At 41.3% G+C, this 57,160-nt stretch carries 62 protein-coding genes, 2 tRNA genes and 2 rRNA genes; 65 read left to right on the top strand and 1 reads right to left on the bottom strand.

From position 1 onward, the window contains the following. The 11 genes from rrf to rsmI form a co-directional block, all read left to right on the top strand. Positions 1-114: ribosomal RNA gene (rrf, locus tag H538_RS0113925) — 5S ribosomal RNA — on the top strand; the annotation flags it as partial. A gap of 215 nt (positions 115-329) precedes the next feature. After that, the gene (locus tag H538_RS0113920) at positions 330-524 is read left to right on the top strand and encodes a sigma factor G inhibitor Gin (RefSeq protein WP_026678139.1); all 195 of its coding nucleotides are present in this window, start codon (positions 330-332) and stop codon (positions 522-524) included. Between the two features lie 74 nt (positions 525-598). Further along, complete coding sequence (locus H538_RS0113915; RefSeq protein ID WP_026678138.1) at positions 599-2,002, top strand: aminotransferase class I/II-fold pyridoxal phosphate-dependent enzyme; 1,404 nt, start codon at positions 599-601, stop codon at positions 2,000-2,002. Between the two features lie 19 nt (positions 2,003-2,021). Continuing rightward, entirely contained in the window at positions 2,022-2,660 is a 639-nt protein-coding gene (gene tmk, locus H538_RS0113910; RefSeq protein WP_026678137.1) for a dTMP kinase, read from the top strand. A 20-nt stretch (positions 2,661-2,680) separates the two neighbouring features. Beyond that, on the top strand, positions 2,681-3,010 hold the full coding sequence (locus H538_RS0113905; protein ID WP_026678136.1) for a cyclic-di-AMP receptor: 330 nt from the start codon (positions 2,681-2,683) through the stop codon (positions 3,008-3,010). Between the two features lie 43 nt (positions 3,011-3,053). After that, complete coding sequence (gene holB, locus H538_RS0113900) at positions 3,054-4,040, top strand: DNA polymerase III subunit delta' (protein WP_026678135.1); 987 nt, start codon at positions 3,054-3,056, stop codon at positions 4,038-4,040. A gap of 6 nt (positions 4,041-4,046) precedes the next feature. Then, positions 4,047-4,874, top strand: coding sequence for a PSP1 domain-containing protein (locus H538_RS0113895; RefSeq protein WP_026678134.1), 828 nt, complete (start codon positions 4,047-4,049; stop codon positions 4,872-4,874). 15 nt (positions 4,875-4,889) lie between these two features. Beyond that, positions 4,890-5,240: a DNA replication initiation control protein YabA gene (yabA, locus tag H538_RS0113890; protein WP_026678133.1), complete on the top strand. Its 351-nt coding sequence runs from the start codon at positions 4,890-4,892 to the stop codon at positions 5,238-5,240. A 57-nt stretch (positions 5,241-5,297) separates the two neighbouring features. Continuing rightward, positions 5,298-6,041, top strand: coding sequence for a tRNA1(Val) (adenine(37)-N6)-methyltransferase (locus H538_RS0113885; protein ID WP_026678132.1), 744 nt, complete (start codon positions 5,298-5,300; stop codon positions 6,039-6,041). Then, positions 6,031-6,312, top strand: coding sequence for a GIY-YIG nuclease family protein (locus H538_RS0113880; RefSeq protein ID WP_026678131.1), 282 nt, complete (start codon positions 6,031-6,033; stop codon positions 6,310-6,312). The genes H538_RS0113885 and H538_RS0113880 overlap by 11 nt, the downstream gene beginning before the upstream one ends. After that, the gene (rsmI, locus tag H538_RS0113875; RefSeq protein WP_026678130.1) at positions 6,290-7,171 is read left to right on the top strand and encodes a 16S rRNA (cytidine(1402)-2'-O)-methyltransferase; all 882 of its coding nucleotides are present in this window, start codon (positions 6,290-6,292) and stop codon (positions 7,169-7,171) included. The genes H538_RS0113880 and rsmI overlap by 23 nt, the downstream gene beginning before the upstream one ends. 37 nt (positions 7,172-7,208) lie before the next feature. On the opposite strand, the gene abrB is transcribed toward rsmI, so the two are convergent. Continuing rightward, positions 7,209-7,496 carry a transition state genes transcriptional regulator AbrB gene (gene abrB, locus H538_RS0113870; protein WP_026678129.1) on the bottom strand — a complete coding sequence of 96 codons (288 nt, stop codon included), beginning with the start codon at positions 7,494-7,496 and terminating at the stop codon, positions 7,209-7,211. Positions 7,497-7,982: 486 nt separating this feature from the next. On the opposite strand from abrB, the gene metG reads away from it, so the two are divergent. From metG to H538_RS0113595, 54 genes are all read left to right on the top strand, one after another. Continuing rightward, positions 7,983-9,929, top strand: coding sequence for a methionine--tRNA ligase (metG, locus tag H538_RS0113865; protein ID WP_026678128.1), 1,947 nt, complete (start codon positions 7,983-7,985; stop codon positions 9,927-9,929). A 131-nt stretch (positions 9,930-10,060) separates the two neighbouring features. Further along, positions 10,061-10,828, top strand: coding sequence for a TatD family hydrolase (locus H538_RS0113860; protein WP_026678127.1), 768 nt, complete (start codon positions 10,061-10,063; stop codon positions 10,826-10,828). A gap of 92 nt (positions 10,829-10,920) precedes the next feature. Next, entirely contained in the window at positions 10,921-12,126 is a 1,206-nt protein-coding gene (locus H538_RS0113855) for a resuscitation-promoting factor (RefSeq protein WP_035350925.1), read from the top strand. A gap of 125 nt (positions 12,127-12,251) precedes the next feature. Next, positions 12,252-12,809, top strand: coding sequence for a ribonuclease M5 (gene rnmV / locus H538_RS0113850; RefSeq protein WP_026678125.1), 558 nt, complete (start codon positions 12,252-12,254; stop codon positions 12,807-12,809). After that, positions 12,806-13,681: a 16S rRNA (adenine(1518)-N(6)/adenine(1519)-N(6))-dimethyltransferase RsmA gene (gene rsmA / locus H538_RS0113845; protein ID WP_026678124.1), complete on the top strand. Its 876-nt coding sequence runs from the start codon at positions 12,806-12,808 to the stop codon at positions 13,679-13,681. Before rnmV ends, rsmA begins: the two co-directional genes overlap by 4 nt. An 81-nt stretch (positions 13,682-13,762) precedes the next feature. Then, a complete protein-coding gene (yabG, locus tag H538_RS0113840; RefSeq protein ID WP_026678123.1) occupies positions 13,763-14,635 on the top strand; it encodes a sporulation peptidase YabG in 873 nt (290 codons plus the stop codon). A 180-nt stretch (positions 14,636-14,815) separates the two neighbouring features. Next, positions 14,816-15,070: a biofilm formation stimulator Veg gene (veg, locus tag H538_RS0113835; protein ID WP_026678122.1), complete on the top strand. Its 255-nt coding sequence runs from the start codon at positions 14,816-14,818 to the stop codon at positions 15,068-15,070. 173 nt (positions 15,071-15,243) lie between these two features. Next, positions 15,244-15,420 carry a small, acid-soluble spore protein, alpha/beta type gene (locus tag H538_RS0113830; protein WP_026678121.1) on the top strand — a complete coding sequence of 59 codons (177 nt, stop codon included), beginning with the start codon at positions 15,244-15,246 and terminating at the stop codon, positions 15,418-15,420. Between the two features lie 98 nt (positions 15,421-15,518). Beyond that, entirely contained in the window at positions 15,519-16,388 is an 870-nt protein-coding gene (gene ispE / locus H538_RS0113825) for a 4-(cytidine 5'-diphospho)-2-C-methyl-D-erythritol kinase (protein WP_026678120.1), read from the top strand. Positions 16,389-16,493: 105 nt separating this feature from the next. After that, complete coding sequence (gene purR / locus H538_RS0113820) at positions 16,494-17,330, top strand: pur operon repressor (protein ID WP_026678119.1); 837 nt, start codon at positions 16,494-16,496, stop codon at positions 17,328-17,330. Continuing rightward, entirely contained in the window at positions 17,327-17,701 is a 375-nt protein-coding gene (locus tag H538_RS0113815) for a RidA family protein (RefSeq protein WP_026678118.1), read from the top strand. The genes purR and H538_RS0113815 overlap by 4 nt, the downstream gene beginning before the upstream one ends. A gap of 343 nt (positions 17,702-18,044) precedes the next feature. Further along, positions 18,045-18,335: a septation regulator SpoVG gene (gene spoVG, locus H538_RS0113810; protein WP_026678117.1), complete on the top strand. Its 291-nt coding sequence runs from the start codon at positions 18,045-18,047 to the stop codon at positions 18,333-18,335. A 163-nt stretch (positions 18,336-18,498) separates the two neighbouring features. Then, entirely contained in the window at positions 18,499-19,881 is a 1,383-nt protein-coding gene (glmU, locus tag H538_RS0113805) for a bifunctional UDP-N-acetylglucosamine diphosphorylase/glucosamine-1-phosphate N-acetyltransferase GlmU (protein WP_026678116.1), read from the top strand. Positions 19,882-19,926: 45 nt separating this feature from the next. After that, positions 19,927-20,877 (top strand): ribose-phosphate diphosphokinase, encoded by a 951-nt coding sequence (locus H538_RS0113800; protein ID WP_026678115.1) that lies wholly within the window; start codon positions 19,927-19,929, stop codon positions 20,875-20,877. Positions 20,878-20,973: 96 nt separating this feature from the next. Then, positions 20,974-21,609 (top strand): 50S ribosomal protein L25/general stress protein Ctc, encoded by a 636-nt coding sequence (locus H538_RS0113795; protein ID WP_026678114.1) that lies wholly within the window; start codon positions 20,974-20,976, stop codon positions 21,607-21,609. A 110-nt stretch (positions 21,610-21,719) separates the two neighbouring features. Then, entirely contained in the window at positions 21,720-22,280 is a 561-nt protein-coding gene (gene pth / locus H538_RS0113790; protein WP_026678113.1) for an aminoacyl-tRNA hydrolase, read from the top strand. A gap of 94 nt (positions 22,281-22,374) precedes the next feature. Then, positions 22,375-22,605: an anti-sigma-F factor Fin gene (fin, locus tag H538_RS0113785; RefSeq protein ID WP_026678112.1), complete on the top strand. Its 231-nt coding sequence runs from the start codon at positions 22,375-22,377 to the stop codon at positions 22,603-22,605. A 79-nt stretch (positions 22,606-22,684) separates the two neighbouring features. Then, positions 22,685-26,236, top strand: coding sequence for a transcription-repair coupling factor (gene mfd / locus H538_RS0113780; protein ID WP_026678111.1), 3,552 nt, complete (start codon positions 22,685-22,687; stop codon positions 26,234-26,236). Positions 26,237-26,390: 154 nt separating this feature from the next. Then, a complete protein-coding gene (gene spoVT, locus H538_RS0113770; RefSeq protein WP_026678110.1) occupies positions 26,391-26,927 on the top strand; it encodes a stage V sporulation protein T in 537 nt (178 codons plus the stop codon). 119 nt (positions 26,928-27,046) lie between these two features. Next, a complete protein-coding gene (locus H538_RS0113765) occupies positions 27,047-28,642 on the top strand; it encodes a putative polysaccharide biosynthesis protein (RefSeq protein WP_026678109.1) in 1,596 nt (531 codons plus the stop codon). A gap of 2 nt (positions 28,643-28,644) precedes the next feature. Beyond that, positions 28,645-30,096, top strand: coding sequence for a bifunctional methyltransferase/pyrophosphohydrolase YabN (yabN, locus tag H538_RS0113760; RefSeq protein ID WP_026678108.1), 1,452 nt, complete (start codon positions 28,645-28,647; stop codon positions 30,094-30,096). A gap of 117 nt (positions 30,097-30,213) precedes the next feature. Then, positions 30,214-30,486, top strand: a complete 273-nt coding sequence (locus tag H538_RS0113755) for an HU family DNA-binding protein (RefSeq protein WP_026678107.1) — start codon at positions 30,214-30,216, stop codon at positions 30,484-30,486. Between the two features lies 1 nt (position 30,487). Then, positions 30,488-30,760: an RNA-binding S4 domain-containing protein gene (locus H538_RS0113750; protein WP_026678106.1), complete on the top strand. Its 273-nt coding sequence runs from the start codon at positions 30,488-30,490 to the stop codon at positions 30,758-30,760. A 98-nt stretch (positions 30,761-30,858) separates the two neighbouring features. Then, on the top strand, positions 30,859-31,164 hold the full coding sequence (yabP, locus tag H538_RS0113745; protein WP_026678105.1) for a sporulation protein YabP: 306 nt from the start codon (positions 30,859-30,861) through the stop codon (positions 31,162-31,164). Then, a complete protein-coding gene (gene yabQ / locus H538_RS0113740) occupies positions 31,161-31,754 on the top strand; it encodes a spore cortex biosynthesis protein YabQ (RefSeq protein WP_026678104.1) in 594 nt (197 codons plus the stop codon). Before yabP ends, yabQ begins: the two co-directional genes overlap by 4 nt. Positions 31,755-31,771: 17 nt before the next feature. Then, positions 31,772-32,155, top strand: coding sequence for an FtsB family cell division protein (locus H538_RS0113735; RefSeq protein ID WP_026678103.1), 384 nt, complete (start codon positions 31,772-31,774; stop codon positions 32,153-32,155). A gap of 65 nt (positions 32,156-32,220) precedes the next feature. Then, on the top strand, positions 32,221-32,652 hold the full coding sequence (locus tag H538_RS0113730; RefSeq protein WP_026678102.1) for a S1 domain-containing RNA-binding protein: 432 nt from the start codon (positions 32,221-32,223) through the stop codon (positions 32,650-32,652). Between the two features lie 169 nt (positions 32,653-32,821). Beyond that, positions 32,822-32,895, top strand: a tRNA-Met gene (locus H538_RS0113725). Between the two features lie 106 nt (positions 32,896-33,001). Continuing rightward, positions 33,002-33,076: transfer RNA gene (locus tag H538_RS0113720), tRNA-Glu, on the top strand. A gap of 248 nt (positions 33,077-33,324) precedes the next feature. Continuing rightward, positions 33,325-34,422, top strand: a complete 1,098-nt coding sequence (locus tag H538_RS0113715) for a response regulator aspartate phosphatase (protein WP_035350911.1) — start codon at positions 33,325-33,327, stop codon at positions 34,420-34,422. Continuing rightward, on the top strand, positions 34,419-34,568 hold the full coding sequence (locus H538_RS26140; RefSeq protein ID WP_154657979.1) for a hypothetical protein: 150 nt from the start codon (positions 34,419-34,421) through the stop codon (positions 34,566-34,568). The genes H538_RS0113715 and H538_RS26140 overlap by 4 nt, the downstream gene beginning before the upstream one ends. Before the next feature lie 109 nt (positions 34,569-34,677). Next, positions 34,678-34,956 (top strand): YwqI/YxiC family protein, encoded by a 279-nt coding sequence (locus H538_RS0113705; protein WP_026678100.1) that lies wholly within the window; start codon positions 34,678-34,680, stop codon positions 34,954-34,956. Positions 34,957-34,963: 7 nt separating this feature from the next. Beyond that, positions 34,964-36,412: a ribonuclease YeeF family protein gene (locus H538_RS25105; RefSeq protein WP_051291483.1), complete on the top strand. Its 1,449-nt coding sequence runs from the start codon at positions 34,964-34,966 to the stop codon at positions 36,410-36,412. Positions 36,413-36,425: 13 nt separating this feature from the next. Further along, on the top strand, positions 36,426-36,947 hold the full coding sequence (locus tag H538_RS0113695) for a hypothetical protein (RefSeq protein ID WP_026678099.1): 522 nt from the start codon (positions 36,426-36,428) through the stop codon (positions 36,945-36,947). Between the two features lie 182 nt (positions 36,948-37,129). Further along, entirely contained in the window at positions 37,130-39,616 is a 2,487-nt protein-coding gene (gene spoIIE / locus H538_RS0113690; protein ID WP_026678098.1) for a stage II sporulation protein E, read from the top strand. 119 nt (positions 39,617-39,735) lie between these two features. After that, entirely contained in the window at positions 39,736-40,491 is a 756-nt protein-coding gene (locus tag H538_RS0113685) for a VWA domain-containing protein (protein ID WP_026678097.1), read from the top strand. Beyond that, positions 40,448-41,425 carry a protein kinase domain-containing protein gene (locus H538_RS0113680; RefSeq protein ID WP_081412664.1) on the top strand — a complete coding sequence of 326 codons (978 nt, stop codon included), beginning with the start codon at positions 40,448-40,450 and terminating at the stop codon, positions 41,423-41,425. Before H538_RS0113685 ends, H538_RS0113680 begins: the two co-directional genes overlap by 44 nt. A gap of 109 nt (positions 41,426-41,534) precedes the next feature. Further along, positions 41,535-42,935 (top strand): tRNA lysidine(34) synthetase TilS, encoded by a 1,401-nt coding sequence (gene tilS / locus H538_RS0113675; RefSeq protein ID WP_026678095.1) that lies wholly within the window; start codon positions 41,535-41,537, stop codon positions 42,933-42,935. A gap of 13 nt (positions 42,936-42,948) precedes the next feature. Then, a complete protein-coding gene (hpt, locus tag H538_RS0113670) occupies positions 42,949-43,491 on the top strand; it encodes a hypoxanthine phosphoribosyltransferase (RefSeq protein ID WP_026678094.1) in 543 nt (180 codons plus the stop codon). 76 nt (positions 43,492-43,567) lie between these two features. Then, positions 43,568-45,472, top strand: coding sequence for an ATP-dependent zinc metalloprotease FtsH (gene ftsH / locus H538_RS0113665; RefSeq protein ID WP_026678093.1), 1,905 nt, complete (start codon positions 43,568-43,570; stop codon positions 45,470-45,472). A gap of 94 nt (positions 45,473-45,566) precedes the next feature. Further along, complete coding sequence (locus H538_RS0113660) at positions 45,567-46,343, top strand: type III pantothenate kinase (RefSeq protein ID WP_026678092.1); 777 nt, start codon at positions 45,567-45,569, stop codon at positions 46,341-46,343. A 12-nt stretch (positions 46,344-46,355) separates the two neighbouring features. After that, positions 46,356-47,243, top strand: a complete 888-nt coding sequence (gene hslO / locus H538_RS0113655; RefSeq protein WP_026678091.1) for an Hsp33 family molecular chaperone HslO — start codon at positions 46,356-46,358, stop codon at positions 47,241-47,243. A 209-nt stretch (positions 47,244-47,452) separates the two neighbouring features. After that, entirely contained in the window at positions 47,453-48,385 is a 933-nt protein-coding gene (gene cysK, locus H538_RS0113650) for a cysteine synthase A (protein WP_026678090.1), read from the top strand. Positions 48,386-48,529: 144 nt separating this feature from the next. Further along, complete coding sequence (gene trpE / locus H538_RS0113645; RefSeq protein ID WP_245595240.1) at positions 48,530-49,927, top strand: anthranilate synthase component I; 1,398 nt, start codon at positions 48,530-48,532, stop codon at positions 49,925-49,927. After that, positions 49,924-50,520, top strand: a complete 597-nt coding sequence (gene pabA, locus H538_RS0113640) for an aminodeoxychorismate/anthranilate synthase component II (protein ID WP_026678088.1) — start codon at positions 49,924-49,926, stop codon at positions 50,518-50,520. The genes trpE and pabA overlap by 4 nt, the downstream gene beginning before the upstream one ends. Further along, complete coding sequence (pabC, locus tag H538_RS0113635) at positions 50,505-51,386, top strand: aminodeoxychorismate lyase (protein ID WP_026678087.1); 882 nt, start codon at positions 50,505-50,507, stop codon at positions 51,384-51,386. Before pabA ends, pabC begins: the two co-directional genes overlap by 16 nt. Further along, a complete protein-coding gene (folP, locus tag H538_RS0113630) occupies positions 51,383-52,240 on the top strand; it encodes a dihydropteroate synthase (RefSeq protein WP_026678086.1) in 858 nt (285 codons plus the stop codon). The genes pabC and folP overlap by 4 nt, the downstream gene beginning before the upstream one ends. After that, entirely contained in the window at positions 52,233-52,595 is a 363-nt protein-coding gene (folB, locus tag H538_RS0113625) for a dihydroneopterin aldolase (RefSeq protein ID WP_026678085.1), read from the top strand. The genes folP and folB overlap by 8 nt, the downstream gene beginning before the upstream one ends. After that, the gene (gene folK, locus H538_RS0113620) at positions 52,595-53,122 is read left to right on the top strand and encodes a 2-amino-4-hydroxy-6-hydroxymethyldihydropteridine diphosphokinase (protein ID WP_026678084.1); all 528 of its coding nucleotides are present in this window, start codon (positions 52,595-52,597) and stop codon (positions 53,120-53,122) included. Before folB ends, folK begins: the two co-directional genes overlap by 1 nt. Then, a complete protein-coding gene (locus tag H538_RS0113615; protein WP_026678083.1) occupies positions 53,074-53,316 on the top strand; it encodes a helix-turn-helix domain-containing protein in 243 nt (80 codons plus the stop codon). The genes folK and H538_RS0113615 overlap by 49 nt, the downstream gene beginning before the upstream one ends. Continuing rightward, positions 53,300-54,295 (top strand): tRNA dihydrouridine synthase DusB, encoded by a 996-nt coding sequence (gene dusB / locus H538_RS0113610; RefSeq protein ID WP_026678082.1) that lies wholly within the window; start codon positions 53,300-53,302, stop codon positions 54,293-54,295. The genes H538_RS0113615 and dusB overlap by 17 nt, the downstream gene beginning before the upstream one ends. Before the next feature lie 96 nt (positions 54,296-54,391). After that, the gene (locus tag H538_RS0113605) at positions 54,392-54,817 is read left to right on the top strand and encodes a GreA/GreB family elongation factor (RefSeq protein ID WP_026678081.1); all 426 of its coding nucleotides are present in this window, start codon (positions 54,392-54,394) and stop codon (positions 54,815-54,817) included. 11 nt (positions 54,818-54,828) lie between these two features. Beyond that, positions 54,829-56,322 carry a lysine--tRNA ligase gene (lysS, locus tag H538_RS0113600; RefSeq protein ID WP_026678080.1) on the top strand — a complete coding sequence of 498 codons (1,494 nt, stop codon included), beginning with the start codon at positions 54,829-54,831 and terminating at the stop codon, positions 56,320-56,322. A 634-nt stretch (positions 56,323-56,956) separates the two neighbouring features. Continuing rightward, a 16S ribosomal RNA gene (locus H538_RS0113595) occupies positions 56,957-57,160 on the top strand; the annotation flags it as partial.

Here is a 57,160-nt window from a genome sequence, read left to right as displayed (position 1 = left end):
TGGTGGCGATGGCGAAGAGGTCACACCCGTTCCCATACCGAACACGGAAGTTAAGCTCTTCAGCGCCGATGGTAATTGGGGGCTTCCCCCTGTGAGAGTAGGACGCTGCCAGGCTAACCAAAGAGACGAAATCATTCGTCTCTTTTTTTGTCATTAGATGATGTCGTTCATCTCATTTCCCACTTTTCACTTCCCGCCTCTAATTTCCGGAAAGACAGACACAAAAAATTGGAAAAACACATACATTTTAAATACACGCAAATGTTTTTAAAAAAGGACGTATAGAAGGCATAAAATTCGGCAAGAATGGGAATATGGAGGTGGAAGAAATGAGTTCATCACATACATCAGGGGAAATGTGTTTAATATGTGAAGAAACAAAAGAAAACGGCATTCATATTCTTCATCAATTTATTTGTCAGGAATGTGAAGAAAAAATTGTTGCAGCAGAACCAAACGATCCATATTATCAATTTTATCTCCAACAATTACGGAAATTAAAATTAGTGAATTCTACATTATAAAAACAGGTGAGAATGCCTGTTTTTTATTTTTTCTATGTTAAAATAAATAAAAGTACATTAAAGGATTTTAAACCATGTCTAGTAAAACACCAATTTATGATGCATTGGTCCGGCATAGCGAAAAATCGCGCTGGTCTTTTCATGTCCCCGGTCATAAAAATGGAAAAATCGGGATTGGTCAACATTTTTCATCTATTTTGCCGCTTGACCTTACAGAGCTGACAGGGCTTGATGATTTGCATGAAGCTACAGGTATCATCGATGAGGCACAACGATTAACGGCTTTATTCTATGGGGCCAATCATAGTTATTTTTTAGTCGGTGGGAGTACAGCAGGGAATCTCGTCATGTTGTTATCCGCCTTTCAAGAAGGCGACGCCGTGCTTGTGCAGCGCAACTGCCATAAGTCGATTATTAACGGCCTTCATTTAGCGAAATTGCGCCCTGTGTTTATCACTCCTCAAATTGATCCTATCGGCAAATTTGCAACGGGTGTTACATTATCCACTGTAGAAAAAGCGTTTCAACAATATCCAGAAGTAAAAGGGCTTGTTTTAACTAATCCCAACTATTATGGAATGTCAATGGACTTATCACAGATTGTCCAATTCATGCATTTGAAAGGACTGCCTGTTTTAGTGGATGAAGCACACGGAGCCCATTTTGGCATTGATGATCGGTTTCCAACATCGGCTTTGTCTTATGGCGCTGATCTTGTTGTACAATCGGCACATAAAACGTTGCCCGCGATGACGATGGGGTCTTACCTACATAGCAACAGCTCCATTATAGATGAGGAGAAAATCAAATATTATTTACAGGCCGTTCAATCGAGTTCGCCTTCTTATCCTATTATGGCTTCCCTTGATCTGGCAAGGGCCTATTTAGAAAGTTTAACGGAACAGCGGATTTCGAGGATTTTATCGCAAATTTCGAGTTTTCGTCAGGGGTTAAATGATTTTCCTCAGATTAAAGTGGTAGGGGCTTCTTGCAATTGCCAAATGGATCCGTTAAAAATTACGGTACAAAGCCGATGCTGCCTCTCGGGCTACCAGCTGCAAGAAAGACTGGAGGCGTCTGGCATTTTTACCGAGCTTGCTGATCCGTACAATGTTCTTTTTGTTATGCCGCTCGGGGAAATTAGCCAAATGGATGTGCTTCTTCAAACGATAAAGAGTATTTTAGCGAATGAACGAGTAATAGAAATCGATTGCTTGAAGACAAATTCGAGCGAAACGATCAGCATGTTAGAGCTGTCTTATCAAGAGATGTTAAGCAGAAAATCAGTTGACCGCCCGATAGCCGAGGCAAAAGGGGATATAGCGGCTGAGTCCGTTATCCCTTATCCGCCAGGAGTTCCATTGATTGTTAAAGGGGAACGAATTACGAAAGAGATGATTGATACGTATCATCACTTGCTTAAAATGGGGGCCCGTTTTCAAGGCTGTCATCATGGTCAATTAAAAGTTTATATTTAAAAGTAAGGAAGATTGCGACGTGAGAGGATTATTTATTACACTTGAAGGTCCTGATGGTTCAGGGAAATCAACACAAATCAAAAAACTTGCCCATTATTTTGAAGAGAAAAACGTTCCATATGTCATAACACACGAACCGGGTGGGACGCCAATTAGTGACAGAATTCGTTCTCTTCTTTTAGATCCAGCGCATAAAGAAATGGCGGATGAGACCGAAATTTTATTATACGCTGCCTCACGGGCACAGCACGTTAAAGAAAAAATCATGCCGGCGTTAGCGGAAGGGCGGATGGTCCTCTGTGACAGGTTTGTTGATGCTTCCATCGCTTATCAAGGGTATGGATTGGGTGCGGCGATTGAGACCGTAAAAATGATTAATAGGTTTGCGACTGGCGGACTCGTTCCGGATCGTACATACTTAATCGATATTTCCCCAGAAGAAGGACGAAAACGGATGATCAACAGAAATTCAAGAAGCGGCCTTGATCGAATTGAACAAAAACAATTGGAATATCACGAAAATGTGCGGGCAGGATTTCTTCAATTATATAAGCAATCGGAAGAGAGAATTCTTCTGATCGATGGGGCTAGGCCGGTAGAAGACGTTTTTCAAACGATTCGGGAGGATGTTGACAGACTGATAACGAACTTTAAGTAAAAAACGAGGAGGGCTTTTTTATGAAAATGGTTATAGCAGTTGTACAAGATAAGGATAGTAACCGTCTGGCGGATGCGCTTGTCAAGCATCAGTTCCGCGCAACAAAACTTGCCTCAACGGGAGGATTTTTAAAGGCTGGGAATACGACGTTTATGATTGGCGTCGAAGACCACAGGGTGGATGATGTGCTTGAAATCATTAAGGAAAATTGCCAGAGCCGGGATCAACTTGTTGCCCCAGTATCGCCTATGGGTGGCAATGCCGATGCTTATGTGCCTTATCCTGTTGAAGTAAAAGTAGGCGGTGCAACTGTATTTGTTCTCCCCGTTTTAAACTTTCAACAATTTTAATTTTGATAAACGTAAAGCACTTTTTAAGAGAAGGAGGGAAATCATGGGCTGGGAAGAATTGCGTAAAAAACAACCGAGAGTCGTTAAAACATTAACCAATAGCCTTAAAAAAAATCGCCTGGCTCATGCTTATGTATTTGAAGGGGGCAATGGCACGGGAAAAATGGAAACGGCTTTAATGCTTGCGCGGGCATTTTTATGTCGTGAAAAAAATGGGGTTTCTCCCTGCGGCGAGTGTTCTGACTGCAAAAGGATCGATTCTGGAAACCATCCGGATGTCCATATCGTCTCGCCGGAAGGTCAGTCGATTAAAATCGACCAAATTCGCGGGTTGCAAAAAGAATTCTCCTATCACGGTATGGAGTCAGAGAAAAAAGTCTATATCGTTGAACATGCTGATAAAATGACCGTCCAGGCGGCAAACAGCCTGTTGAAATTTCTTGAGGAACCTACATCGCCAACCATTGCCTGTATTTTAACCGAACAAGTGCACCGATTGCTTGACACGATTCTTTCCCGTTCCCAGGTACTGTCCTTTTCTCCACTGCCACCTGATCTATTAGTGGAAGCATTAACAGAAGAAGGCATCTCTCTTCCACTGGCGAAAATAACAGCTGCGCTAACAAATGATAAGTCGAAAGCGCACGAAATTTGCCGTGAAGAGTGGTTTGCACAAGCTCGTGACAAAGTGATACAATTGACTGAAGGGCTGAGAAACCGTCCTAACCATGTTCTTGTCACACTACAGGAAAATTGGTTGTCTCTTTTTAAGGAAAAAAATCAGCTCGACATCTTTTTAAGCCTATTATTGATCTGGTATAAAGATCTTTTATTTATACAGCTTTCAGAGCCGGACAAACTTATTTTCATTGATCAGGAGGATCGGTTAAAGGAACAGGCGCTACAAAATTCACAGAAACGCCTTAGTGAGAAGATGCTCGCAATTTTGACTGCCAAGCAGCGTCTAGGGGCAAATGTGAACCCCCAGGCTTTAATGGAACAGTTAGTGCTACGATTACGGGAGGGATAAAAGTCTGTGTATGAAGTAGTCGGTGTCCGCTTTAAGAAAGCGGGTAAAATATATTATTTCGATCCCGGGGATCTCGAAATAGAAAAAGACACCTTTGTCATTGTTGAAACAGCAAGAGGAATTGAATACGGAAAAGTTGTCATTGCAAAAAAGCAAGTAGAGGAGCAGGATGTTGTTCTCCCTTTAAAAAAAGTCGTGCGCAATGCCAATCAAAAGGACATGCTAACTGTAGAGGAAAATAAAGCAGCTGCAGAGCACGCGTTTGAATTATGTACGGCGAAAATCGAAGAACACAAGCTTGAAATGAAATTGGTCGATGTGGAATATACGTTTGATCGAAATAAAGTTATTTTTTATTTCACGGCCGATGGAAGAATCGACTTTCGCGAACTCGTGAAAGATCTTGCTTCCATCTTTCGAACACGTATTGAACTCAGGCAAATTGGAGTTCGGGATGAAGCGAAGATGCTTGGCGGAATTGGCCCATGTGGGAGGATGCTTTGCTGCTCCACGTTTTTAGGAGATTTTGAGCCGGTTTCGATTAAAATGGCAAAAGATCAAAATTTATCATTAAACCCGGCCAAAATTTCCGGTTTATGCGGCCGTTTAATGTGTTGTTTAAAATATGAAAATGATTATTACGAGACTGTCAAAAAAGAACTACCTGACATTGGCGAAGCAATCGCCACACCTCATGGAAAAGGTCGTGTTGTGGGGTTGAATATGCTTGAGAAGCTTGTTCAAGTTGAGTTAACGGAACTGGAGAAAATAACAGAATACACACTGGATGAGCTTGTAAATATGGATGAATTATATACACAAGCTACAGAATAATGAGGTGGATGGCACGTGGAGAAAGATCAAATTTTTTCCCAGGTGACCCATATGGAACAACAACTAGCCGAGTTAACCGAGCAACTCGGGTCTTTGAAATCACACCTGGCTGCATTACTTGAAGAAAACTACCATTTAAAAATGGAAAATTATAATTTAAGGAAGGCTTTAAAGAAAGAGGATAAGCCTGCGCATACCGATGAACAAAAGCCGACAAAAGAGAAAGAAGGGGCGGATATCGGAGAAGGATACGATAATCTTGCCCGTCTTTACCAGGAAGGGTTTCATATTTGCAACATTTTTTACGGAAGTGTGCGAACCGAAGGGGATTGTATGCTTTGTGTAGAGTTTTTAAATAAAAGGTAGGAGTCTTTCCAAGAATTTTGTTGGAAAGGCTTTTATTTTAAAGAATTGGGTGTTGAAATGGAAATTGAGTTAAAAGATGATGAGCGTCTAGATTACTTAGTCGATCCACAGTTAAAAATCATCCAAAGCCCGTCTGTTTTTTCCTTTTCGCTTGATGCCGTTTTGTTAAGCCGGTTTGCTTATGTCCCGATCCAAAAAGGGAACATTATCGATTTATGTGCAGGAAACGGAGCGGTTGGATTATTATTAAGCCAGCGCTCAAAAGCGCACGTTACCATGGTGGAAATTCAAAAGCGTCTAAGCGATATGGCCCAAAGGAGCGTTGCCCTTAACGGATTAGAGGAACAAATGAAAGTGGTAAACGGCAATATTATTGATATGCCAGAGCTTCTCGGTCACGGGAGATTTGATACGGTAACATGTAACCCTCCTTATTTTCGGGCGGTCAATAAAAGGGATTATAATGAAAATGAACATCTGGCCATCGCCCGCCACGAAATTTATTGTACGCTTGAAGACGTTATTTCCGTAAGCAGTCAATTGTTAAAGCAAGGAGGAAAAGCTGCCTTCGTCCACCGCCCCAATCGTTTAATGGATATTCTCGCACTTATGAGGAAATACCGAATCGAGCCGAAAAGACTTCAACTGGTTTATCCGAAGTCAGGCGAGGAAGCCAATATGCTCTTAGTGGAAGGGATGAAGGATGGAAAACCTGATTTGCACTTACTGCCGCCACTCACCGTTTATAAAGAAAATGGCGAATATACATCTGAACTGAAGAAGGTTTTTTATGGACAGTAACCATTTTGTTTATATTCTCCAATGTAAAGATGGCACGTATTACACGGGTTATACAAATAATGTCGAAAAACGGGTGATGATGCATCAAGCGGGAAAAGGGGCAAAATATACAAGAGGGAGAACGCCGGTCAAACTTGTTTTTCAAAAGCGATTTCCAACAAAAGAAGAAGCAATGAGTGCGGAATATCAAATTAAGCGATTTTCTAGAGAACAAAAAGAGTTGTTAATTCAAGAAGGAAGTGGCACGTATGTGGCAACAAAAAAGCTATGAGTCTGATCATCCATCCGGGGTACTCTATCTTGTCCCAACACCGATCGGCAATTTAGAAGATATGACATTTCGGGCCGTCCGAACGTTGAAAGAAGTAGACAAAATTGCGGCGGAAGATACACGGCAAACGAAAAAATTGTTAAATCATTTTGATATCCATACACCGTTAGTCAGCTATCATGATCATAATAAAACAACAAGCGGAAATAAAATCATTCAAGCGTTAAATGAAGGGAAAAACATTGCCCTTGTTTCTGATGCAGGGATGCCGGCCATTTCCGATCCAGGGTATGAGCTAGTGGTACAGTGTGTTGCTGAAAAAATTCCCGTCGTTCCCCTTCCGGGAGCCAATGCTGCTTTGCCTGCCCTTGTCGCTTCTGGACTTCCGAACGATAGTTTTTACTTTTACGGCTTTCTGCCAAGAGGAAAAAAGGAAAAAAAGGAACAGCTTACCCATTTGGCCAATCTCCCCTTTACGCTTATTTTTTATGAAGCGCCGCATCGGTTGAAAGAAACCCTTCAATTCATGCATGACCACTTAGGTGATCGACACGTTTGCATTGCGCGAGAATTGACGAAGAAGTATGAAGAAATAATTCGTGGAACGTTGAGTGAAGCTTTATCGTGGTGCAAAGATTCGGAAGTGCGAGGCGAATTTTGCCTTATCGTAGAAGGAAATAAGGACGCTGCCAGCTGGCAAGAAGAAGAATGGTGGAGGCATTTATCGATTGTGGAACATGTCGAACATTATATGAAAGAAAAGGGCTTAACAAGCAAGGAAGCAATCAAACAAGTGGCAAACGACCGTCAATTACCAAAACGTGAAGTTTACAACACTTTTCATATTGAAGAAAAATAAAAAAAACGAAGTGGTTCATCCACTTCGTTTTTGGCTATTATTTATTAGCCGTTTGAAGGTATTTTTGAAGTTCATTCATTACTTCGCGAGCGCCTTCAGGGCTAAGAATGATTTTTCCGCCTGCAATTGTATAGTTATCGTCGGATACTTCCCCAGTAACAGCACAAGTCATGTTTGGTTTATACTTTTTAAGGATAATGCGGTCATCATCAACGTAAATTTCCAATGCGTCTTTTTCTGCAATACCAAGAGTTCGGCGCAATTCGATCGGAATAACGACACGTCCTAATTCATCAACTTTACGAACAATACCAGTAGATTTCATAATTTATTCTCCTCCTAAGTGAATTAAAAAATTTTTATCTCTAAAGTATAAAATCGTCGGAATTCGACAAGTGCTTTAATGTTTTTATCATAACAATATTTCCAAAAGCAGTCAACAGAAAAGCTTGTAATTTATTTACCCGGTTAAAGCACATGTTAATCCTGCAATGTTAATAAAAAATTGGTTTCATTATTATTACAACTCTTCAAAATAATCACTGGGAATTGTGTAATCCTAAAATTATGACAAAGTTCGACAAAATCATGTTTAGAATTTACTAATCTTGACATACATTTGTCTCTTTAGGTATATTTTGAAGGAAGATGGGTGCATAATGAAACTATTTATATAAAGTTTTTTCGAATGGTTTTTGTATTTTATGTCCTAAATTGAACATTTTTTTACACAATTTGAAGTTAAAGTTCACGACTACTCGGCTGAACGCCGAGTTTTCTACTAAACATACATATTAAGGGAGGTTTAATGATGGGAGAGAAGACGTTTTATATCACAACCCCGATTTATTATCCGAGCGGGAAGCTTCATATCGGACATGCTTATACGACGGTGGCTGGCGATGCGATGGCCCGTTATAAACGATTAAAAGGCTTTGACGTGATGTATTTGACAGGTACGGACGAGCATGGGCAAAAAATTCAACAAAAAGCAGAAGAAAAAGGGGTTTCTCCAAAAGAATACGTCGACGAGATTGTTTCGGGGATAAAAGAGTTATGGAAAAAACTTGACATTTCTTATGATGACTTTATTCGAACAACAGAAGAACGGCATAAGACGGTCGTTGAAAAAATTTTTAAACAGCTGGTCGACCAGGGGGACATTTACCTTGGCGAATACGAAGGCTGGTATTGTACGCCGTGTGAATCTTTTTTTACTGAACATCAGTTAGTCAACGGCAATTGCCCGGATTGTGGACGTGAAGTGAAAAGGGTGAAAGAAGAAAGCTATTTCTTTAAAATGAGCAAATATGCCGATCGCCTTTTGCAGTTTTACGAGGAGAACCCGGATTTCATCCAGCCTGAATCCCGCAAAAATGAAATGATTAATAATTTTATTAAACCGGGGTTAGAAGATTTAGCCGTTTCACGTACCTCTTTTGACTGGGGAGTGAAAGTTCCGGACAACCCTAAACATGTGGTCTACGTATGGATTGATGCCCTCTCCAATTATATTACCGCTCTGGGTTACGGGACCGAAAACGATGAAAAATATAAAACGTATTGGCCGGCAGATGTTCATCTCGTCGGAAAAGAAATTGTCCGGTTCCACACCATTTATTGGCCGATTATGCTCATGGCGCTTGATTTGCCGCTTCCGAAAAAGGTGTTTGCCCACGGCTGGTTGCTTATGAAAGATGGAAAAATGTCGAAATCTAAAGGAAATGTCGTCGATCCGGATACATTAATCGACCGATACGGCTTAGATGCACTAAGGTATTATTTACTCAGGGAAGTGCCTTTTGGTTCTGATGGCGTATTTACACCGGAAAGTTTTATCGACCGGATCAACCATGACCTGGCGAATGACCTCGGCAATCTTGTCAATCGTACGGTAGCGATGATTAACAAATATTTCGATGGAATGATTCCTGCTTATGAAGGAAATGTAACGAAATTCGACCAATCACTTGTTGAATTTGCAGGCGAAAGCATTCGGAAAACAGAGGCTGCGCTTGAGGACATGGAGTTTTCTGTAGCGCTTAGTTCCATCTGGCAGCTCGTGAGCCGAACAAACAAATATATTGATGAAACAGAGCCATGGGTGCTGGCAAAAGATGAAAATCGAAAAAATGAGCTAGCCTCTGTTATGTATCATTTAGCGGAGACCATTCGGATTATTTCTGTCCTGATTCAACCGTTTATGACCAATGCCCCGAAAAAGATCTGGGAACAGCTCGGCGTTCACGATAAACAGTTGATGTCATGGGATAGCATATACGAATTCGGCCAATTGCCAAAAGGGACAAACGTGCAAAAAGGAGCCCCTATCTTCCCACGGTTTGAGACGGAAGTAGAAGTCCAATATATAAAAGATTCAATGGGTGCCAAAAGCCAGGCTGCTCCTCAAGTAAAGATAGAAAAAGAGGAAACCGAAGAAATTACGATTGATGATTTTATGAAAGTCGATCTCCGTGTGGCGGAAGTTGTCGAAGCGGAGCCGGTGAAAAAGGCGAATAAGTTGTTAAAATTACAACTTGATTTAGGGTTCGAACGTCGCCAGGTGGTTTCTGGTATTGCAAATTATTACAAACCAGAGGAATTAGTCGGTAAAAAAGTAATTTGTGTAACAAATTTGAAACCTGTGAAACTTCGAGGAGAACTGTCGGAAGGGATGATTTTAGCCGGTTCAACAGATGGCCAATTAACGCTAGCTACTGTCGATCAAAGCCTCCCGAACGGTGCGAAAGTTAAGTAAAAAAAGCGGGGAATCCCCGCTTTTTTTCTGTAATATTACAAATCCCCTGTAACGAAAGTGTAATTGAATTGTTAACCAAAGAGCTTATCATACTATGTTAAACTTTTAATCATATTTAGGAGGAAAGTCTCATGTTTGATACACATGCCCATTTAAATGCAGTCCAATTTCAAGAAGACGTTGAAGAAGTTATTGAGAGAGCATTGGCAGAAGGCGTTGAACATATCGTTGTCGTCGGATTTGATACGGAAACGATTCATGGAGCAATCAAGCTGGCTGAGAATTATGATTTTATTTATGCGGCTGTAGGCTGGCATCCTGTTGATGCGATCGATATGCGTGATGAGGATTTAAATTGGATTGAAGAATTAGCGAGCCATCCGAAAGTGGTTGCGCTTGGAGAAATGGGACTTGACTACCATTGGGATAAATCACCGAAAGAAGTTCAAAAAGAAGTTTTTCGCCGTCAAATACGGCTCGCAAAAAAAGTCAACTTGCCAATTATTATACATAATCGTGAGGCAACAAAAGATGTCGTTGATATTTTGCGGGAAGAAGGAGCAAAGGAAGTCGGCGGAATCATGCATTGTTTCAGCGGCAGCCTGGAAGTGGCGAAAGAATGCATGGACATGAACTTTTATATTTCTTTCGGAGGGCCGGTTACTTTTAAAAATGCGAAAAAACCGAAAGAAGTAGCAAAAGAAGTACCTATCGACCGCTTATTGATCGAAACCGATTGTCCGTATTTAAGCCCGCATCCTTTTCGCGGAAAGCGAAATGAGCCGTCTTACGTGAAGTATGTAGCAGAAGCGCTGGCTGAGTTGAAAGAAATGCCGGTAGAACAATTAATTGAAAAAACATCCGAAAACGCCAAACGGTTATTCGGCATTACTCGATAAAAGGTATTCCTATTTTTTATTCAAATCCAAAAAGAAGGAAGGGGGGATCCGAAAAAAGCAACTACATTTATTCTATAAGGGGGATTGATCATATGTTCAGCAACATAAGGGGGGTTTTTTCACGGTATGTGCGAAAAAAGTTACTTATGTCGACTGCAGCATGTATGGTGTTAGGGATAACAACAGGATTTGTAAGCTATGAAACTACGAAAAACGATGTGACCATTATCGTTGATGGGAAAGAGCATAAGGTACGTTCGCACGCCGATCGTGTAAAGGAATTGCTTCAAGAAAACGACATTCATGTCGACAAACATGATGTTCTAAAGCCTGGATTAAACACGCGTGTCAAAGATAATTTAAAGGTGACGTACATTCCTGCTAAAGAAGTTCATCTTAAAATCAATGATAAAGAAAAAACATATTGGACGACGAAAAAAACGGTTGAAGATTTTTTAAAGGAAACTGATTTGGATCTCAACCAACATGACCAAATTTCGCCCGGATTAAACACGGCTATTGCCAATGGGCAAACCATTACCCTAAAGCCTGCGTACTCCATTCAATTATCCGTCGGCGGGAAAAAAGCGAAACAAGTTTGGACCACTTCGACTACGGTCGCTGACTTTTTGAAACAACAAAATGTAAAAGTAGGAGATCTAGATAAAGTAAAGCCTGGCATGAATTCGTCATTAAAAGACGACATGAAGGTAAATGTCATCAAAGTAGAAAAGGTCATCGATGTAGTGGAAGAAGATTTGCCTTTCGATACGGTCACGAAGAAAGACCATTCCTTAACGAAAGGAAACAAAAAAGTCGTGAGGTCCGGCAAAAAAGGCCGGGTGGCAAAGCGTTATGAGGTCGTACTTGAAAACGGGAAAGAAGTTTCCCGAAAGCTTGTGAAAAAGAAAAAGCTTTCAGACAGTAAAGATAAAGTTATTGCTGTCGGAACAAAAGAGAGCCGCGATTTACCGGTTGTTTCACGTGGAAAATCGCATGCATCTTCCGGCCGGGAGTTTTATGTTGAAAGTACCGCATATACCGCCAATTGTGCTGGCTGTTCAGGGAGAACGTCAACAGGCTTTAATTTAAAAGCCAATCCAAATGCGAAGGTTATTGCCGTCGATCCCGGGCTTATCCCGCTTGGAAGTAAAGTATATGTAGAAGGCTACGGCTATGCTATCGCGTCCGATACGGGCGGAGCCATTCACGGGAAGAGAATCGATGTATTTGTTTCTTCCAACGCAAAAGCCAACCAGTGGGGACGTCGGACAGTCAAAATAAAAATTATCGATTAATGATTGTACAGGGGACTTATTCCTCTGTACTTTTTATTTTGCGAGCCGTTTAGCTGCTGTTTAGGTTATACTAACTTTTAGACGTCAAAACAAGACAAAAGGTTTCACTATTTTTGGAGGAAAAAATGAAAATTAAAGAAATTATCGTTGTAGAAGGAAAATGTGATACAATCGCCGTCAAGCGGGCGGTTGAGGCTGATACACTCGAAACGAACGGATCAGAAATCAGCCAGGCAACGATTGAACGAATCAAGCTAGCCCATGAAAAACGTGGCGTTATCGTTTTTACAGATCCCGATTTCCCCGGTGAACGCATTCGGAAGATTATTTCCCAAAGCGTTCCTGGCGTCCAACATGCTTTTCTGCCAAAAAAAGAAGCGATTGCCATCAATAATAAAGGTGTAGGGGTCGAGCATGCGTCAATAGAGGCGATTCGTGAAGCGTTAATGAATGTTAAAAAAGAGTATGTGGCCGATGAAGAAGTTATCTCATGGAATGACTTAGTATCGGCAGGTTTAATTGGCGGAAAACACGCCAAAGAAAGACGGGAAAAACTCGGGTTGCTTTTAAAAATTGGCTATATGAACGGAAAACAGTTATACAAACGGCTTAAAATGTTTCAAATAACTGATGAAGAATTTGCACATGCGATGAAACAAATTTTGCAGGAGGAACAATCATGACAAGAGACATTTCCACTCCTCAAACGACGAAAGAGATTATCGAGAAACATGGGTTTACCTTTAAAAAAAGTTTAGGTCAAAATTTTTTAATCGACAAGAATATTTTAGCGAACATTGTAAAAGCCGCTAACCTGACATCCGAATCCGGCGTTATTGAGATCGGTCCCGGGATTGGCGCATTGACAGAGCATATTGCGAGAAATGCGAAAAAAGTCGTTGCGTTTGAAATCGATCAGCGCCTCTTGCCAATTTTACAGGAAACACTTGCGCCATACAGCCATGTTAAAGTCGTCCATTCGGATATATTGGAAGCCGATGTTCACTCAATAATGGAAAAAGAATTTAAGAACATTCAAGACATTATGGTCGTTGCGAATCTACCTTACTATGTGACGACGCCCATTATTATGAAACTGTTAACGGATAAGCTGCCGATACGTGGGATTGTTTGTATGATTCAAAAAGAGGTGGCTGATCGATTGGCAGCAGAGCCAGGAACGAAGGATTACAACTCGTTATCGATTGCTGTTCAATATTATGCCACTGCTGAAACGGTATTAAAAGTGCCAAAGACGGTCTTTATCCCGCCGCCAAATGTCGATTCGGCGGTCATCCGGTTAAATTTAAGGGAGGAGCCACCCGTTCATGTTGAGGACGAGGCCTTCTTCTTTAAAGTAATTCGAGCCTCATTTGCCCAGCGCCGAAAAACGTTGTGGAATAATTTGCTGAACAATTTGATCGCAAAAGAAAAGCGGGAAGAATTAGAAGAAGCATTAAAAAGTGCCGGAATCGATCCAAAGCGAAGAGGCGAAACGCTAACGATCGAGGAATTTGCCAGGCTTTCAGATCGGCTCCTTCCGCTTGTGAAATAATATCATGTTTCTCCCCTTTGCTTCATATCTTTTAAAGATAAAGAATCCATTGAGACGAATACTTGCAATAGGGGGAGTAAAATGAAACTTGAAATTGGAGCCATTGTTGCAAGAACTTCTTATAAATGCGATTTGCTTTTTCGAATCATTGGCTTTAATGAAGATAAAACAATCGCGGAGCTCGCCGGGGAAGAAATGCGTCTTTTGGCAGATGCCCCTGTTGAAGATTTAGTGCAAATGAACGCAAGACAGCAAGATGAATTACGGAAAGCGGCACAGGAAAAAGTGGAATCTTCATATAAATTATTTCGCCAGGATTGTTTTTTGCTCAGGCAAAAACGGGAATACCTATCGACAAATGGGTATGAATACGATCAATCCTATTTTGAGCTCCCGGGGCGTGTGCTCCATGTTGATGGAGATCCGTTATATTTAAATAAATGTTTGGATCTTTATAAGCGATTTGGTGTTCCGGTTTACGGCATTCATATGAAAGAACCGGAAATGCCTGAGCGTGTCCCTTTTTTATTGGATGAAGTGCGCCCGGATATTCTGGTGATTACCGGCCATGATGCTTATTTAAAGAGCAAAGGGCTGATGTCAGATATTAACGCATACCGGCATACGAAGTTTTTTGTTCGGACGGTTCGCGAAATACGAAGGAACAATCCGCATCTTGATCATTTAGTCATCTTTGCAGGCGCCTGCCAATCCCATTTCGAATCGTTAATCAAAGCAGGGGCGAATTTTGCTAGTTCTCCTGCTAGAATCAATATTCATGCGCTAGATCCTGTATACGTTGTTTCTAAAATAAGCTTAACGTCGTTTATGGACCGGATCAATGTCATGGATGTTCTTCGCAACACGCTGACAGGCCGGGAAGGATTGGGCGGAGTCGAAACGACGGGCTTTTTACGAACGGGAATGCCAATTAAAAATTATGTCGATTATTAAATCCATCCAACATTAATTGGATGGATTTTTACATAATTTTGTAAAGTTGTTACATACTAAAGTGGAACAAATAATTTTTTATCATTGACAGTTTACGTTTGTCGCTGATATAATTTAAATTTTATTTTGACAAAATATATCGATTCATGTTATAATTTGTCTTAGTGAGGTGGAGCCGATATGGGTAAAACGATCGTGGACATAAAACGTGTTTTAGAGTCCAACGTGGGTAAACGACTTTCATTACGTGCAAACGGTGGCCGTCGTAAAACGATTGAACGTCTTGGCACGCTGGAAGAAACGTACCCAGCCGTATTTATTATCAAACTGGATCAGGACACCAATGCTTTTGAACGAGTTTCCTACAGCTATGCAGATGTATTAACGGAAACGGTTGAGTTAACTTTTTTAGATGATACCAACCAGGTGGTTTAAAGGGCAGTAAGAGATTATCTTACTGCTTTTTTTATTGGTTTGAAAAAGATCCTTTCCAAACCACTGCAAGATCAGGAATCGGATATTTCTCCATTTGCCGTTTCCAATTTTACATAACGTTAGCCGCCTGGCTCATACTATATGTATCGCATATTGTGAAGGGGGTTTGCATCATGGGAAGACGAAGAGGCATTATGTCCGAAAAATTCAAAGTTGAATTGGCAAAGGAACTCGGGTTTTATGATACCGTCCAAAAGGAAGGTTGGGGAGGCATACGCGCCAAAGATGCGGGAAACATGGTGAAGCGGGCAATTGAAATTGCTGAGAAAAACCTTGCCCAGAATAAATAATATGCGAGATCCCGGAGCTCTTTATAGCTCCGGTTTTCTTGTTTTTGTTTTTATATGATATGATAGCTTTAGCTTAATTTATAGTAGGGGAAGTTTGCATGAATGAAAAAAAGATATCGGTGAAAGCACCCGCTAAAATTAATCTTTCTCTTGATGTATTGGGAAAGCGTGAGGACGGGTATCATGAAGTAGAAATGGTTATGACAACGGTAGATTTGGCCGACAGGATCGAGCTGACGTTGCTTAAGGAAAATAAGATTGTCATTGAGTCAACGGGTGGGTTTGTCCCTCTTGATGCACGCAATCTTGCTTATCAAGCGGCATCGCTTTTAAAAGAAATGTACAACGTCAAAGAAGGGGTTCTCATACATATTACAAAAAACATCCCGGTCGCAGCAGGCCTTGCTGGAGGGAGCAGTGACGCTGCAGCAACGCTTAAGGGATTAAACGAAATTTGGGGGCTCGGTCTATCCATTGATCAACTTGCAGAACTTGGCGCTAAAATTGGATCCGACGTTTCATTTGCCGTTTATGGAGGAACAGCCATCGCCAGAGGACGAGGAGAAATCATCGAACATATTAAAACACCTCCGGCCTGCTGGGTGCTCCTTGCTAAACCGCCAATCGGCGTGTCGACCGCTGAAGTATATCGAAAGTTAAACGTGAAAAAGATTAAGCATCCGAACGTCAAAAGCATGGTTGACGCGATTAACCGCCAGGATTATAAAGGGATTTGCGACAATCTTGGAAATGTGCTTGAAAGTGTCACATTGCCTAATTACCCGGAAGTTCGGCAAATAAAAGAGCAAATGATGCGCCTGGGAGCAGACGGCGTGCTCATGAGCGGAAGCGGACCGACGGTTTTTGGTTTATTCCAGCATGAATCAAGAGTGAACAGAGTGTATAACGGGCTCAGGGGATTTTGTAATGAAGTGTATGCCGTTCGTTTATTAGGCGACCGGGAGTGAGCCGCGTTTTTAGCTGCAAATGTAAATGCACTATCGAGCTATTGCTTAAAACCGTATAAAAATGGTATATTAACTTCAAATCATTCGGTTTTTTGGAGGGTCGTGATGAAGTTAAAACGAAGCGGCAGAATGGTCGATTTAACAACCTATTTACTGCACCATCCACAGCAATTAATTCCATTAACTTTTTTTGTTGAACGGTATGGGTCGGCAAAGTCGTCCATAAGTGAAGATTTGGCGATTATTAAAGAAAATTTTGAATGGCAAGGGATTGGCACCATCGTAACGATTCCGGGGGCTGCCGGAGGCGTGAAATATATTCCCTCCATGTCCAAAAAAGAAGCGACAACGATTATTCATGAGTTGATTACCTTGCTTGAAGATCCGAGCCGAATTTTGCCTGGCGGCTATTTATATGTTACTGACATCATCGGTAATCCGAGGCTGGTAAACCAAGTCGGGGCTTTGTTTGCCTCCGTTTTTGCGGGCAAGAAAATTGATGTGGTCATGACGATTGCTACAAAAGGGATTCCTTTAGCTTATTCAGTTGCCTCTTTATTGAATGTACCGGTTGTAATTGTAAGAAGCAACAGCAGAGTAACCGAAGGATCAACCGTCAGCATTAATTATGTATCCGGCTCGACAAAGCGAATCCAAACGATGGCTCTGGCAAGGCGAAGCATTCAAAAAGATGCAAATGTGCTCATTATTGACGATTTTATGAAAGCAGGAGGCACCATTAAAGGGATGATTAGCCTTCTTAATGAGTTTCAGGCACATGTAGCGGGTATCGGCGTGCTTGTTGAAGCTGAAGATGTATCCGAACGCCTTGTGGATGATTATGTTTCCATTACCCGTTTGGCGAAAGTAGATGAAAAAGAAAAGCGGATTGAAGTCGAAACGGGAAATTATTTTAATCAATTTGAGGAGGAACAGAAATGAAAAAGGTTGAAACATCTAACGCGCCAGCTGCAATTGGTCCATATTCTCAAGGAATGATCGTTAATAACGTCTTTTACAGTTCAGGGCAAATTCCTTTGAAGCCGGATGGAACGCTCGTAGAAGGAGATATTGTCGCTCAAACCCACCAGGTATTTGCCAATTTAAAAGCGGTATTGGAAGAAGCGGGTTCTTCTTTAGATCAAGTCGTTAAAACAACGGTTTTTATAAAAAATATGGACGACTTTGGGTTAATTAATGATGTGTACGGCCAATATTTCAGTGACCATAAACCGGCCCGCTCCTGCGTAGAAGTGGCAAGACTGCCAAAGGATGTCCAAATCGAAATCGAAGTCATTGCACTTGTAAAATAAAAAAAGAAAAAACACTGTTTTAAACAGTGTTTTTTCTTTTTTGTCCAGCGCAAGCAGCCCGGCCCTTCGAGTTTCGGTCTGCTTCCCTAAGGCGGCAGCCACGAGCATCTACTTCACGAATAAGCTTCGAGTTGTCTCGTGTGCTACAGGCTTCTGTGCTTCTCGTGTAGAAAAAGAGACAGTGAGGATGAGGCGCAAGCAGCTGTCGGGGCTAAGCGGGGTGCTTGCGCTTTTCTTTTTTGCATAATTTTTAAAAAATTTTTTGTTTTGAAGAAGGATTCTGCGATTAAATGGAGAAATGATGTAATACGTTCTTATTTATGGAAAAAGGTGGTGTTTTAAAATGGAAGTGACTGACGTTAGATTACGACGCGTCAATACAGAAGGACGTATGAAAGCAATTGCATCCATTACAATTGATCATGAATTTGTAATTCATGATATTCGGGTGATCGATGGAAACAACGGAATGTTCGTTGCGATGCCAAGCAAAAGGACGCCGGATGGAGAATTTCGTGATATTGCCCACCCCATTACTTCAAGCACACGCGAAAAAATTCAAGATGCGGTGCTAACCGAATATCACCGAATGGGTGAAATTGAATCTGCGTTTGAAGAAGCAGGCGCATCGTAAAAAAATAGAAAATTCATGGAACTCCGTATTTTTTCGGGGTTCTTTTTAGTTTTGTCAAAATTAGACAATAGAATGACAAATCCTTCACACTCCTTGAAAAGCAAGTAATTATAAGATATATTCGTAGTGGAATAAAAGGAGATTACCAAAGTGGAGGTTCATAATGATAAATCGATATGCAGTTGTATTGGCTGCAGGTCAAGGGACAAGAATGAAATCCAGTCTATATAAAGTGCTTCATCCGGTTTGCGGCAAACCGATGGTTCAACATGTCATTGACCAATTAAATGAATTGGAAGTCACCAAAATTGTGACGGTTATTGGACATGGGGCAGAGAAAGTGAAAGAGTCGTTAAGTGGAAACACTACTTTCGTATTGCAAGAGAAGCAGCTTGGAACGGCTCATGCTGTCATGCAAGCAGAAAGCGAAATCGGTTCTTCTGAAGGGCTTACGCTTGTTGTATGCGGGGATTCACCGCTTATTCAGGCGGAAACGATTAGAAAGTTGATGGAAGAACATGAAAAGGCAAAAGCGAAAGTAACCGTTTTAACGGCAAAGGCAGAAGATCCGACCGGTTATGGAAGGATCATTCGGGACGCTATCGGCAATTTAGAACGAATCGTCGAACAAAAAGATGCGAGTGCTGAGGAAAAGGCAGTGCAAGAAATCAATACAGGCGTCTTTTGCTTTGACAATAGAACATTATTTGAGGCTTTGAAAGAAGTTAATAATAATAATGCGCAAGGCGAATATTATTTGCCTGACGTGATCGAGATTATCCGGAAAAAGGGAGAGATTGTAACCGCTTGCCAGGCAGCTTCATTTGAAGAAGCACTTGGTGTGAATGATCGGGTTGCGCTTTCTAAAGCCGAAAGTTTAATGAGAAAACGCATTAACGAAAAACATATGAGAAATGGCGTAACGATCATTGATCCGGATCATACGTATATTTCCGCGGATAGCGTCATTGGACGTGATACGGTCCTTTATCCGGGAACCATTATTTCAGGAAAATCTGAAATAGGCGAGAATAATAGTATTGGACCAAACACAGAAATTAAAGATAGCACGATCGGAAATGGAAATGTCATTCGCCAATCCGTCGTTCATGATAGTACAATCGAGCACTTTGCAACAATTGGGCCATTTGCTCACATTCGTCCGTTATCTACAATTAGTGAAAAAGTGAAAATAGGGAACTTTGTTGAAGTGAAAAAGTCAACAATGGCCAGTGGAAGCAAGGCCTCTCATTTAAGCTATATTGGCGATGCCGAAATCGGAAAAGATGTGAATCTTGGTTGCGGCTCAATTACGGTAAATTATGATGGTGTCAATAAATATAAAACGAAAGTAGAAGACGGTGCCTTTATCGGCTGTAACTCCAATCTTATCGCGCCTGTTACCGTTGGCAAAAATGCCTATGTCGCAGCCGGCTCTACCGTGACAAACGACGTTCCCGATGAGTCGCTGGCAATTGCCCGCGCAAGGCAAACGACAAAGGAAAATTATGCTGTAAAATTAAAAGAAAAACAACAAGAACGTTAAATGGTTTATTTTAAATTTTTTAATTCACGGAAGGAATGGATGTAAATGGCAACCTATAATGACCCTAAATTAAAGGTCTTCTCACTCAATTCAAATCCCGAATTAGCTCAAGGGATTGCAGATCATATCGGAATCGAACTCGGCAAATGTTCAGTTACTCGATTTAGCGACGGTGAAGTTCAAATCAACATTGAGGAAAGTATTCGCGGTTGTGAAGTATATGTCATTCAATCAACAAGCAACCCGGTAAATGAACATTTAATGGAGCTATTAATTATGATTGATGCGCTAAAACGCGCTTCAGCAAACACCATTAATGTTGTAATGCCGTATTATGGGTATGCGCGTCAAGACCGAAAAGCACGCGCCCGTGAGCCAATTACAGCCAAACTGGTTGCAAACTTATTAGAAACAGCAGGGGCGACGCGCGTCATCGCGATTGACTTGCATGCTACGCAAATTCAAGGGTTTTTTGACATCCCGGTGGATCAATTATTAGGTGTCCCCATTTTATCCGATTACTTTAAAAGCAAAGATTTAGAGGATATTGTCATTGTTTCACCGGATCACGGCGGTGTAACCCGTGCACGGAAAATGGCGGATCGCTTGAAAGCACCGATCGCTATCATTGATAAGCGGCGTCCACGTCCAAACGTCGCTGAAGTGATGAACATTGTCGGTAATATTGAAGGAAAAACGGCGATTATTATCGATGATATTATTGATACGGCTGGTACAATTACGCTTGCGGCGAATGCATTGGTTGAAAACGGTGCGAAAGAAGTTTATGCGTGTTGTACACATCCGGTACTATCAGGACCTGCAATGGAACGCATTCAAAATTCAAAGATTAAAGAACTAGTTGTAACCAATACGATCGTTCTCCCAGAAGAAAAACGAATCGAAAAAGTGAGCCAACTTTCGGTCGCGCCACTATTAGGAGAAGCCATTATTCGCGTTCATGAACAGCTTTCCGTGTCTAAGCTTTTTGATTAAATGAATGAAATCACCCTTCCAAAAATGGGTTTGAAACTTCCTGAAAACGGGTAAAGTGAAAGAGAGACTCTTATTTTAGGAAGGGTGAAAGTATTTATGGCAACAACATTAAATGCGATTAATCGAAACCACTTTAAACGGTCGTACAAGCATAGGCTTCGGGAGGAAGGAAATGTTCCATCTGTTTTATATGGAAATGGGACAGACCCGCGAAATCTTGCGGTTCAAGAAGTAGAGTTTATTAAAGTCCTTCGTGAAGTTGGAAAAAACGGCATTATCTCGTTAAAGACGGAAGATAATGAAACGTTTAATGTAATGGTTCAGGATATGCAAAAAGATTCATTAAAAGACTCGCTCACCCATATTGACTTTCTTGTCGTTGATTTAAAGAAGAAAATTGAGGCTGATGTTCCGGTACATGTAACCGGAGAATCTCCAGGTGTTAAAGAAGGCGGCGTGTTGCAGCGTGTTCTTCATACGGTCAAAGTGAAGGCATTGCCTAACGAGCTGCCAGAACAGATTGACGTTCATATCGACCAATTAATGATTGGCGACTCTCTCGTTGTAAATGATCTCCCGCAATCGGCTTCTTATGAAATTCTTAATGATGAAAATGAAGTCGTCTTAACCGTTTTGCCTCCGACCGTTCCTGAAACGAACGAGGCTGAACAAGATGGAGATGATAAGGCCGGAAAAGCCATAGATGCTGAAGACAAAGAACCATCCGCTTAAATAAATTGTGGAAAACGCAAGCCACTTGAGCTTGCGTTTTTTTCGCATTTATGTGGATATGATGTATAATAAAGTGATACTAGTAGCGACACTAAAAGGTGAGGATCAAATTGAAATTGTTTGTAGGTCTAGGTAATCCTGGAAGGGAATTTGAAAAAACCCGTCATAACATTGGGTTTATGGTGATAGATGAGTTGTCAAAAAAATTCAATATCCCATTAAATCAATCGAAACATAAAGGCCTCTACGGATCGGGTATTGTTAACGGTGAAAAGGTCTATTTATTAAAGCCGCTCACCTATATGAATTTATCCGGGGAATCCGTGCGCCCGTTTCTTGATTATTTTTCGATACCGATTGAAGACTTTGTCGTTATCTATGATGACCTTGATACGGCGGTTGGAAAGCTTCGCCTGCGAACAAAAGGGAGTGCAGGTGGCCATAATGGCATTAAATCCATCATAGCCCACTTAGGCACACAGGAATTTAATCGCATTCGTTTTGGAATTGACCGGCCTAAAAATGGTGAGCCTGTAGCGAAGTATGTGTTAAGTAAGTTTCTTCCTGAAGAAGTGGAAGTCATCGAATCGTCCATTGAACGGGCGCTAGAAGCTTGTTCTCTTATGTTAACGGAATCATTTGACAGAGTGATGAATAAATTTAATGGCTAAGACAATATACGTTTAAACAGTTATGCCCGTATATGGAGCCTTCGTTCTGCTCATACTAACAATAGGTGCGTAAAGAACGAAGGAGGCTGTTCGAATGGCAATACATTATACGTGCAAGCATTGTAAACATCGAATTGGAACGTTAAATGATGTAGAGTTAACGTCACAACAGTTAGGCTTTCACGAGCTGACACATGAAGAACGCCAGGAGATGATCGTGTATGATAATAAAGGGGATATTCATGTGAAAACAGTTTGTGAAGACTGTCAGGAAGCGCTTGATCGAAATCCGGATTATTATGCATTACATTCATTTATTCAATAAAGGAAATTTGCTTTGGTGACCAACCAAGGCCTTTTTCTATGTTTGTACTTTTGGTTAGATCCATTAAGGGGAGGTTAAAATGCAAGGTTTAAAGCACTATTTCAGCAAGGGGGAAGATTTTCGTGCTGTTTTAACAGGGCTCGACGAAGGTTTAAATGAACAGCTTGTTGCTGGACTTTCCGGTTCTGCACGTACGCTATTAATCGCCTCACTCTATGAACATACAAATCAACCCCAGCTTGTTATCACCCATAATTTGTATCAAGCTCAGAAACTATATGATGATTTATGCAGCCTACTTCCTGAAAATGAAGTTTATCTTTATCCGGTCAATGATGTCATTTCATCGGAAATGGCCATCGCCAGTCCTGAATTAAAAGGGCAGCGGCTTGAAGTTTTAAATTTTTTATTAAATACGAAAAAAGGAGTCATTATTGCCCCGGTAGCGGGTGTACGCCGCTATTTGCCGCCGGTTGACCGATGGGAAAAAAGTCAGCTGGCGTTTTCAATCGGGATGGAGGTTGACTTAGACCATGTACTCAAGACACTAGTAGCTATTGGCTATGACCGTGTCGGCATGGTGTCGAGCCCGGGTGAATTTAGCGTGCGCGGGGGCATTATTGATATTTATCCATTAACGGAAAAACTTCCTGTGCGGATTGAATTATTTGATACAGAAGTAGATTCTATTCGTTATTTCGAAGCGGATACGCAGCGCTCGGAGGAAAAAATAACGGAAATTACAATTGGACCGGCGGAAGAACTTCTTTTATATGAAGAAGAGTTTGCCAGAGGTGTCGGCAAGATAGAAGACGGCCTTGCCAACACGTTGAAGAAGATCAATGATAAAAAAGTAAAAGAGTTGCTCATCGAGCGAATTAAGGCAGAAATCGACCAATTAAAAGAAAAACAAAGCTTTCAAGGTATATACAAGTATATTTCACTTTTTTACGAAAAACCGGCTACTCTACTAAACTACCTTTCGAATAATGCCATCGTCATCATGGATGAAGTTGGCCGTATTCAAGAGATGTTTAGTCAGCTTGAAAAAGAAGAAGCGGAATGGCATACGACCCTCCTTTCTCAAGGGGAAATTTTAGCAGACATCCGTCTGGCTCCCGATCTATTAATACCGGGGGGGAAAATTCCATTCCCAATTATTTATCTCTCTCTATTTTTACGCCATATTCCGCATACACACCCGCAAAATATAGTAAATGTCGAATGTAAGGGAATGCAAAATTTCCATGGACAGCTTCATGTATTAAAAGGTGAACTGGAACGTTGGAAAAAAGGGGATTATTCGGTAGTTTTTCTCGCTGCAGATAAGGAGCGTGCGGATCGTTTAGAAAGAGTGCTTGCGGATTACGACATGACAGCAAATCTGGTCAGCGGGCAAACGGAATTGCGGCCGAAAGTCAATCATATTATGATCGGCGAGCTGGCAAGCGGATTTGAATCGACAAAGCAAAAACTTGTCGTCATAACGGAAGAGGAAGTTTTTACAAAGAAAGCGAAAAGACGCCCAACGAAACAAAAAATGTCGAATGCCGAACGGATCAAAAGCTATTCCGAGCTGAAGGTTGGCGATTACGTTGTTCATGTCAATCACGGCATCGGGAAATACCTTGGGATTGAAACACTTGAAATTAACGGCGTCCATAAAGACTATTTGAATATTCAATATGCAGGCAATGACAAGCTGTATGTTCCTGTAGAACAAATCGACCAGGTACAAAAATTTGTCGGCTCTGAGGCAAAAGATCCGAAAATTTATGCGCTTGGCGGAAGTGATTGGAAAAAGGTAAAAAGCCGGGTGAAGTCATCGGTTCAAGACATTGCAGATGACTTGATTAAACTATATGCAGAACGTGAAGCGAGCGTTGGCTATGCCTTTTCAAAAGACGGGGCCGAACAGCAAGAATTTGAAGCGTCCTTCCCTTATCAGGAAACGGAGGACCAACTGCGTACGATCAATGAGATTAAAGAAGATATGGAACGGCCACGTCCGATGGATCGTTTGCTTTGCGGCGATGTCGGTTATGGAAAGACTGAAGTTGCCATTCGCGCCGCTTTTAAAGCCGTCATGGATGGAAAGCAAGTTGCTTTTTTAGTGCCGACGACCATTTTAGCGCAACAGCATTATGAAACATTCCGCGGGCGGTTTGCCGACTTTCCGGTGACGATCGGTTCGTTAAGCCGTTTCCGAACGAGAAAAGAGCAAAATGAAGTGATTAAAGGACTGAAAAACGGTACAGTCGACATTGTCATCGGAACCCATCGATTGTTATCAAAAGATGTGCAATATAATGACCTCGGTCTTTTAATTATTGATGAAGAACAGCGATTTGGGGTTTCCCACAAAGAGAAAATTAAGCGATTAAAAGCAAATGTCGATGTTTTAACGTTAACAGCGACGCCTATTCCGAGAACGCTCCATATGTCGATGCTTGGCGTTCGCGATTTGTCAGTGATTGAAACGCCACCGGAAAACCGCTTTCCGATTCAAACCTATGTTGTCGAATATAATGCTTCATTAGTCCGGGAAGCGATCGAGCGTGAACTTTCCAGAGGCGGTCAAGTATACTTCCTTTATAATCGGGTCGAGACGATCGAGCGAATGGCCGAACAAATCTCAACACTCATCCCTGATATTCGGGTTGCCTATGCCCATGGGCAAATGACGGAGAATGAGCTTGAATCGGTCATGCTTGAGTTTTTAGAAGGCAATTTCGATGTTCTTGTCTCAACGACGATCATTGAAACAGGTGTCGATATTCCGAATGTAAATACACTAATTGTCTATGATGCAGACAAAATGGGCTTATCCCAGCTTTATCAGCTCAGGGGGCGTGTAGGGCGCTCAAACCGCGTCGCTTATGCTTACTTTACGTATCAACGGGATAAAGTACTAACAGAAGTAGCGGAAAAGCGGCTACAGGCCATAAAAGAATTTACCGAGCTTGGATCCGGCTTTAAAATCGCCATGCGTGATTTATCGATCCGCGGGGCAGGAAACATCCTTGGTGCGCAGCAACACGGATTTATCGATTCTGTTGGTTTTGACTTATACTCGCAAATGCTTCAAGAGGCCATTAATGAGCGTAAAGGCTTGAAAAAAGAAGAACAGGATGAACCAATTGAAATTAATATTGAAGTTGATGCGTATATTCCTTCAAGCTATATCGAAGACAGCAAGCAAAAAATCGATATGTACAAACAATTTAAAGCTGTGCGTTCCCTCCAAGACGTCGATGAGCTTCATGATGAATTAATCGACCGTTTCGGGGAATATCCAGAAGAAGTGGAATGTCTCTTGCTTATTGCGACCATTAAAGAACTTGCGAAGCAGGAAGGCGTCGTCTCGATTGGGCAAAAGGGCGATGTGATTACGATGTTGCTTTCAAAAGAAGCGACAACAAAGGTTGATGGCGCCAAACTGTTTGATGTCGTCAATAAAATTGGCCGTTTTATTAATCTAGGCATGGAACAGGATCAATTGAAAGTCGTTCTGACGAAAAAACGGATTTCAGATAAAGAGCTTCTAAAGGCAATGGAACAGGTCTTGAGAAAATTGAAATCGGTAAAAAAAGAAAAAGCTAAGGTTGCGTCAATAAAAGCCGAAAAATAACGAATGGGCTTCCCGGGCAAAAGCAATTTCTTTCGTGTATAGAACTGATGATGTAACAAATAATAATTTCAGGGGAATGGAACAATCTACAAAAGAAGGTTTCATTATCGTCTTCATCCAGAGTTTACATCATTAGAAAGCGAGGACATTATGCATGAAAGCAACGGGTATTGTTCGCCGCATCGACGATCTCGGTCGTGTAGTTATTCCGAAAGAAATCCGCAGAACACTCCGTATTCGTGAAGGGGATCCACTGGAAATATTTGTAGATCGCGATGGAGAAGTCATTTTAAAGAAGTATTCGCCGATCAATGAACTCGGCGACTTTGCGAAAGAATATGCGGAATCTTTAGCTGACAGCTCCGGCTGCCTTGTTCTTATCGCTGACCGTGATTCATTTATTGCGGTTGCCGGGGGGCCAAAGAAGGATTACTTAAACCGGGGCGTTGGCCGAATGGTCGAAACGTCGATGAGCGAACGAAAAACAATGATGGATTCATCCATTAGTGAAATCGAAATCGTAGAAAACTTAAGGGAATCCTATTCGTATGTGATCGCTCCAATTGTCGCAAGCGGCGATCCAATCGGAGCGGTTCTCCTTCTGGCAAAGGAAGGAAAGAAAACGGGCGAAATTGAGCAAAAACTTGCCGAAACAGCCGCCGGTTTCCTTGCACGCCAAATGGAGCAATAAAGAAGGAAGCAAACGCTCCCTTCTTTTTTTTATTCTTAACATTGTTCAAAGAAGAACGGAATCACGATTATGCTATAATACGATGGAAATACTATTGATGATCATGTGGAGAAGTTACTATGAATAATGTGTCTAATGGAATGTGGCGGGGCGCCTTTTTGTTAACGGTTAGCATGTTAATTGTTAAAGTATTAAGCGTCGTTTACCGGGTTCCTTATCAAAACATTACAGGCGATGTCGGTTTTTATGTCTATCAACAAGTCTATCCGTTATACGGCATTGCTGTTACGTTTTCATTCATCGGATTTCCAGGAGCATTGTCACGATTCATTTCAGAAAAACGGGGAACAGGCCGAGCAGATGAAATTAAGCCCATTTTACAAACGGCGCTAAAGACCTTTTTTCTTCTTGGCCTTTTAGCCTTTTTTGTTCTTTTTTTCGGTGCAGCACAAATCGCCCGCTTAATGGGGGACGAAAGACTAACAGCGCCGATACGAACGGCTTCTTTTCTTTTTCTTATCATTCCGTTTGCATCGGTCATCCGGGGGCTTTTTCAAGGATTTGAAAGGATGCAGCCAACAGCCGTTTCACAAGTGATCGAACAGGTCATTCGCGTGTCAAGCATTCTTGGAATTTCGTGGTGGCTGACCTCAATTGGTAAAACTATTTATACAGTCGGCAGTGGCGCAGTCGCGGGCTCTGTAATAGGAGCGATAGGCGGTCTCGTTAGTTTACTTCTATTTAGGCGAAAAACCGATTTCCCGTTCCATTCGCTTCTTTTACCAGGCGAGTTCGCACTTAAAATGGCGCTGGAACTAATCAAAGCTGGAATCGCTTTTTCGGTAAGTTCTCTTTTGTTTGTTATTTTTCAGCTTGCGGATTCTTTTTTATTTATTAATCTATTAGTTAAACACGGGGTATTACTAAGTAATGCCAGAGTGATGAAAGGGATATTTGACCGTGGGCAACCGCTGTTGCAACTAGGAACTGTTTTTGCCACCTCCTTATCGTTAGCCATTGTGCCTGTTATAGGGATGGCCCGCGCCAGGCAGGATGTGGAGAAAATACGACAGTTGTGTGGCTTTTCTTTAAAAATGGCTTTTCTTCTCGGGGGAGCTGCGTCAGTAGGTCTTGCGATCATTATGGAACCAACGAATCGGATGTTGTTTGAAAATGCAGCCGGATCCCGTGAGATCGCCATGCTATGCCTTTCGGTTGTATTTGCGTCCCTTATCATGACATCGACAGGACTTTTGCAAGGACTTGGATTTAGTTTCATTCCCGCTTGTTTCGTCTTAGCAGGCTTTTTCGTCAAAGCTGCTTTCGACATTCTCTTCATGCCCCACTTTTTTATAATGGGTGCAAGTATGGCGACGGTGGCGGCATCACTTGTTGTTGCTGCTCTCAATCTTTTATATCTCGAACGGAAAATCCATTTTTTCTCGAAAACTAGATTTTATAGCATTCGGATTTGCGGTGTGATGATCATAATGGCAGCTGTCACGTTTTTCTTTAAAGAAGGGTTAACCGCTCTTCTTGGGACAGGCCGAATGATGTCGGCAGCAATAGCCGTTAGTTCATCGCTTGTTGGCGGTATTGTTTTTATTCTTTTACTTTTAAAATTCCACGTGTTTTCCGAAGATGAACTGGAGCATATTCCGAACGTCCATAAACTCCGTCTGCTTTTTCAGCGGTGGAGAGAAAGAAGGAGTTAATCATGGCAAAGAAAATAACAGTATTAGGATTAGGAGCAGGCGGATTAGAACAAATGACGATCGGAGTTTACCGGCTGCTAAAAAGTGGACGGGAAGTTTTTGCCCGGACTAAAGACCATCCCGTTGTTGAAGAATTGCTGGCTGAAGGAATTAACATGGTCTTTTTTGACGAAGTCTATGAAAAGCATGAGCAATTTGCGGACGTTTATCGCGAAATTGCCGACACCCTTTTCAAAAATGCGGAAGCAGAAGATATTGTCTATGCAGTGCCGGGCCATCCGCTCGTCGCCGAACAAACCGTTCAACTATTGCTCAATGAAGCGGATCATCATGGAGTAGAAATCAATGTTGCTGGCGGGAAAAGCTTTCTTGACGAAATGTATGCCGCTTTAAAAATCGATCCGATTGAAGGATGCCAGATCGTGGATGGCACCAGTTTAAAAAAGGAAGAACTGCAAATTCGCCATCATCTGATCATTGTACAGGTGTATGACGCATTCATTGCATCAGAGGTAAAGCTGACATTAATGGAAAAGTATCCGGATGATTATGAGGTCGTTGTTCTCACCGCGGCTGGCAGCCAGAATGAAAAAATAGAGCGGGTTCCGCTGTTTGAGCTTGATCATTGCGCCGAATTAAGCAATTTGACCGCCGTTTACGTTCCTCCTGTTCAGGATGAAAAGTTGCTTTACCGGGATTTTGACTATTTGCGGGGAATTATTGCTGAATTAAGAGGCCCGAATGGCTGCCCGTGGGATAAAAAGCAAACCCATGCGTCGTTAAAAAAGTATTTGCTTGAAGAAGCGTACGAAGTGCTGGAGGCGATTGATGAAGAAGATGATGACCATCTCGTTGAAGAGCTTGGTGACGTTCTTTTGCAAGTGCTCCTTCATGCCCAAATTGGAGAGGATGAAGGCTTTTTCTCCATCCATGATGTCATCTTTTCGTTAACTGAAAAAATGATCCGCCGGCATCCGCACGTATTTGGCGAGACAAGCGCCAAAACGGCCGATGAAGTCGTACAAAATTGGGAGGCCATTAAACGTCAGGAAAAAGGAAATGATCAGAGAAAATCTATTCTTGATGGTGTACCGAAAGCAAGTCCGGCGCTATATAAAGCATTGGCCTATCAGAAGAAAGCAGCGAAAGTCGGTTTTGATTGGGATGCGATCGAGCCGATTATCGAAAAGTTAAATGAAGAATTTGCTGAATGGAAAGCGGCGCCGAATCATGATGAACAAAAGAAAGAATTCGGTGATTTGTTGTTTACAATGGTCAACCTGGCGCGCTTTTACAAAATTGATCCGGAAGAGGCGCTTGAGCTGACCAATCGCAAGTTTTATCGGCGTTTTCAGTACATTGAAGAAGCGCTTCAAAACGAAGGGCTGTCAATGGAAGAAGTGGACTTGAAAAAAATGGATCAACTTTGGGAGAAGGCAAAACAATTTTTTTGATTCTTGAAGGATTCTGTTTTTTAATAGAGAATAGTTTCACGAGAATGAATGGAAACCCTTCATTTTAAAAGGATTCATTCGAAATTTTTGGTGAAAGAAAAAGGAGGTTTTAAGGCTATGAACAAAAATGAACTCGTATCGAATATTGCTGAGAAATCAGGACTGACGAAAAAGGATGTAGAGCTAGTCATTAATGGATTAATTGATGAAGTGACAGATGCGCTTAAAAGCGGCCAGAAGGTTCAATTTGTTGGGTTTGGCACATTTGAAACGCGTGAACGTTCCAGCCGGACAGGGCGCAACCCGCAAACGGGAGAAGAAATTACCATTCCGGCAGCAACAGTTCCAGCCTTTCGTCCTGGCAACAAGTTAAAGGAAGCAGTTAAGTAAGATGAGACTGGATAAATTTCTGAAAGTTTCCCGCCTGATTAAACGGAGAACGGTGGCGAAGGAAATTTCAGATCAGGGCCGAATTGCGATTAATGGCAATCAGGCGAAAGCCTCTTCTATTCTTAAGATAGGGGATGAGCTGTCGATAAGGTTCGGTCAAAAGCTTGTTACTGTCCGGGTTGATGAGCTAAAAGAAACAACGCGTAAAGAAGATGCCGACAAAATGTATACCATCATCAGAGAACAATCCATTGAAAAAGAACCTGCAGAATAGGTTCTTTTTTTGTGCTTTCTTCTAAAGTTGCTTCTTGCAACTTTGTTCTAAAGTTGTCCCTTTTTTCATAAACATAAACCGAGAAGAGGGGGATTATCATGAACCAATTTTATGACTATGGATCATTAAATAAAAACTCTGTTCCAGAGCATGATGTGAAAATGTATGGACGCAAGAAACTTGAAATTACGGGTGTAAAGCAAGTTGAAAGCTTTGATAATGAAGAATTTTTACTAGAGACGACGATGGGTTTTTTAGCGATACGCGGAACCGATTTGAAAATGAGGAATTTGGATGTCGAAGCAGGCCATGTTTCCATTGAAGGGAAAGTATTTGATCTCGTTTACCTGGATCAGCAAAGCGGTGAAAAATCCAAAGGGTTTTTTAGCAAACTGTTCAAATGACGCTCACTATCCAATTTCAAACCATGCTTTCTATGGTCGGCATGGGTATTTGGTTAGGGATGGCCATCGATACGTATGGCCGTTTTGTTCATGAAAAACGGAAATGGAACTGGCTCCATTTTATAAATGATATTTTTTTCTGGGTTCTGCAAGGGTTAATCGTCTTTTACGTCCTGCTCCACGTCAATCATGCGGAGATCCGTTTTTACATTTTCGTTGCTCTTCTTTGTGGCTTTAGTGCGTATAAGGCATTATTTCAAAATGTTTATAAACGGCTATTGGAAACCGTTATATCCATGATCATCACTCTTTATCGGTTTGTGGCAAAAATGGTGTCAGCCTTTCTTATACGTCCGGTTAAGTGGTTGATTATGCTCATCATCGCTCTTTTACTTTCGGTGGCTAAAGTAACATGGAAAATCCTTTTATTTATTTTAAAACTACTTGCTTCTCCGTTTAAATGGCTTGGTTTATTGATTTGGCGTTTCATTCCGAAACAAAAATGGTATAATGTAAAAGAAAAATGGCTGAAAAAAGCAGGGATTCTTATTTCTCTGAAGAATAAAGTCAAAAACTGGTTTCGGAAATAGAGACGAGGAGGGCAGGTATGAGTCAACTGAACAAGAAACGGAACATTACTGAATTAAACTCCAGCTATGTGAAGGAACATCATCTTCTGAAGCGAAAAGAAGCGAAAAGAAAGAGAGGGTTAATTCGCAGGCTCACGCTTTTTGCGATTGTTGCTCTTGTTTTTGCCTTTGTGATCATATCCACTATTTCCAGGCAAACGGCTGCCATTGAAGAAAAGGAACAACAACAAAAGCAGTTGGAAGGTAAATTGCAACATTTAAAAGGTAAAAAGGCACAATTAAAGGATAAAGTGCATAAACTGAATGACCCTGATTACATTTTGGAAATCGCGAGGCGTGATTTATTCATGACAGAAAAAGGCGAGACGCTTTTTAACATTCATGGGTCTTCGTCCGATTGACATTCTTTTTTCCCCCCATGTATAATAGAATTACATTTAATTACTTAAGGAGGAGCATTTTCTTCATGTCAATTGAAGTAGGCAGCAAGTTGCAAGGTAAGGTTACAGGGATTACTCATTTTGGGGCGTTTGTTGAACTTCCAGGAGGAACAACCGGACTTGTGCACATTAGTGAAGTTGCAGATAATTATGTAAAGGACATAAATGAATTTCTTAAAGTCGGTGACGAAGTCGAAGTGAAAGTCATGAACATCGAAAAAGATGGGAAGATTGGCTTATCGATTAAAAAGGCAAAAGACAGACCGGCCCCTTCACCAAGAAATGGAGGTTCTGGATTTAATAAGCCGAAGAAAGGATCTCACCGTGGAGGCGGGTACAGTGCCATGTCCTTTGAAGATAAAATGAGTAAATTCTTGAAAGATAGTGAAGACCGGCTTGCAACATTAAAACGCCAGACGGAATCTAAACGAGGCGGTCGCGGCGCTCGGCGTGGCTAATTGCTGCTTACGAGAATGCTCAAGACGCACTTTCAGCTACTTTCAGCATCCTTTTTCGGGTGCTTTTTTTATTTTGAAAAAGATTTTAAAAATTATGCGGAAAAAAATTTCGAAATTGGGTTGACAGCTTTTTTGTTATCTTGTATTATACTGTTTGTGTCGTTAACGTGGCGGTGTAGCTCAGCTGGCTAGAGCGTACGGTTCATACCCGTGAGGTCGGGGGTTCGATTCCCTCCGCCGCTACTTTCTAGAAGTTAGAAATGAGAAGTGGGAAGTTAGACTGAATGTCTTTCTTCGATGAAAAATAAAAAATTCCAACCTCTAACATCCGACATCCAACACCTAAAATGGCCCGTTGGTCAAGCGGTTAAGACACCGCCCTTTCACGGCGGTAACACGGGTTCGAATCCCGTACGGGTCACCATACATAAAAGTTCACCCCTATTTTTCTTTTTAAGAAAAATAGGGGTTTTTTCATAACTATTTTCATGTAGGCCGTTAAAATTATCGCGTTTTTGGGAAAATGAAACATACGATCGCGTAAATTATCTGATGGTATTTTGTAATTTTCCCAAATTTATCTCTACCATTTTATGTTATACTTTTAGTTGGAATTGAAATTTATGGAATTGAAGTTAGCTGAAAATGAGAAAAGTAGAAGGGGGATATGAAATGGCGAAAAATCAAATCAGTGAACATTACATGGCTAATTTATTGAACAAATGGTATTTACATATGCGGTCACACGAGGTAGAACAAGCGGAAAATGTAAAAAAAGAAATTGATGAAAAACTGCCGAATATGGAAGAAAATCAGGATTTATTATTATATTATTCTTTATTGGATTTTCGTCATAAAATTATGACGAAAAACTTCGCTGAGGATGACATCCTTTTAGGAAAAGTTGAACCTTTTAAGGAAAATATGAATCATATCCTTACTTACTATTTTTATTTTTTTCAAGGAATGTACTATTGGAAAACTGGAAAATATAACGATGCTTTAACTCAATATCAATTGGCGGAAAAAGAACTGGGACATGTACCAGATGAATTTGAAAAAGCAGAATTCCATTATCGTGTAGGTTTTGTTTATTATGATATAAGAAAAAACATTTTATCGATAGATCATGTTAGAAAAGCGCAAAATATATTCGGTCAAGATGAGGCTTACATACGAAAATATGCAGATTGTGAAAATTTGTTAGGTATTAATTGCATTGCATTAAAACATTATGAAGAAGCTGAGGAACATCTTCTTACTGCGTTAGACTATGCAGTAAAGAGTAATGATCAAGAACTAGTACTCCACGTAAAATATAATTTAGGATACCTTTATTCGGAACAAAACTTATCAGAAGTTGCAATCAACCGTTTAGTTGAAGTAAAGGAATATAATTTTAACAGCTGCAAAACAAATTTTTTGTTAGCGAGAGAATACTTTAAAACAAATCAGAATGAACAAGCATTGTTTTTACTTGAAGAAGGTATAAAGTCTTGTCATAATTTAAAAAATACTGAATACCTTCACCATTTGAGTATTTTAAAAGCTTTTTATTCCCCAGAATTAGAAACATCTCAAGTAGAATCAGTTGTCCAAGAAGCGAATGTATATTTCAAAAAAGAAGGTTTATGGTATTTTATACAAGAATATGCCGAACGGCTAGCAAAAAGGTTTTATGAAGAGCAAAATTATGAAAAATCCAGTTATTACTTTAATTTAAGTTATGAAACAAAGGAAACGATTTTTGAATTGGAGGCGTTAAAATGAAGAAACAGATCAAATTAATGTTAAGCATTTTTGCGGTTTTTGCAATTTTGGGAACTACACATTATTCTCAAAAATCTGACCAGATAGCACAAGCAAATTTGAAGGTTTCGACACTGTTCGTCGATGACCATGGAAGCGGAAGGTAAGAATAAATTTAAGTCTGTCCATTAAAAATGTATACGACTTCATTAAGATTAACCGGGGTTTTCATCTCCGGTTTTTTAACTTTAAAGACCAATGCGAAAGGGTCAAGCAATGAATGAAATTAAAGTCGTTTACGGAGATATTGATGAGGCTTTATCTCGTTTAAAATCAGCAGTCCCGTCCGAACAGCCTTCATTTCCTTCTGTAAAAGAAGGAAGCAATGTCCTGGATGTGATAACAAAATTAAAGAGTGTGAATGAATCATTACGTAAAATCATTCAATCGTATCAAACGTTACTGCTGGAAAATGAAAAGGCATCGGAGAAGGCTGTCCAGTCAATCCATGAAGCGGAAGAAAAACTAGCTTCATCGGCAAAAGAAAAGAGGTGATAAATTCATGAAGGTATTGGACGTCAAAGCGTTTACTGAATCAATTAGTGACACCGAGAAGTATTTGGAATCATTGAGCGAACAAATCAAACAGACAAAAGATGCGATAAAAGGGATCATTTCTCTCGAAGACTCGCTTAAGGGGAAAGCCGGGCAGGCGATCCGCTCATTCTACCAGGAGTGCCACCTTTCGTTTTTGCTATATTTTGAATCGTTCATTGAAGATTATAAAGCGATATTAAATTCGATCAAAACCCAATTGAAAAATTTTGAGCCTGATCCAAACGGTTTCATTAGCGAGAGTTTTTTAGACGATGATGTAAAGAGCGGACTTAACAAAATAGAGAGAACAACGATCAGCATTGTCAATGAAGCGAATGAGGCGATGAAAAAAGTCCTTGATATTATTGACCTGCCGGATCTGGATGAAACGGAAGTTGTCGAGAGTATCTGGAAAGCGAAACGACACAGCAAAAATACAATCGAACAGCTTTATGCTTTTGATAAAGCACAAACTTCCGCACTTGAAACAGTTGAAAAAGACCTCGCTGTGATGGTGAACTATATCAAACAGATCGATTCGGCCATTAGAACTGGTGAAGTGGGGATTTCAAACTACTCCGTGAAACAAATTACATCTTATGATACGTATAATGAATTAATAGCAAACCTTGCCCAAAAGACCAATCCTTATGAAAATTCATATAGACGCCCGGACGTTGACGAGCAATTAGAGGCGGCTTCGTACATAGAAAATATTCAAGATAGAGACTTAACGAAAGAAGAATATGAAACTCTTGAAGACAAAAAAGTTTTAACAGTTCCGGTTATTGATGTTTACTCAGAATTCCATGGCGATTATCATATATATGCAAATGGAATAATTGTTAGAGATTATTACGATAACCATTTCAAAAGAAAGTTTGAGATTGTGGATGAGATTCCGGAGCAAAGAGTGGAAACCGGACGAATTTTAGACTCTCCATTTGAGGGCACCCCGTTAGAAATTTTAGATTATGTCACGCTTGGAACCCTTATAAAGAAAGGTGCGACTCACTTAGCAAAAGATGTTGCAAAGGGATTAGGCAAAAAGATAGAAAAAAAGTATGCAAGTAAAGTGGTAGAAAAAAACACAAAAATTATTTATCCTAACAAACCGCATACGAATAAAACACCCGGTCATTGGGAAGCAATGGTCGAAAAAGCGGAAGAATTAGCTAAACGTGAAGATGTCAGAAGAGTTTATTTAAACAAAGGGCTCTCTAATGAAATACCAGGAATTAAACCCAATCGGCGACCTGATATAATGGTTGTTAGAAAAGACGGAAAAATTGATCAGTATGAAGTTCCTAGTAAATCAGATAACATTGAAGATTTACTTGAACGTATGGAAGACAATAAAAGACTTTTAGGTGATGCTGCAGGGGATATATTTATATTACCAATAAAAAAATAAAGGAGGTCTATTGATGGCTGAAAAATCAACTACTTCAATTGTATTATACGGTGATATTGATTCTTCAGATTCCATAACATGGTTAGAGTTTTATAATTATTCTTTGGAATTTGCGGAATCCATTGGTTTTACTCCAAATTACCTTGGGATTTCTGGGGAATCATTTAAAAGTGGTAAAATTTCCACGATAAAACGAACGCAAAAAAGGCTTCTTACTTCTCTTGAGCAAAATGAAAGCATTTCATCCATATCTATTTATAGTCTTCCAGAAAATTTTGAGGTAGCTGCTTTTGATTATAATGTTTATATTTGTAGAACCAATCGACTACAGTATCCTCATATAATTATTACATTACAAAGTGAAATTTTTGAAAAAATTGATCATAAAGTGTTGGTCGATAAGTTAAAGCAGTTTATTGCTTTTAAATCGGGTCAAATATTCAAACTTTCTAACTTAGAAAGCCCCCAAATCTATGCGTCAAAAGCTAATTCGTTAGAAACGTTTAAAACATTAGAAGTTATTTCGGACTTTTGAATGAAACACCCTTGAATGGTATGAAGCCCATCAAGGGTTATTTAATGGATTTATCGTTTCTTGCGGTTTTTCTGAGGAATCCGTCGAGAAGTTTTTCTATGCCGCTCTGTTGTTTTGACAAAATGTGTATGGACTTTCTGTTTATAATGAAAACCATAAAAAAACTACGGGTGGTGTGAGAAATGTTTCAAAAAGTGGACAAGGACGTGGTGGAACCTTTAAGAAGCATGATCTGGTTGGAAAAAACGCAGAATCTCTCCGTGAACCTCACCAAACGCTTTTTAATAAAAGTAGAGCATCTTCTTACAAACTGGAGGCTCTTATTGTTTTGCATTGGCTTTTTGCTTGGACGAGCTATGATTCTCTCTGAAATTTCGCCGTTTGCCCTTCCCTTTATCGCATCGATTGCAGTATTGCGCAAAGAACGGGCAGGTGTTGCCGGTTTATCTCTTTTGATTGGTGCCGTCTCCAACTCCCCGATGAATGCTGTCTTTATTCTATCAGGTGTCATTATGTATGCAGTGTATCAAAAGGTTATTGATCTATTTACAGACAAGCGGACAAAATGGCTTCCTGTTGCCGTTTTTTTAGCCAGCTTTACAACAAGAATGGTGCTTACATATATTATGCAAGGGTTTCCGACAAAAGCTGATTGGGCGATTGGCGTTGTCGAAGGGGGCCTTGGCATGGTATTAACCTTAATTTTTCTGCAAAGCATCCCTCTATTAAACATTAAGCGCATCCCGCAACCATTACGAAATGAAGAAATTGTTTGTTTCATGATATTGCTTGCTTCCGTAATGACTGGAACGATTGGCTGGGAGATTCAAGGTTTTTCCGTTGAACATATTGCATCTCGTTATTTAGTTTTGCTTTTTGCCTTTGTTGGTGGAGCGGCAATCGGTTCGACTGTCGGCGTAGTTACAGGGTTGATCTTAAGCCTTGCCAATGTCTCAAGCCTTTATCAAATGAGCCTTCTTGCATTTTCAGGCCTTCTCGGCGGTTTATTAAAGGAAGGCAAAAAGGTCGGTGTCGGCATTGGTTTATTGATTGGAACGCTGCTCATCGGACTATATGGACAAGGAAATGAAGAAATTAAACAAACGTTAATGGAATCCGGAATCGCTATTCTTTTCTTTTTATTGACGCCGAAAGGGGCAATTGCGAAAATTTCCCGCTACGTTCCGGGGACCCGGGAATATTCGATGGAACAGCAGCAATACTTAAAGAAAATCCGTGACGTGACAGCTCATCGTGTAGAACAATTTTCGTCGCTTTTCCAAACGCTTTCGGACTCTTTTTCATCCGCCGGCATCAGTCAATTTGAGGATGAGAATGAACGTGAAGTCGATTTGTTTTTAAGCAATGTAACGGAAAAGACGTGCCAAACGTGCTTTAAAAAGGAACAGTGCTGGGCTGTCAACTTTTCTACAACATATGAATTAATGACGAAAATTATGAATGAACAAGAACTATCCGGCGAAATCCGTGATCGGAAATTAAAAAGAGAATGGGACAAATATTGCATTAAACCGCAAAAAGTGACGGATTTTATTGCCCAGGAATTAACGCAATATAAGGCCAATCAGAGACTGAAACAGCAATTAAAGGAAAGCCGGAAACTTGTCGCGAATCAGCTTTTCGGAGTTTCCCAGGTAATGGGGGATTTTGCAAAAGAAATTCAACGCGAACAAGAAAATCATCAAATACAGGAAGAACAAATTAAAGAAGCGTTATATTATGCAGGAGTTGAAATTGGTCATATCGATATTTACAGCCTGGAAGAGTCAAATATTGATATTGAAATGAGCCTTCCGTATTGTAATGGAAGCGGTGAGTGCGAGAAAATTATCGCTCCGCTCTTATCGGACATATTGGAAGAAACGATACTCGTTAAAAAAGAAGAGTGCGGCTATTACAGTAATGGGTTCTGTCACGTTTCGTTCGAATCCGCCAGAGAATTTGCCGTTGAAACAGGGCTTGCCAGTGCAGCAAAAGGCGGGGCTTGGCTTTCCGGGGATAGCCACTCCATGATCGAGCTTGGTTCGGGCAAGTTTGCGATCGCGATTTCTGACGGAATGGGCAACGGCGAGCGGGCTTATAAAGAAAGCAATGAAACCCTTCAGCTTTTGCAAAAAATATTGAAATCCGGCATTGATGAAGAAGTGGCCATTAAGTCGATTAATTCCATTTTATCACTACGTACGACAGATGAAATTTTTTCGACGCTTGACCTTGCCATGATGGATTTGCAGGATGCATCCGTTAAATTTTTAAAGATCGGCTCAACGCCGAGTTTTATTAAAAGAGGCGACCAGGTTATCATGATTGAAGCGAGCAATTTGCCGATGGGCATCATCGAAGATTTTGATGTGGAAGTGGTCGGCGCGCAGCTGAAAGCGGGCGACTTGCTCATTATGATGAGTGATGGCATCTATGAAGGGCCAAAGCATGTGGAGAACATCGATGCATGGTTGAAGCGGAAAATTCGTGAATTTAAGACCGATGACCCGCAAGAAATTGCCGACTTATTAATGGAGGAAGTCATTCGGTCAGGCAATCAAATCGAAGATGATATGACAGTTGTTGTGGCAAAAATAAAACGAAATACACCAAAATGGGCAACGATTCCATATTATCCGAAACTCAAAATTAAACGTGCCAATTAACCCGCTCCTTCTATTATTTTCAAAAATAGATTAAAAGCCTGTGCCCGGGTATAAATTCCTCCTTTCGTGCCAAGGATGGTAATAGTAGTTAAAGGACGAAAAGAAGAGAGGGATAAGGTGTGAAAAGAAAAGGTACACTGCGGCAAATTCTATTAATTACAGATGGTTGTTCGAACCAGGGAGAAGATCCTGTGGCGATGGCCGCCCTTGCCCGGGAACAGGGGATTACAGTGAACGTCATTGGCGTCCTTCATGAAGATACCCCCGAATACCAGGCTCGTGGACTAAGGGAAGTAGAAGAGATTGCATCGATGGGTGGCGGAATTAGCCAAATTGTATACACAAGGCAACTTTCGCAGACAGTTCAAATGGTAACGAAAAAAGCGATGACACAAACGATCCAGGGAATCGTCAACAGCGAATTACAGCAAATCCTCGGCAACGATTACCGGGTCGATGATCTGCCGCCGGAAAAAAGAGGGGAAGTCATTGAAGTCGTTGACGACCTCGGAGAAACGATGGATCTTGAAGTGATTATATTAATTGATGCTTCCGGGAGTATGGAAAATAAGCTGGCAACGGTACAAGAGTCGCTGATTGACTTATCCATTTCATTGAATTCAAGAATTGGAGATAACCAGTTTTCCATGTATGCATTTCCAGGTAAGAAAAAAGATGTTGAATTGTTGATGGATTGGAACGGCCGCCTTGATTCACTTACAACGATATTCAGCAAGCTATCATCTGGAGGGATTACGCCAACCGGCCCGGCGATTAAAGAAGCCATTCAAGCCTTTACGATAAGACGTTCAAAAAGGAGCTTGATCCGCGATGATGCATCATCAGATGAATTTCTCGAAGAGTCCGGTATGTAACTTAACGCCTGGAACGGTGATCGTCGGGAAATGGCACAAAAACCGGTACACTCTCATGCGGCGGCTCGGGTTTGGAGCAACGGGCGCCGTTTATCTTTCAAAAGACGCAAACGGCAATAAAGTAGCAGTGAAAATTGGACAAGACAATATGTCCATTACGTCTGAAGTGAATGTGCTAAAGACATTTTCAAGGGTCCAGGGAAACGTCCTTGGGCCCTCTTTAATCGATGTGGATGATTGGTATTACGAAAAGAAGCAATATCCGTTTTATGCGATGGAATACCTTGAGGGCGAAAATGTTTTATCCTTTATGAAAGGAAAACGAGAGGAATGGGTCGGCATTTTACTCGTTCAATTGTTAACAGACCTCGAGCGGCTTCATAAGGCAGGATGGGCATTTGGCGATTTAAAGCCAGACAATTTAATAGTAGTCGGTCCGCCTTATCGCATTCGCTTAATCGATGTCGGCGGCACGACACTTATTGGACGCTCCATCAAAGAATATACGGAGTTTTTTGATCGCGGCTATTGGGGATTAGGGTCAAGGAGAGCTGAACCTGAGTACGATCTATTTGCGGCGTGCATGATTATGTTAAATATGGCCTATCCGGCGAGATTTGAAAAAAAGGCGCAGCCTGAGAAACAGCTGGCAGCAGCCGTAAACAAAAGCCCACTTCTTAAGCGCTATCGCAAAATTGTCATCAACGGACTATTCGGTAAGTACAATAGTGCGGAAAAAATGCGCAACGATCTTGTTCATACCTTAAGTACGTATAAAAAACAGGCGCCAGTAGCTGACCAGGAGGCGATGTCAAGGAGTGTTCGCCGCAGCAATCAAAAGAAAAAGAAAACAAAAATTTTATTCGAAACCCTTCTTCTGGCGTCGTTTTTATTTATCGTATACATGTTTTATCTCGTTAGCCAGACAATGTGAGTGGGTTTTCTATGAAAAGGATGCATTATTTTAAAAAAATTATGGTATTATTTCTATGGAAATGCAAAGGATTTGTTTGATTTCACACAGAAGGGAGGTACTTAACGAATTGTGGCCAGCGGTCGATCAATTTGTAGAAAAGCATCGTTTACTGACAGAAGGGCAAACCGTCATTGTTGGTGTTTCCGGCGGTCCTGACTCGATGGCGCTTCTTCATTATTTATGGAAAAAGGAGCAAACAGGCTTCATTCGCGTGATCGCTGCCCATGTCGATCACATGCTGCGTGGAAAGCAATCGGAAGAAGATTTATTGTATGTCAGGGGTTTTTGCCGGAGCCGCGGCATTTTATTTGAAGGAGAGCAAGTGGATGTCGGGGCGTATAAACAAAAGAAGGGCTTAGGCACACAAGTGGCAGCTCGCGAAGTCCGGTACGCCTTTTTTGAAAAAATAATGAACAAATATAGCGCAGATAGCCTTTGTTTAGCCCATCATGGAGATGACCAGATTGAAACGATGCTCATGAGGATGACGAGGGGAGGGCTAATTTCTTCTATAGGAGGGATGCGGATCCGGCGGCCGTTTGCAGGCGGAGAAATTATCCGCCCGTTTCTTGGAATAATAAAGAATGAAATAGAGCATTATTGTAACGTAAATAACATTTTTCCACGACGGGATCCTACAAATGAAGGAGATGACTACACGAGAAATCGATTTCGCCATCATGTTCTTCCTTTCTTAAAACAAGAAAATCCAGCGGTTCATGAAAAATTTCAATATTTAAGTGAAACTATTCATGAGGATGAAACGTACTTAATAGAGCTGGCAAAAGAAAAGCTAAAGGATTGCATCATCGAGAAAAATAAGACGGTGGTCCGTCTTGCGATCTCTAAATTTCTGGCAATGCCAATTCCTTTACAAAAAAGAATGATTACACTAATATTAAACTATCTATATGAAGAAAAGCTTACATCTATTTCCTCTGTACATATCGAACATTTTTTAACTTTGCTCACAAGTGATCATCCATCTGGAACGCTTCATTTTCCAGAGGGGCTATTGGTCACACGTTCATATGAAAGTTGTACGCTATCGTTTGAACGGCCGATCAAGTGGGAAGGGTACGAATACCAATTAACCTTTCCTGCAAGGATTCGACTGCCCTTAGGAGAGTTGACCGCTGAATATAAAGAGGATGATGATCCGTGTGGATTTCGGGGAAAAGATGTTTTTGTATGTGCTGTAAATGATGTAAACTATCCAATTATCGTTCGCTCGCGGGCGCCCGGTGATCGTATTCATTTAAAGGGCATGAAGGGTTCCCGAAAAGTAAAAGATATATTTATTGACGAGAAAATAGAGAAACACTTACGCGATGTCTGGCCAATTGTAGAGGATGGAAATGGCAACATTTTATGGATTCCGGGCTTAAAACATGCGGAAATGAAAACGTCAATGAATGCCGACCGATGGATAGTTTTACGCTATAAAAATTTTTGCCAGGACGTCTAGGAGGCTGTACTACATGCATGATGACATTCAAAAAATTTTAATTAACAGGGAGGAACTTCAAGCAAAGGTTGAAGAACTTGGAAAACAATTGTCGAACGACTATAAAGACCGTTTTCCGCTTGTTGTTGGAGTATTAAAAGGTGCCCTGCCTTTTATGGCCGATTTAATTAAGAGCATGGACATCCATCTCGAAATTGATTTAATGGCCGTCTCCAGTTACGGTGCATCTACCGTCTCTTCCGGTGAAGTGAAAATTATTAAAGATTTGGACACGTCGCTTGAAGGGCGAGATGTAATCATTGTCGAAGATATAATAGACAGCGGGCTTACATTAAGTTATCTCGTGCAATTATTCCATCATCGTAATGCGAACTCTGTGAAGATTGTAACGCTGTTAGATAAGCCAACTGGACGTAAAATTGATATTAAACCTGATCTTTATGGGTTTGTCGTTCCGGATGAATTTGTTGTTGGCTATGGGTTGGATTACAGTGAGCGCTATCGTAATCTTCCATATATCGGGGTTTTAAAACGAGAAATCTATGAAGATAAGTAGACGCTTGATGAACCTCACATTGAGTAAAAAGACAATCTTTGAGGTAATCGTTTCATTGTCGTTGAGGAGGTAAGGAATGAATCGCATCTTCCGAAATACCATATTTTACTTATTGATCTTTTTAGTTGTTGTTGCGATCGTTAGCTTATTTAACGGTAAGAATAACGAAGTGCAAAAAATCTCATACAGCGAGCTTTTAAAAGACATCGATCAAGGAAAAGTCGAGAGCATTGAACTTCAGCCGAGCGGCGGAGTTTATTCGGCGAGGGGACAGCTGAAGTCTTACGAGCCTGGAAAAGTTTTTGAAACGAACGTTCCTTTATCACCTGAGGCTGCCAGGCATATTGAAGATCTGGCAAAAACGGCAAAAGTTGATTTTAAAGAACAGGAACAAACAAGCGGTTGGGTAACCTTTTTCACATCGATTATCCCGTTTGTCATTATCTTTATCTTATTTTTTGTCTTAATTAATCAAGCTCAGGGCGGCGGCAGCCGTGTGATGAACTTCGGAAAAAGCAAAGCAAGGCTTTATAATGACGAAAAGAAAAAAGTTACGTTTAGAGACGTCGCGGGTGCGGATGAGGAGAAGCAAGAGCTTGTTGAAGTCGTTGAGTTTCTGAAAGACCCGCGCAAGTTTGCCGCACTCGGTGCGCGCATTCCGAAAGGCGTACTTTTAGTCGGACCCCCGGGGACTGGTAAAACATTGCTTGCCCGAGCCGTCGCTGGTGAAGCGGGCGTTCCGTTTTTCTCCATTTCCGGTTCGGACTTTGTTGAAATGTTTGTCGGTGTCGGGGCTTCCCGTGTCCGTGATTTGTTCGAAAATGCAAAGAAAAACGCGCCTTGTATTATCTTTATCGATGAAATTGATGCAGTAGGGCGTCAGCGTGGCGCAGGACTTGGCGGTGGTCATGATGAACGTGAACAAACGCTCAACCAGTTGCTCGTTGAGATGGACGGTTTTGGCGCGAATGAAGGAATTATCATCATTGCCGCAACGAACCGGCCGGATATCCTTGACCCCGCACTTCTTCGCCCGGGTCGTTTTGACCGTCAGATTACGGTTAACCGGCCGGATGTTAAAGGTCGTGAAGAAGTACTGCACGTTCACGCCCGCAATAAGCCTTTAAGCAAAGAAGTTAACTTAAAAACGATTGCGATGCGTTCACCTGGCTTCTCAGGTGCCGATCTTGAAAACTTATTGAACGAAGCGGCGCTGGTCGCAGCACGTGCCAATAAGAAAGAAATTGACATGGAAGACATTGACGAAGCGATTGACCGTGTCATTGCCGGACCGGCTAAGAAGAGCCGCGTCATTTCCGAAAAAGAGAAAAATATTGTCGCGTATCATGAAGCAGGACATACCGTTATCGGTTTAGTGCTTGAAGGGGCGGATACGGTGCATAAAGTAACGGTCGTGCCGCGCGGGCAGGCCGGAGGCTATACCGTCATGCTTCCGAAAGAAGACCGCTATTTCATGACGAAGCCGGAACTGTTAGATAAAATCGTCGGTCTTTTAGGCGGACGTGTTGCAGAAGAAATTACGTTCCATGAAGTGAGCACTGGTGCTCATAACGACTTCCAGCGTGCGACAGGCATTGCCCGTCGAATGGTAACGGAATTCGGAATGAGCGAACGTCTTGGACCGATGCAGTTTGGTTCAAGCTCTGGCGGTCAGGTTTTCTTAGGCCGCGATTTCAACAATGAGCAAAACTACAGCGATGCCATCGCTCACGAAATTGATCTTGAAATTCAAGCGATCATTAAAGATTGTTACGAGCGTTGTAAAAAGATCTTGATCGAGCATAGAGATAAGCTTGAAATTATTGCTCAAACGTTGCTAAAAGTTGAAACGTTGGATGAAGAACAAATTAAAGAGCTTGTAACGACGGGAAAACTCCCTGAGAGAAAAGCATTCACCTCCGGAAGCGATGATGTGAAAATTAACATCCATAAAAAAGACGAAGAAGAAAATAAAGAGTAGGTATGAAATTGGATGTCCATCCTGGGGCATCCAATTTCTTTTTATGGTAAACTCAGGGGGAAAAGCAATTCTTAAAAGGCGAGGACGGGAAATTATGATTTTTGTTTTCGATGTAGGGAATACAAATATTGTTTTAGGCGTATATGAAAATAATGAATTGATCCATCATTGGAGAATTAGCACATCACGTGAGAAAACAGAAGACGAATATGGAATGCTTATTCTCGAACTATTCCGCCATGCTAAGATCGATCAAACGATGGTGGAAGGAATCGTTATTTCCTCTGTAGTTCCGCCAATAATGTTTGCTTTAGAACGGATGTGCAAAAAATATTTTTATAAAAAACCGCTCATTATCGGACCGGGTATTAAAACAGGATTAAACATTAAGTATGAAAATCCAAGAGAGGTCGGTGCAGACCGAATTGTGAACGCGGTGGCGGCCATTCATTATTACGGAAGTCCGTTAATTGTTGTTGATTTTGGAACGGCAACAACCTATTGCTACATCAATGAAAAAGGGCAATACATGGGTGGTGCGATTGCACCCGGAATTAATGTCGCGACAGAAGCGCTATTTACCCGCGCTGCAAAACTGCCGCGCGTTGAAATCGTAAAACCGGATAGCATTGTTGGCAAGAACACGGTCACTGCGATGCAGTCTGGGATTTTATATGGATATGTCGGACAAGTTGAGGGCATTGTTAATAGAATGAAGGCGCAGTCCAGGCTTGAGCCGAAAGTTATTGCAACAGGAGGCCTTGCCGGATTTATTGCCAGTGAATGCAACGTGATTGATCACGTCGATCCGTACTTAACCTTAAAGGGGCTTCAACTAATTTATTTGAAAAACAAAAACGAAGATAGATGAGAAGGTGGACATATGTCAGATTATTTAATAAAAGCGCTCGCTTTTGATGGACAAATACGTGCCTATGCGATAAAAACAACGGATATGGTAGGAGAAGCACAACAGCGCCATGACACCTGGAGAACAGCATCTGCTGCCCTTGGCCGGGCCATGACGGCGACTACGATGATGGGAGCTATGTTAAAAGGAGAGAATAATAAAGTAACGGTAAAAATCGAGGGCGGGGGACCGATCGGTGTCATCATCGTTGACTCGAATACGAAAGGGGAAACGAGAGGGTATGTGACAAACCCCCACGTCCATTTTGAACTGAATGATAAAGGAAAGCTCGATGTGGCAAGGGCAGTTGGACGAAATGGCTTTTTATCTGTTGTAAAAGATATTGGATTGCGCGAAAACTTTACCGGACAAGTTCCGATCATTTCCGGAGAGCTTGGCGAAGACTTTACATACTATTTTGCATCGAGTGAACAGGTTCCTTCTTCTGTTGCTTTAGGAGTACTTGTCAATACGGAGGACAACAGCATTTTAGCCGCCGGGGGCTTCATTATACAAGTAATGCCTAACGCAAATGATGCGACCATTGACTTATTGGAAGAAAAGATTAAAACGATCCCGCCTATTTCAAAATTAATTGAAAAAGGTTTATCGCCGGAAGAAATTTTATATGAACTGTTAGGGAAAGAAAATGTTAAGATTCTTGAAAAACTCCCGGTCAAATTTCAATGTACATGCTCAAAAGAGCGGTTTGGCAGAGCCATTATCAGTCTTGGAAAAGAAGAAATAAAAGCGATGATCGATGAGGACGGCCAGGCTGAAGCGCATTGTCAATTTTGTAACGAAACGTACCTTTTTTCACGTGATGAGCTGGAGGAATTGTATAAAGAAAGCAAAGGATAAATCGGAGTGGGGCAATTCCCCACTCTTTTTTGGCATTTCGGAATATAAGATCACTTCTAAGTCAAAGCATACGTGCAACGTTGGCTTTGACTTCGCTGACAGGTTTACTAAATCCAAGTTTTCTAAAAATAATAGAAAATAATTGACAACTAATTTCTGATCACATACAATAAAACCAATAAACATACTCGGAATTAGGAGTGATAATAATGGCAAGGGTTGCGAATTCCATTACAGAATTGATTGGGCAAACGCCAGTCGTCAAATTGAACCGTTTAACAGATGATTCACAAGCAGATGTTTATTTAAAATTAGAGTTTATGAATCCAGGAAGCAGTGTTAAAGACCGAATCGGGCTCGCGATGGTGGAAGCGGCTGAGAAAAACGGCCAATTAAAAGAAGGAGACACCATTATTGAACCAACAAGCGGAAATACCGGAATTGGGCTTGCGCTTGTTGCCGCTGCGAAAGGATATAAAGCGATATTTGTGATGCCAGATACAATGAGTATGGAGCGTCGAAATCTCCTGCGCGCATACGGGGCGGAACTTGTTCTTACACCGGGTGCGGAAGGAATGAAAGGGGCGATCGCAAAAGCAGAGGAGCTGGCTAAAGAGAACGGTTATTTCATGCCTCAGCAATTTAAAAATCAAGCCAATCCGGAAATTCATCGTTTAACAACAGGCCCTGAAATTGTTGAACAGTTTCCAGATGGCCTGGATGCTTTCGTTTCAGGGATCGGTACAGGCGGAACAATTTCCGGAGCCGGCCAGGTGCTAAAGGAAAAATACCCGAACATTAAAATTGTCGCAGTAGAACCTGCAGATTCACCTGTTTTATCCGGCGGAAAGCCCGGTCCTCATAAAATTCAAGGACTTGGTGCCGGTTTTGTACCAGATACATTAAATACCGAAATTTATGATGAAATCATTACGGTGAAAAATGAGGAAGCGTTTGAATGGGCAAGAAGAGCCGCTCGCGAAGAAGGGATTTTAGGAGGCATCTCTTCAGGGGCAGCCATTCGTGCCGCGTTAAAAGTAGCATCAGATCTTGGAAAAGGGAAAAAGGTTCTTGCTATTATTCCAAGTAATGGTGAACGCTATTTGAGCACTCCGCTTTACCAATTTGACGAAACTGTATAATAAATGGAAACAAAAAACGCCCTGAAAGGGGCTTTTTTTGTTGCTGTCATCATGTACAATAAGACCATAAGAGAAAGCAGGAGCGTGAAGCGAGTGTCACAAAAAGCAGCTAAAAAAAGAAAAGTGATATATGAACAAATCCCGATGAAGCCATTCGAATGGTTCGAACGGTATCATGCATTATCTGTAAATATGGATAACCACGTGCTTCTTGAAAGCGGACGTAGCGGAACATACAGCATCATCGGCCTGTCCCCGGTTGCGATAGTAAAAGGGAAAAATAACCGATTAACGATTGTCGAAAATGGAAAGCAATCCGTAAAAAACGGGCCCCTACTTCAAAATGTGAAAGAGTGGTTTTCCCACCATTTAAATGAGCCAATCGAGGGGCTTCCCGATTTTTACGGTGGTGCGATCGGCTATATTAGTTATGATGTCGTTCGTGAAATTGAGCGCCTGCCAGAGATGGCCATTGATGATCTCGATATGCCAGATATTTATTTACTCGTTTTTGACGATGTATTTGTCTATGATCATCAAAAAGAAGTCCTCTGGATTATTGTGAATGACACAGAGTCCGAAACGCTTGCACAAAAACGGCTAAAAGAACATGTTCAAAGCTGGACGGCTGCCATTACTGAAAAACCCGTAAAAAGGCATGTTCATAAGAAAATCGAACAAAAAGATTCTTTTTCATTTACAGAAGAACAGTTTATGAAAGCTGTCGATAAAGTAAAAGAGTATATTGCAGCAGGCGATGTCTTTCAAGTGAATCTGTCAGTGCGCCAGTCAAAGCCGCTTGAAACGCAAGCGATGGACATTTATGAACAGCTGCGGCTTATTAATCCTTCACCGTATATGAGTTATTTTCATACACCAGAGTTTCAATTAGTAAGCGGATCACCAGAACTTCTTGTGAAAAAGAAAGGCAGCGAAATCAGTACACGTCCTATTGCCGGAACCCGTTCACGCGGAAAAACGGAAATGGAAGATGACGAACTTGCCAAATCGCTTATCGAAAATGAAAAAGAACGGGCCGAACATGTCATGCTTGTTGATCTGGAGCGCAATGATCTTGGTAAAGTGAGTCAATACGGTTCGGTAGAAGTCAATGAGTTTATGGTTATTGAAAAGTACTCCCATGTGATGCATATTGTATCGAATGTGCGCGGGATGCTTCGCGAAGAATGTGATGCTTTTGATGTCATCGAAGCGGCGTTTCCGGGTGGTACGATTACAGGTGCCCCAAAGGTTCGAACAATGGAAATCATTGAAGAACTGGAACCGACGAGAAGAGGCATCTATACAGGCTCCATAGGCTGGATCGGGTATAATGGTGATTTAGAGCTGAACATTGCGATTCGAACGATGATCGTAAAAGATGGGCTGGCCCATGTTCAAGCAGGGGCGGGCATTGTCATTGATTCAGATCCAAAAGCCGAATACAAGGAATCGCTAAAAAAAGCTAAGGCCCTCTGGCGAGCAAAAGACCTTAGTGAAAATCAATTAATGGATCTTGGACAAAGGGAGCAAAACGGATGATTTTAATGATTGATAACTATGATTCATTTACGTTTAATCTTGTGCAATTTCTAGGTGAACTTGGCGAAGAATTAATGGTGAAAAGAAATGATGAAATTACGCTCGCTGAAATTCGCGCATTAAACCCTGACTTTTTAATGATATCACCAGGGCCATGCACGCCGAATGAAGCGGGTATTAGCATGGATGCGATTCGCGCATTTGCCGGGGAAATCCCGATTTTTGGCGTTTGTTTAGGCCATCAGTCTATTGCTCAAGTATTCGGGGGCGAAGTCGTTCGCGCTAAGCAGCTTATGCATGGAAAAACATCACCCGTTTTTCATGACGGAAAAACCATTTTCGAAGGAATTCCGCAGCCCTTTTCGGCAACAAGATACCATTCACTTATCGTCAAAAAAGAAACACTTCCAGATTGCCTGGAAATTACAGCCTGGACAAAAGAAGATGAGATTATGGCCATTCGGCATAAAGAACTTCCGGTTGAAGGTGTTCAATTTCACCCTGAATCGATTATGACTCTTGAAGGGAAAAGACTGTTGAAAAATTTTATTTCAACCTATAAAGGAAAATCATCTTTATGTATATCTATTTAAACGGTCAACTCGTTAAAGACAAGGATGCCGCGATTTCACCTTTTGATCATGGCTTTATGTACGGACTCGGTGTTTTTGAAACGTTCCGTGTCTACGATGGCCATCCGTTTTTATTGGCTAACCATGTTGAGCGGCTTCAAAGCGCGCTAAATGAATTAAATATTGACTATAGCCTGAGTCGCGAACAAGTCTGGGAAGAAGTGCAGTCTTTTTTAGAGAAAAACGAATGGTCGAACGCGTATATTCGATACAATGTGTCAGCAGGAGCCGGAGAACTCGGCTTGCAAACGGCCCCTTATTTTGCACCAACGATTATTATTTATGGGAAACCGCTGCCACAGGACGGGCCTTATGTCGAAAAAGAGCTTGTCATCTTAAAAACGAGAAGAAATACACCCGAGGGGTTTTCACGCTTAAAGTCTCACCATTATTTGAACAACATTATTGGAAAACGCGAGCTGAAAAATCCACTCGAACAAGAAGGCCTTTTTTTAACGAAGGACGGTTTTATAAGTGAAGGAACCGTCTCCAATATTTTTTGGATAAAAGAAGGGACTTTATATACACCTTCACTTCATACAGGCATTTTAAACGGCATCACCAGGCAGTTTGTCATGGTTCTTGCAGAACGCTTAGGAATGGTTGTCTGCGAGGGGATGTATATCTCTGAAGAGCTTTTAGAAGCGGAAGAGATTTTTTTAACGAATTCCATTCAGGAAATCATTCCTGTTTCATTATTGAATGGCCGAACGTTCCCTGGTCAATCTGGAAAGCACACTAAGAAGATTCAATCGTATTACAATTTTAATAAGCGCAAGCTATGGAGTATTAAGGATCTATTGATAGCAGGAGTTGAAAGCGAATGACACAATTGCAAGAGAAATCATCACAAACGATTCAATGCGGACCATACACTCTCGATTTTTCTAAAAAAACATTTGTAATGGGGATTCTGAATATTACTCCGGATTCGTTTTCAGATGGAGGACACTACACAAGTGTGGAAAAAGCTCTCTTGCATGCTAGGAAAATGGTGGAAGATGGAGCTGACATTATAGACATTGGTGGGGAATCAACAAGACCCGGTGCCGAAAAAGTAGGTCTTGAAGAAGAAATCGCCCGTGTGATTCCGGTTATTGAAGCATTGGCAAAAGAAATAAATGTACCTCTTTCGATTGATACGTATAAAGCGGAGGTAGCAGAAAAAGCGGTACATGCCGGCGCCCATATCATTAATGATGTATGGGGAGCAAAAGCCGATAAACGGATGGGAGAAGTTGCCGCTAAACTCGCAGTTCCCATTATATTAATGCACAATCGCGACAATATGGAGTATCAAGAGCTAATGGCTGACATCATATCCGACTTAGAAGAAAGCATTGAAATTGCAAAGAAAGCCGGTGTTCGTTCCGAAAAGATCATTTTGGATCCAGGGATTGGGTTTGCCAAAACATATGAAGATAACTTGGAAACGATGAAAAGACTGAATGAAATTGTCGATTTAGGTTATCCCGTTCTGTTAGGAACATCAAGGAAGTCGATGATCGGTCACGCTTTAAATTTACCGGTGGATGAACGAATGGAAGGAACAGGCGCGACGGTATGCCTTGGAATTGAACGAGGCTGCCATATCGTCCGGGTTCACGATGTGAAGGAAATGAGCCGGATGGCAAAAATGATGGATGCGATGCTAGGAAAAGGACGTGGGATCGATGGATAAAATTTATATGAACCGAATGGAGTTTTACGGTTATCACGGTGTTTTTCCAGAAGAAAATAAATTAGGCCAGCGTTTTTATGTTGACCTTATATTAGAAGCGGATCTTGAACCTGCGGGAAAATCAGATCGGCTGGAACAATCGGTGGACTATGGAGAAGTATATAAAACGGTAAAAGAAATTGTGGAAGGCGAACCGAAAAATTTAGTAGAGTCCGTTGTAGAGTCCATTGCTTCTACGCTCCTTTCCCGTTTTGAAAAAATTAAACAGTGCACGGTAAAAGTAATTAAGCCGGATCCTCCTATTCCCGGTCATTATGAGTCGGTAGCGGTTGAAATGACGAGGAGAAGATCATAATGGATAACACCGTCTACCTTTCTTTAGGTTCAAATTTAGGAGACCGCGAAGGCTATCTTAGACAAGCAATTGAGTTTTTGAATGACGACTCTAGTATTTCGGTGGAAAGTGTTTCCTCTATTTATGAAACTGATCCAGTCGGATACATCGACCAGCCTCCGTTTTTAAATATGGTAATTAAGCTTCAAACAAGCTATTCTGCCACCCGGCTACTTGCGCTTATCCAAACGATTGAACACCGTTTAAAACGGAAGCGGGAAATTCATTGGGGACCGAGAACAGTTGATCTTGACATTTTGTTGTATAATAGTGAAAGTATCACAACTAAAACTTTGCGCATTCCGCATCCAAGAATGACGGAAAGGGCATTTGTGATGATACCTCTTCGCGAAATTGCTCCGGATGTGACTCTCCCGGGTTGGCAGTTTTCGCTAGACCAAATCCTCAGCGAACTACAGGATAAAGAAGGTGTACGCATATGGAAGAGGAAAAATGGGGACGGCGTATTCGAGCTTTTCGAAAGCTGAAAGGATATACACAGGAAGAGCTTGCTAAAGATTTAGGGATTTCTGTTTCGGTACTTGGTGAAGTGGAACGGGGAAACCGAAAGCCGAAAGAAGAATTGATCAAAGAGATTGCAAGCATATTCCAGGTTTCTATAGAAGAATTAATGCCAGAGCAACACGGGAAAGAGGTGAAATTGCATGTTAAAAATTCGTGACATCGAATTGAAAAATCCCGTCGTATTAGCACCAATGGCTGGCGTTTGCAATCCGGCATTTCGCCTGATCGCCAAGGAGTTCGGAGCCGGGCTTGTCTGCGCTGAAATGGTGAGCGACAAAGGGATTCTTTATGAAAACGAAAAATCGTTAAAAATGCTTTACGTCGATGAGCGTGAAAAACCGTTAAGTTTACAAATTTTCGGAGGCGAACGGGAATCATTGGTGGCTGCAGCGAAATATGTAGACAAAAATACGAATGCGGACATTATTGATATTAATATGGGGTGCCCGGTTCCGAAAATTACAAAATGCGATGCGGGAGCAAGATGGCTGCTCAATCCCGATAAAATTTATGAAATGGTTTCGTCTGTCGTTGATGCCGTTGAAAAGCCAGTAACGGTAAAAATGCGTATTGGTTGGGACGAGGATCATATTTTTGCGATTGAAAATGCCCGTGCAGTAGAACGGGCGGGAGGATCGGCGATCGCTGTTCATGGTCGTACAAGGGTTCAGATGTATGAAGGAAAAGCAAACTGGGATATCATTAAAGAAGTAAAAGAAAACGTATCGATTCCGGTCATTGGTAATGGAGATATCTCTACTCCACAAGATGCAAAACGTGCATTAGATGAATACGGCGTTGACGGTGTCATGATTGGCCGCGCTGCTCTTGGGAACCCGTGGATGTTATACCAGACCGTAAAATATCTCGAGACGGGAGAAGTAACACCTGAGCCTACGGCACGGGAAAAAATTGATATATGCATGCTTCACATGGACCGTCTCATTGATTTAAAAGGAGAAAACGTTGCGGTTCGCGAAATGCGTAAACACGCCGCATGGTATTTAAAAGGACTGCCGAAAACGGCACAAGTTCGCAAAGATGTAAACAACCAAACGACTCGTGATGAGATGAGTAAACTACTTTATCGTTATGTTGACGAACTAGAGGCGAAGCAGCAAGAAGAGGCAGTATAACAACAAACAGCCAGAAACATTTCTGGCTGTTGTTGAATATAATAACATCTTGGTGATTTCATCATGCTTTTCATTTTTAAAATGGAGGGATTACAAATGGCGTTTTCACCGGTGATGCTGACAAATGAAGGAACGAGGAAACTCAAGCAGGAGCTGCAAGATTTATTAAGTGAACAACATTCACAGAAGTTAAAAGAAGAAGAGTCTAACTTCCTTTCCGAGAGAATCGAAGTAATAAAAGAAGTTTTAAACAATGCAATCATTCTTTCAGATGAAAAAGAAGCGGGGGATTCTGTAGAAATAGGAGGAACGATTACGGTTTTAGACTTAGAATATATGGATGAGTATACATATACGATCGTTCACCCTCTAGAAGCGGATCCGCTAAAACATAAGATTGCTCTTGATTCTCCAATAGCAAAGGCTATACTCGGGAAAAGATTATTTGAAAAAGTTGACATCCCCTTACCAGGGGGTGTACTCTCATACAAAATTGTTGATATACAAAACTGCAAAAAGTAGGAGTGGGTTAAATGAGCCAGGAATTGGAATTAAATGATCTACTGCGGGTTCGCAGAGAAAAAATGAACGCCATTCGTGAAAAAGGGATGGATCCGTTTGGTACAAAATTTGTGCGTTCCCATTCAGCAAAAGAAATTGTTGAACAATATGGGGATATGACAAAAGAAGACCTTGCTGAACGCAACATTAGTGTTACGATAGCCGGCCGGATTATGACTAAACGTGGCAAAGGTAAAGCGGGATTTGCACATATTCAAGATCTTACTGGACAAATCCAAATTTATGTCAGAATGGATGCGGTTGGAGAAGAGCAATATGAATTGTTTGATTCGATCGATATTGGAGACATTGTTGGTGTAACGGGAGTTGTTTTTAAAACAAAAGTAGGGGAACTGTCTGTAAAAGCAAGCGATTTTCAGCTGTTAACGAAATCGTTGCGCCCCCTTCCTGATAAATTCCATGGTCTTAAAGATGTAGAACAACGTTACCGCCAGCGCTATGTCGATCTCATTATGAATCCTGAAGTAAAGGATACGTTTATTAGCCGAAGTAAGATTATTCGCGCGATGAGACGGTATTTAGATGATCAAGGCTATTTGGAAGTAGAAACGCCGACGATGCATTCAATTCCTGGCGGAGCGGCGGCACGTCCGTTTATTACCCATCATAATGCGCTTGATATGGACCTTTACATGAGGATCGCCATCGAGCTTCATCTAAAGCGTTTGATTGTTGGCGGATTAGAAAAAGTATATGAAATTGGCCGTGTCTTCCGGAATGAAGGGGTTTCCACACGCCATAACCCGGAATTTACAATGATGGAGCTTTATGAGGCATATGCTGATTTTCACGATATTATGGAACTGACAGAAAATATGATTGCTCATATTGCAAAAGAAGTATATGGATCAACGACTGTTCAATACGGAGAGTATGAAGTCAATCTTGAGCCGAAGTGGAAAAGAGTGCACATGGTTGATGCTGTTAAAGAAGCGACGGGAGTAGACTTCTGGGCACAAATGAGCGATGAAGAAGCCCGGTCTTTAGCGAAGAAACATAATGTGCCTGTAACAGAAAGTATGACATATGGCCATATTGTCAATGAGTTCTTTGAACATTTTGTTGAAGAAACGCTTATCCAACCTACCTTTGTATATGGACATCCAGTGGAAATTTCGCCGCTTGCGAAAAAGAACCCGGATGACCCACGCTTCACGGATCGTTTCGAATTATTTATCGTTGGCCGTGAACATGCAAATGCATTCTCCGAACTTAATGACCCAATCGATCAAAGAGAACGCTTTGAAGAACAGCTAAAAGAACGCGCTCAAGGAAATGATGAAGCCCATTTAATGGATGAAGACTTTGTAGAAGCTTTAGAATATGGAATGCCACCTACTGGAGGACTTGGCATTGGTATTGATCGTCTTGTCATGCTTCTTACGAATTCTCCATCGATCCGTGATGTACTGTTATTCCCGCAAATGCGCCATGCTGATAAGTAATCATCGCAAAACCCATACGTCTCGTATGGGTTTTCAGAGTGTGGGGAAACCTAAGTTTTCGCCACACTTTTTTATTTAGAAGAAATTAATCGACTTCTCACTCCTATTCATTCAGCCGATTTTAAAGATCATTCAACGTAATTTGATCATAATTCAACGAAAACAACCCATAATTCAACGGAAATTGATCATAATTCAACCAATTTTAGAATTAATTCAACCGATTTAAGGCATAATTCAACGAATGAAGAAATCAAGTCTATCTGTCTGCTTTTGTCCATTTGAAAGGCTGTCGATTTCTTTCTCGACAGCCTGAAAACCCATACGTCTCGTATGGGTTTTCTTACCCAAAATGAAGAATAAAGTTTTTCTAAAAAAAGTATTGCACACGTTTTTAAAAGGTGGTATATTATTTCTTGTCGCCGGAAATACTACTTAATCGCAAGAACAAATAAGTTTTTTTAAAAAGTAGTTGACAAGAAAAGCGGCAACGTGGTAAGATGATAAAGTCGCCAAAACGAGCGACGGAACAAAAAACATCTTTAAATGTTCTTTGAAAACTAAACAAAAGCCAGGTAAGTCAGGGATAAACCATCCCGCAATTCTTATTTGAAATGATTGAGCAAGACAAACTTTATTGGAGAGTTTGATCCTGGCTCAGGACGAACGCTGGCGGCGTGCCTAATACATGCAAGTCGAGCGGACGGAAGGAGAGCTTGCTCTCTGGAAGTTAGCGGCGGACGGGTGAGTAACACGTGGGCAACCTGCCTCATAGATGGGGATAACACCGAGAAATCGGTGCTAATACCGAATAATAGAGCGGAGCGCATGCTCCGCG

It is taken from the genome of Fictibacillus gelatini DSM 15865 (assembly GCF_000430745.1).
GTDB classification, from domain to species: Bacteria; Bacillota; Bacilli; order Bacillales; family Fictibacillaceae; genus Fictibacillus_A; species Fictibacillus_A gelatini.
The sequence above is the reverse complement of the archived record's forward strand: the minus strand, read 5'-3'. Positions and strand labels throughout refer to the sequence as shown.

What these genes read in the sequence shown, in the direction of transcription:
- purR (WP_026678119.1), top strand. Translation starts at nt 16,494, where the DNA reads ATGAAGTTAAAACGAAGCGGCAGAATGGTCGATTTAACAACCTATTTA.
- yabG (WP_026678123.1), top strand. Translation starts at nt 13,763, where the DNA reads ATGAAACTTGAAATTGGAGCCATTGTTGCAAGAACTTCTTATAAATGC.
- H538_RS0113680 (WP_081412664.1), top strand. Translation starts at nt 40,448, where the DNA reads ATGATGCATCATCAGATGAATTTCTCGAAGAGTCCGGTATGTAACTTA.
- H538_RS0113705 (WP_026678100.1), top strand. Translation starts at nt 34,678, where the DNA reads ATGAATGAAATTAAAGTCGTTTACGGAGATATTGATGAGGCTTTATCT.
- H538_RS0113855 (WP_035350925.1), top strand. Translation starts at nt 10,921, where the DNA reads ATGTTCAGCAACATAAGGGGGGTTTTTTCACGGTATGTGCGAAAAAAG.
- H538_RS0113880 (WP_026678131.1), top strand. Translation starts at nt 6,031, where the DNA reads ATGGACAGTAACCATTTTGTTTATATTCTCCAATGTAAAGATGGCACG.
- H538_RS0113715 (WP_035350911.1), top strand. Translation starts at nt 33,325, where the DNA reads ATGGCGAAAAATCAAATCAGTGAACATTACATGGCTAATTTATTGAAC.
- H538_RS0113920 (WP_026678139.1), top strand. Translation starts at nt 330, where the DNA reads ATGAGTTCATCACATACATCAGGGGAAATGTGTTTAATATGTGAAGAA.
- H538_RS0113660 (WP_026678092.1), top strand. Translation starts at nt 45,567, where the DNA reads ATGATTTTTGTTTTCGATGTAGGGAATACAAATATTGTTTTAGGCGTA.
- ispE (WP_026678120.1), top strand. Translation starts at nt 15,519, where the DNA reads ATGAATGAAAAAAAGATATCGGTGAAAGCACCCGCTAAAATTAATCTT.
- H538_RS0113795 (WP_026678114.1), top strand. Translation starts at nt 20,974, where the DNA reads ATGGCAACAACATTAAATGCGATTAATCGAAACCACTTTAAACGGTCG.
- lysS (WP_026678080.1), top strand. Translation starts at nt 54,829, where the DNA reads ATGAGCCAGGAATTGGAATTAAATGATCTACTGCGGGTTCGCAGAGAA.
- glmU (WP_026678116.1), top strand. Translation starts at nt 18,499, where the DNA reads ATGATAAATCGATATGCAGTTGTATTGGCTGCAGGTCAAGGGACAAGA.
- folK (WP_026678084.1), top strand. Translation starts at nt 52,595, where the DNA reads ATGGATAACACCGTCTACCTTTCTTTAGGTTCAAATTTAGGAGACCGC.
- H538_RS0113905 (WP_026678136.1), top strand. Translation starts at nt 2,681, where the DNA reads ATGAAAATGGTTATAGCAGTTGTACAAGATAAGGATAGTAACCGTCTG.
- yabQ (WP_026678104.1), top strand. Translation starts at nt 31,161, where the DNA reads ATGACGCTCACTATCCAATTTCAAACCATGCTTTCTATGGTCGGCATG.
- H538_RS0113800 (WP_026678115.1), top strand. Translation starts at nt 19,927, where the DNA reads ATGGCAACCTATAATGACCCTAAATTAAAGGTCTTCTCACTCAATTCA.
- H538_RS0113605 (WP_026678081.1), top strand. Translation starts at nt 54,392, where the DNA reads ATGGCGTTTTCACCGGTGATGCTGACAAATGAAGGAACGAGGAAACTC.
- pabC (WP_026678087.1), top strand. Translation starts at nt 50,505, where the DNA reads ATGTATATCTATTTAAACGGTCAACTCGTTAAAGACAAGGATGCCGCG.
- metG (WP_026678128.1), top strand. Translation starts at nt 7,983, where the DNA reads ATGGGAGAGAAGACGTTTTATATCACAACCCCGATTTATTATCCGAGC.
- folP (WP_026678086.1), top strand. Translation starts at nt 51,383, where the DNA reads ATGACACAATTGCAAGAGAAATCATCACAAACGATTCAATGCGGACCA.
- H538_RS26140 (WP_154657979.1), top strand. Translation starts at nt 34,419, where the DNA reads ATGAAGAAACAGATCAAATTAATGTTAAGCATTTTTGCGGTTTTTGCA.
- yabN (WP_026678108.1), top strand. Translation starts at nt 28,645, where the DNA reads ATGGCAAAGAAAATAACAGTATTAGGATTAGGAGCAGGCGGATTAGAA.
- H538_RS25105 (WP_051291483.1), top strand. Translation starts at nt 34,964, where the DNA reads ATGAAGGTATTGGACGTCAAAGCGTTTACTGAATCAATTAGTGACACC.
- H538_RS0113755 (WP_026678107.1), top strand. Translation starts at nt 30,214, where the DNA reads ATGAACAAAAATGAACTCGTATCGAATATTGCTGAGAAATCAGGACTG.
- abrB (WP_026678129.1), bottom strand. Translation starts at nt 7,496, where the DNA reads ATGAAATCTACTGGTATTGTTCGTAAAGTTGATGAATTAGGACGTGTC.
- H538_RS0113885 (WP_026678132.1), top strand. Translation starts at nt 5,298, where the DNA reads ATGGAAATTGAGTTAAAAGATGATGAGCGTCTAGATTACTTAGTCGAT.
- H538_RS0113915 (WP_026678138.1), top strand. Translation starts at nt 599, where the DNA reads ATGTCTAGTAAAACACCAATTTATGATGCATTGGTCCGGCATAGCGAA.
- folB (WP_026678085.1), top strand. Translation starts at nt 52,233, where the DNA reads ATGGATAAAATTTATATGAACCGAATGGAGTTTTACGGTTATCACGGT.
- yabP (WP_026678105.1), top strand. Translation starts at nt 30,859, where the DNA reads ATGAACCAATTTTATGACTATGGATCATTAAATAAAAACTCTGTTCCA.
- ftsH (WP_026678093.1), top strand. Translation starts at nt 43,568, where the DNA reads ATGAATCGCATCTTCCGAAATACCATATTTTACTTATTGATCTTTTTA.
- H538_RS0113765 (WP_026678109.1), top strand. Translation starts at nt 27,047, where the DNA reads ATGAATAATGTGTCTAATGGAATGTGGCGGGGCGCCTTTTTGTTAACG.
- spoVT (WP_026678110.1), top strand. Translation starts at nt 26,391, where the DNA reads ATGAAAGCAACGGGTATTGTTCGCCGCATCGACGATCTCGGTCGTGTA.
- hslO (WP_026678091.1), top strand. Translation starts at nt 46,356, where the DNA reads ATGTCAGATTATTTAATAAAAGCGCTCGCTTTTGATGGACAAATACGT.
- H538_RS0113735 (WP_026678103.1), top strand. Translation starts at nt 31,772, where the DNA reads ATGAGTCAACTGAACAAGAAACGGAACATTACTGAATTAAACTCCAGC.
- H538_RS0113730 (WP_026678102.1), top strand. Translation starts at nt 32,221, where the DNA reads ATGTCAATTGAAGTAGGCAGCAAGTTGCAAGGTAAGGTTACAGGGATT.
- spoVG (WP_026678117.1), top strand. Translation starts at nt 18,045, where the DNA reads ATGGAAGTGACTGACGTTAGATTACGACGCGTCAATACAGAAGGACGT.
- H538_RS0113815 (WP_026678118.1), top strand. Translation starts at nt 17,327, where the DNA reads ATGAAAAAGGTTGAAACATCTAACGCGCCAGCTGCAATTGGTCCATAT.
- veg (WP_026678122.1), top strand. Translation starts at nt 14,816, where the DNA reads ATGGGTAAAACGATCGTGGACATAAAACGTGTTTTAGAGTCCAACGTG.
- dusB (WP_026678082.1), top strand. Translation starts at nt 53,300, where the DNA reads ATGTTAAAAATTCGTGACATCGAATTGAAAAATCCCGTCGTATTAGCA.
- holB (WP_026678135.1), top strand. Translation starts at nt 3,054, where the DNA reads ATGGGCTGGGAAGAATTGCGTAAAAAACAACCGAGAGTCGTTAAAACA.
- cysK (WP_026678090.1), top strand. Translation starts at nt 47,453, where the DNA reads ATGGCAAGGGTTGCGAATTCCATTACAGAATTGATTGGGCAAACGCCA.
- mfd (WP_026678111.1), top strand. Translation starts at nt 22,685, where the DNA reads ATGCAAGGTTTAAAGCACTATTTCAGCAAGGGGGAAGATTTTCGTGCT.
- rsmI (WP_026678130.1), top strand. Translation starts at nt 6,290, where the DNA reads ATGTGGCAACAAAAAAGCTATGAGTCTGATCATCCATCCGGGGTACTC.
- spoIIE (WP_026678098.1), top strand. Translation starts at nt 37,130, where the DNA reads ATGTTTCAAAAAGTGGACAAGGACGTGGTGGAACCTTTAAGAAGCATG.
- fin (WP_026678112.1), top strand. Translation starts at nt 22,375, where the DNA reads ATGGCAATACATTATACGTGCAAGCATTGTAAACATCGAATTGGAACG.
- H538_RS0113695 (WP_026678099.1), top strand. Translation starts at nt 36,426, where the DNA reads ATGGCTGAAAAATCAACTACTTCAATTGTATTATACGGTGATATTGAT.
- hpt (WP_026678094.1), top strand. Translation starts at nt 42,949, where the DNA reads ATGCATGATGACATTCAAAAAATTTTAATTAACAGGGAGGAACTTCAA.
- H538_RS0113615 (WP_026678083.1), top strand. Translation starts at nt 53,074, where the DNA reads ATGGAAGAGGAAAAATGGGGACGGCGTATTCGAGCTTTTCGAAAGCTG.
- H538_RS0113830 (WP_026678121.1), top strand. Translation starts at nt 15,244, where the DNA reads ATGGGAAGACGAAGAGGCATTATGTCCGAAAAATTCAAAGTTGAATTG.
- H538_RS0113750 (WP_026678106.1), top strand. Translation starts at nt 30,488, where the DNA reads ATGAGACTGGATAAATTTCTGAAAGTTTCCCGCCTGATTAAACGGAGA.
- trpE (WP_245595240.1), top strand. Translation starts at nt 48,530, where the DNA reads ATGAAGCCATTCGAATGGTTCGAACGGTATCATGCATTATCTGTAAAT.
- rnmV (WP_026678125.1), top strand. Translation starts at nt 12,252, where the DNA reads ATGAAAATTAAAGAAATTATCGTTGTAGAAGGAAAATGTGATACAATC.
- rsmA (WP_026678124.1), top strand. Translation starts at nt 12,806, where the DNA reads ATGACAAGAGACATTTCCACTCCTCAAACGACGAAAGAGATTATCGAG.
- H538_RS0113860 (WP_026678127.1), top strand. Translation starts at nt 10,061, where the DNA reads ATGTTTGATACACATGCCCATTTAAATGCAGTCCAATTTCAAGAAGAC.
- pabA (WP_026678088.1), top strand. Translation starts at nt 49,924, where the DNA reads ATGATTTTAATGATTGATAACTATGATTCATTTACGTTTAATCTTGTG.